This is a genomic window from Streptomyces sp. NPDC048185, from assembly GCF_043202495.1.
Taxonomy (GTDB): domain Bacteria; phylum Actinomycetota; class Actinomycetes; order Streptomycetales; family Streptomycetaceae; genus Streptomyces.
Window position 1 is genome coordinate 392,022 of the sequence record NZ_JBIDAN010000003.1, and the last position, 54,313, is coordinate 446,334.

Genomic DNA, 54,313 nt, shown 5'->3' on the forward strand with positions numbered 1-54,313 from the left:
GGACGGCCGGGAGGCGCTTGCGTGGCGCGGGCTCGTCGGGGGCCGCGCGCCGGGCGGGCCTGCGGGGTGCCGTCTCCCGGGCGGCGCGGTGGCCGGGCCGGTTGCAGGAGACCGTGCGGGTGACGATCCGGCCGGTGGCGGTGCGCTCGCGGCTGCGGATCAGGTAGCCGTGCGATTCGAGTTCGTTCAGGGCGGCGGCGATGCGGGTGGGGCCCTCCGGGAAGCGGGCGGCGAGCGTCTTGATGTCGACGGCGGTGCCCGGCCGCACGGACTGGATGTAGCAGGCCAGTCCGATGGCGAGCAGGGACAGCTCCCGGTGCTGGGCCAGGTCGTTGCCGATCACCGTGAAGTTCTCGGTGTGGCGGACGTGGTCGTGGGTGACGCCGGCGATCTGCTGCCCGTCGGGGTGGTTTTTCCGCGCGGTACGGGACTGGTGGAGCTGCGGCGCGCTAGGGTTTTCGGTGTCCATCGGGAAGCCCATCTTCCTCGGTGGTCAGGCCCTCGCACTGGGATGGCAGTCCCTGCGAGGGCCGTCGCATGTCTGGGGGTGGTCGTGCACTGCTGCGGATGAGCGTAAGGCAGGCAACCGGCCACGCATGCAGCCCACTTGGCATATTCACTCGCGGGAGTGAGCCTGCCCTGCGGGAGGGAGGGGGAGGGGTTTGGCAGGTTCCTTTCTCCCTGGTGAGTAGTACATAGGGAGCGCAGGTCCCACCGGGACACGGCCCGTCGGGTGTCGGTGGCCGACGGCGTGGAGCGGGCGCAACGTCCTCCCCGGCATGGCCGGATGTGCCACCGTGACGGTGACGCTCCGGTGGCGGGCGGTGACTGTCCGGTCCTTGTCCGGTGGTGTCCGGGCTTGCCGGGGCGTCGCCCACGGGTAGGGCGTGGCTGGCACGAGGCGGTACGACGGAGGGGCGCGCGCATGTCGGTGGACGGCGAGGTTCGGCAGCTCAGGACCGAGGCCGACGAGCCGGGGTGGGAGGTGGACCCGGACGACGAGTGGGGCGTGGCGGTGATCGCCACCGTGGGACGGCAGTTGAAGCTGCGGCGCGAGGCGGTGGGCATGCGGGCCGGCGACTTCGGCAGGGCCGTGGGGTACGGCGAGGACCTCGTCTACAAGATCGAGGGCGGGAAGCGGATTCCCCGGCCGGAGTACCTGGAACGGGCGGACGAGGTGCTGGGGGCGGGCGGGCTGCTCGCCGCGATGAAGGAGGACGTGGCGAGGGTCCGGTACCCCAAGAAGGTGCGCGATCTGGCCCAGATGGAGGCCCGGGCCGTGGAGATCGGGGTGTACGTGTGCCACAGCATCAGCGGGCTGCTGCAGACGTCCGGGCATGCCAGGGCGGCTTTCGAGTCACGGCAACCTCCCTACTCGGAGGAGGAGATCGAGCGCATGGTCGCCGCGCGGATGGCTCGGCAGGCGATCTTCGACCAGGCTCCTTCGCCCGCACTGAGCTTCGTCCTGGAAGAGGCGCCGCTCCGACGGCCGCTCGGGGGCACAATGGTGTGGCGGCAGCAGCTCGAACGTCTGTTGGAGGTGGGGCGGTTGCGTCACGTCGCCCTTCAGGTGATGCCGACACACCGCGAGACCCACCCAGGCTTGGACGGCAAGATCGAGTTGCTGAAGTTCGAGGACGGAACGGCCGTGGGACGCTCCGATGGCGCGTTCAGCGGGCGTCCGATCTCTGATCCGAGGCAGCTCCGCATCCTGGAGCTGCGGTATGGCACCATCCGGGCGCAAGCCCTCCCGCCGGGGGAGTCGCTGGCCTTCATCGAGCAACTGCTGGGAGAAACATGATCCGCAAGGCCTCAGCCGGGGACGCACTCGAACTGGCCTGGTTCAAAAGCACCTACAGCGACGGCAACGAGGGCGACTCCTGCGTCGAGGTCGCCACCACCCCCGGCACCGTCCACGTCCGTGACTCCAAGCACCGGGACGCGAGCCCCCGTCTGGCGCTCGGCCGGGAGGCCTGGGCGGACTTCGTGGCGTACGCGTCCGGAAGCTGACCGCAGGGCGCGCCCGGCGGGCATCCGCCGCTACGCGTTCGACCAGGCCCGCTCGCAGAGCACCAGCCGGTAGCCGTCCGGGTCCTCGATCGTGACGCCCCACCGGTTCCAGTACGGATTCGGCGACGGCACCCGCTTGCCGCCGTGCTCCTCCAGCCGGGTGACCAAGTCGGTGGGGACCGGGCCGTCGACGTAGATCACCAGCAGATCCTCCTCGGTGGGCCGGGGCTCGACCGGCCGGGCGGACTCGTGGACCAGCTCCAGATGCCAGTCGGCGTCCGGCCAGCCCACCATCAGCAGGTCGTGCTCACCGGCGTCCGGCCCGCCCTCGGTTCGCCACACCACACCGAGTCCCAGCCCGCGCACCCAGAATCGCTCGGCCGCCGTCAGGTCCCGGGAGGGCCTGGCGATACGGATGTGACTACGACCGCTGACGGGCATCCTGACCTCTTCCTGAGCTGCCGGTTCCTGCCCGGCAGCCTAGGCAACGGGTACGCGCGCGACCATCGGCCGATCGTCCTGCACCAGAGGTCCTGGTCCTCGGACCGTTCCGGTCGCGGCTAGCGGGCCACGAACTGGGTCAGGATCGCCTGGACCTCGTAGATGTCGACGCCCTTGGTGAAGGTCTTCTGGATCGGGGCCGCGCTGCCGGAGAGCCAGATCTTCAGCTCGGCGTCGAGGTCGAAGTGACCGGCCGTCTCCACCGCGAAGTGGGTGATGCTGCGGTACGGGATGGAGTGGTACTCGGTCTTCTTGCCGGTGATGCCCTGCTTGTCGACCAGGAGCAGGCGCCGGTCGGTGAACAGGATGGTGTCGCGGATCAGCAGGTAGGCGGCGTACACCTGCTCCCCCTGGCCGAGCAGGCGCGCGTACTCCTGCTGCGCCTGGGCCGGGTCGATGCTGTGCGCGTTGCCGAACAGTGCCATGGATGGTCCCCCCACGTGAGTGGCGACGGCCGGACGGCCGTCTTCACGGGATCTTCGCAGAGCGAGGGGCCGAGGAGAAGATCACGTCCTCCCTGGCCCCTCGCTTGTGGCAGACGCGTTACGCGGCCGGCTTCTCCTCGAGACGCGGGAAGAGCACCGCGCCCTTGGTGACCGTCGAGCCGGCCGGCAGGCGGCCCCAGTCGGCCGCCTCCTGGACCCGCTGGTCCGCGAGGCCGCCGAGGGATGCCTCCGCGCCGAGCGAGTCCCAGAGCTTCTGGGACGTCTCCGGCATGACCGGGTTCAGCAGGACCGCCACGGCGCGCAGGGACTCCGCCGCCGTGTAGAGGATCGTCGCCAGGCGGGCCTTGCCCTCCGGCGAGTCGTCCTTCGCGACCTTCCAGGGCTCCTGCTCGGTGATGTAGCCGTTGACCTGCTTGACGAAGTCGAAGACGGCCAGGATGCCGCCCTGGAAGTCCAGCTCCTCGCCGATCTTCCGGTCGGCCTCCGCGACCGCCTTGGCCAGGCCGTCGTGGACCGCCTTCTCCGCGTCGCCGTCGGCCGTCGAGGCCGGCAGCTCGCCGCCGAAGTACTTGCCGACCATCGCGGCCACGCGGGACGCCAGGTTGCCGTAGTCGTTGGCCAGCTCGCTGGTGTAGCGGGCGGAGAAGTCCTCCCAGGAGAACGAGCCGTCCTGGCCGAACGCGATCGCGCGCAGGAAGTACCAGCGGTACGCGTCCACGCCGAAGTGCGAGGTCAGGTCCTGCGGCTTGATGCCGGTCAGGTTGGACTTGCTCATCTTCTCGCCGCCGACCATCAGCCAGCCGTTCGCGGCGATCTTCCCAGGCAGGGGCAGGCCCTGCGCCATCAGCATCGCCGGCCAGATGATCGCGTGGAAGCGGAGGATGTCCTTGCCGACCAGGTGGACGTCGGCGGGGAACGTCGACTCGAACTTCTCGGGGTTCTCGTTGTAGCCGACGGCCGTGGCGTAGTTCAGCAGGGCGTCGACCCACACGTAGATGACGTGCTTGTCGTCCCAGGGGACCGGCACGCCCCAGTCGAAGGTCGAGCGGGAGATCGACAGGTCCTGCAGGCCCTGGCGGACGAAGTTCACGACCTCGTTGCGCGCGGACTCGGGCTGGATGAAGCCCGGGTTGGCCTCGTAGTGGGCGAGCAGCTTCTCGCTGTACTCGCTCAGCTTGAAGAAGTAGTTCTCCTCGCTGAGGATCTCCACCGGCTTCTTGTGGATCGGGCACAGCTTCTGGCCCGCGTACTCGCCCTCGCCGTCGAGCAGCTCGCCGGGGAGCTTGTACTCCTCGCAGCCCACGCAGTACGGGCCCTCGTAGCCGCCCTTGTAGATCTCGCCCTTGTCGTACAGGTCCTGCACGAATTCCTGGACGCGGTCGGTGTGCCGCTTCTGCGTGGTGCGGATGAAGTCGTCGTTCGCGATCTCCAGGTGCTCCCAGAGAGGCTTCCACGCCTCGGTGACGAGCTTGTCGGCCCACTGCTGCGGGCTGACGCCGTTCGCCTCCGCGGTGCGCATGATCTTCTGACCGTGCTCGTCCGTGCCGGTGAGGTACCACACCTTCTCGCCGCGCTGGCGGTGCCAGCGGGTGAGCACGTCGCCTGCGACGGTCGTATAGGCGTGGCCCAGGTGAGGAGCGTCGTTGACGTAGTAGATGGGGGTGCTGACGTAGAACGCCTTGCCACCCTGCTTCTCGGTTCCAGTGGCCGCCATGGTCGAAATCCTACTGGTCCCGCGGAGATCGGCTCACACGCGTTTCGGGGGGTGGACGGGTGTCCCCGGTCCACCCCCCGGCGCCTCGGTGCCTGAGGTGCGTGCGGCTACGGGCGCCAGTCCGCGAGGACGCCCTCGTACAGCTCCTTGTCGGTGAGCTCCTTCGGGGTCTCGCCGGCGAGGAAGTGGGAGGTGTTCGGCGTCTTGAGCTTGCGGAGGTAGTCGAACGCCTTGTTCTCCGGGTCGCCGAAGGCGACGAAGGAGAAGTGGACGTGCGGGTGGTCCGCGGCGGCGTCCGTGAGGGCCTGGGTGGCCGGGGTCTTGGCGTCCGGGGCGCCGTCGGTCTGGAAGACCACCAGGGCCGGGGTGCCCGGGGCCTCCTTGTCGTGCCGGGCGAGGACGGCCTCGACGGCGGCGTGGTAGCTCGTGCGGCCCATGCGGCCGAGGGCGCTGTGCAGCTCGTCGATCTTGTTCTCGTGGTCGGTGAGGGTCAGCTCACCGGTGCCGTCCACCTCCGTGGAGAAGAACGTGACGTGGAGGGTGGGGTCGGCGTCGAGGTGGGCGGCGAGCGCGAGGGTCTGCTCGGCGAGGGCCTGGGCGGAGCCGTCCTTGTAGTACGGCCGCATGGAGGCGGAGCGGTCGAGGACGAGGTGGACCTTGGCGCGGGTGCCGGTGAGGTCGTTCTTCTTCAGGGCGGCGCCGGCGGCCTTGTAGGCGGTGGAGAGGGCGGGGGCGCGTGAGCGGATTCGCGCCGCGGGGGTGGCGGGTTTCGGGGGCTCGGCTTCGTCTTCGGTCCGGGTGTTCCCACTCGCACCGTCCGTGCCGGGTTCGTCGGCCGCGGGTTCGGGGGTGGCCTGCGGTTCGGGCTGTGCCTCGGCTTCGCCTTCGGCCTTTGTGTTCCCACCCGCACCACCCGTGCTGCTTTCGTTGTCGGGTGCGGGTGGCCCCTGTGGGGTGTCCTCGCCGTCGGCGGCCGCGGGTTCCGGGGTCGGCTCGGGCTCGGGCTCGGGCTTCGTCTCGGCCTCGGGTGCCGGCTCGGGCTTCGTCTCGGCCTCGGGGTCCGGCTGCGGCTGCGGTTCGGGCTGTGCCTCGGCTTCGCCTTCGGCCTTTGTGTTCCCACCCGCACCACCCGTGCTGCTTTCGTTGTCGGGTGCGGGTGGCCCCTGTGGGGTGTCCTCGCCGTCGGCGGCCGCGGGCTCCGGGGTCGGCTCGGGCTCCGGCTCAACCTTGGCTTCCGGCTTCTTCTCAGGCTCCGGCTCGATCTCGGGCTCCGGGGCCGTCTTGGTCTTGGGCTCGGACTGGGGGGTGGGGTCCGGGGACTCGGTGGGTTTGGGGACCGTGATGTTGGCGAAAGCCGCCTTGACGAGTTCGTGCTCGTCCTTCTCGGTGCGGGGCTCCGGGACCTGGGCGGTTTCCGGGGCCGCCTCGGCCGGTTCCTCGGGTGCGGCGGGCTGGGACGGGAGCTTCGGCTCCGGAGCGGCGGCCGGTGCCGCCGTCTCCTGCGTCGCACCCTCCGTCTGGGCGGCCCGTGCTTTGCGTGACCGGCCGAACGCGTTCCGCAGGAGAGTGAGAATGCCCATGTGCGCAACCCTTCGCGTGAGTTGATGCCCGTCAATCCCTGGCCAGGACGGACACGTAAGGTTAGCGGCCCCGTCTTGTGATCTTGCGCAGGGTTTGGCACGCGGTCACCGGCGCGTCAAGGCCGGTTCCGGCCGCCACGGGTTCACCCGGCGTTCATCCCCACGCCCGTCTCCCGCACGTATCCGCACCTACGGTCGCGCTGACACCAAGGGCATCACAGGGCATCACAGGGCATCCCAGGGAGAACAGAAGTGCGCAAGCTGCTGCCGTTGATCGGAACGCCGTCCGGTTCGCATCCCGGTGGCCGGTCCGCCATGACCTGCCGGTTCCGGTGTGGTGACGCCTGCTTCCACGAGGTGCCCAACACCAGCTCCAACGAGTACGTCGGCGACGTCATCGCGGGTGCGCTCAGCCGCCGTTCCATGATGCGCGCCGCGGCCGTCGTCACCGTCGCCGCGGCGGGCGCCGGCGCCGTGGGCGTGGCGGGGGCGCCCGCCGCGCAGGCCGCCCCGGCGGCCGGAAAGGGCCACGGCACGGGCCACGGGAACCCGTCGAGGCCGCAGGGCGCGCGCGGTCTGCGGTTCGCGCCCGTGGCCCCGAACACCGAGGACGCCGTCGTCGTACCGGACGGGTACCGGCAGGGCGTCGTCATCCGGTGGGGCGAGCCCATCCTGCGCGGGGCGCCCGCCTTCGACCCGGAGAAGCAGACCGCGAAGGCGCAGGCCGGGCAGTTCGGCTACAACAACGACTTCCTCGCGCTGCTGCCGCTGAAGGGCGAGCGCGGCCGGCAGCTCCTCGTCGCCAACCACGAGTACACCGACGAGGTGCTGATGTTCCGGGGCTACGACCCCGAGAACCCGACCCGTGAGCAGGTCGAGATCGCGTGGGCCGCGCACGGGCTGTCCGCCGTCGTCGTGGAGGAGGACCCGAGGAGCGGCAGGCTGACGCCGGTGCCCCGGCACCACCTCAACCGGCGCGTCACCGCCACCACCGAGTTCCGGCTCACCGGCCCGGCCGCCGGGTCCGACCTGGTGAAGACCTCCGCCGACCGGACCGGCCGCAAGGTGCTCGGCACCCTCAACAACTGCTCCGGCGGCACCACCCCGTGGGGCACGACGCTGCACGGCGAGGAGAACTTCAACCAGTACTTCGCCAACAGCAGCAGCGCCACCGACAAGCGCTACGGCATCGGCTCCGGCGCCACCGAGCGCAAGTGGGAGCGGTTCGACAAGCGCTTCGACGTCGCCCGGGAGCCCAACGAGGTGCACCGCTTCGGGTACGTCATCGAGTTCGACCCGTACGACCCCACCTCCACGCCCCGCAAGCACACCCTGCTCGGCCGCTTCAAGCACGAGGCCGCGACCGTGCGGCTGACGAGCGACGGGCGTCCCGTCGTCTACACCGGCGACGACGAGCGGTTCGACTACTTCTACAAGTTCGTCGGCAGCAAGCGGATGCGGCACGGCGGCAGCCGCAGCGCGCGCGAGCACAACCTGACGCTGCTCGACGAGGGCACCCTGTACGTCGCCAAGCTCACCGGCGACTCCCCGGCCGAGGACATCGACGGCACCGGGAAGCTGCCGCGCGACGGCGAGTTCGACGGCAGCGGCCGCTGGATCCCGCTGGTCACCGCCACCGCACACGGCGCCGTCTCGCACGTCGAGGGCATGACGGCGGAGGAGGTCTGCGTCTTCACCCGGCTCGCGGGCGACAAGGCCGGCGCGACCAAGATGGACCGGCCCGAGGACATCGAGCCGTCCCCGCGCACCGGCAAGGTGTACGTCGCCCTCACCAACAACTCCAACCGCGGCGTCGGGTCCAACGCCAAGGCGGACGAGGCCAACCCGCGCACCGCCAACAAGCACGGCCACGTCCTGGAGCTGACCGAGCACCGCAACCGGGCCGACGCCACGGCCTTCGCCTGGTCGCTGTTCCTGGTGGCCGGGAACCCCGAGGACCCGGCGACGTACTTCGCGGGCTTCCCGAAGGAGGCCGTCAGCCCGATCTCCTGTCCGGACAACGTGGCCTTCGACGGCCACGGCAACCTGTGGATCTCCACCGACGGCAACGCGCTCGGCACCCACGACGGTCTCTTCGGCGTCGCGACGCAGGGCGACCGGCGTGGTGAGCTGAAGCAGTTCCTGACCGTGCCGACCGGCGCCGAGACCTGCGGCCCGCTGGTCCAGGACCGGCGCGTGCTGGTCGCCGTGCAGCACCCGGGCGAGGTCGACGGCGCCTCCGTGGAGCGGCCGGCCAGCACCTGGCCCGACGGGCCCGGGAAGATCGTGCGCCCGGCGGTCGTGGCGGTGTGGCGCCCGGACGGCCGCGACATCGGCGTCTGAGCGCACCGGTCGCGCTCGTCGCGAGGGTCGCGCGGGTCGCGCCGGTCCCGCCGGTCAGCGGCCCGCGTGCAGCGTGAGGTCGACGACCAGTGCGCGGTGGTCGGTGTCGGCCAGGGCCAGGAAGCGGGCGCGGTGCGCGGCGAAGTCACGCGACACCAGTACGTGGTCGATCTGCGCGCCGAGCACCGGGGTCGTCCGGGCCGGCCAGCTGGGCGCGCGGTCCTGGCCGGCCAGGCGGGCCGCGTCGTGCAGCCCGGTGTCGAGGATGCGCCGGAAGGCGGCGTGGTCCTGGGAGGCGTTGAAGTCGCCGGCGAGGACGGTGGGGGCCCCGTCGGCCCCGGCGGCGGCGTCGCGCAGCCGGCCCAGTTCCGTGCGCCACAGGCCGAGCTGCTCCGGCAGCGGCGGCATGGGGTGGGCGAGCTGGAGGCGTACGGCGTGACCGCGCACGTCGGCGACGGCGCCGGGCATGCCCATGGTGCCGCGGACACCGGGGGCGGGGGTGAGCGGGAAGCGGCTCAGGATGACCGACCCCTCGGAGCCGCCGCCCTCGACGGCCTGCCGGTGCGGATAGTCGGCGCCGAGCTCCCGGCGCAGGGCCGCGTCACACGTGTACTCGCACTCCTGTACGAACAGCAGGTCGGGTCTCTCGCGGCGCACCGCGCCGATCAGCGCGTCGGTGCCCTGTCCGAACTCGACGTTCGACGTCAGCACCCGCAGTTCCGCCACGGGCGATCCGGCCGGTTCGCCGGTCCTGCCGTACGGCTCGATGAACCAGGCCAGCAGCCCGAGGAGCGCCACGCCCCATACCGCTCCCGTCCACCACCGCGCGAGCAGCGTCAGCAGCAGTCCGGCACCGGTCGGCACCAGCAGCCAGGGCAGGAAGGCGAGCAGCTGCGGCACCGGCGTGATGCCGTCGGTGTCGGCGATCCGGCAGCCGACGACCACGCTGACCCCGGCGAACAGCAGCCCGGCGCCCCAGGCCCCGAAGCGCCGCCCGGCCCGCCGGGCCACCGGTCCGCCGGGCGCGTCGGTCCACTCGGCCCTCGCCGTGTCGGTGTCCAAGGCCCGGCCTTCCGCTCGCGGGTGCGATGTCCGAATCCTCCCTCAAGGACGGCGGCCACGGGCGGAAAGTTGCCTTCCGGCCGTACGTAGGCCGTGCCGGGCGTGGGTGAGGCGGGCGTGGGCGGCGCGGGTCAGAGGCGGGCCCGTGTCGAGCCGGGGCGGGCCGGTTCGACGGCGGGGCCCGTCGGGGGCCGGCAGTGCGGCCGTGCGTCCGCCGCGCCGGTCGTGTCCGTGCCGGGCGAGTCCGTGCCAGGCGTGGGTGAGGCGGGCGTGGGCGAGGCGGGTCAGAGGCGGGCTCGGGTCGAGCGGGGGCGGGCCGGTTCGACGGCGGGGCCCGCCGGGGGCCGGCGGCGCAGCAGATGTCCGTACCGGCCGGTGAGCCAGGAGGCCGCGGCGACCGTCAGACCGAGGCCCACGAGCAGCCAGGACGCGGTGCGCAGGGTCGCGGTGAGGGCGTCGTAGACGGCGCCGGCGGCCGGGCCGTCCACCGCGCCGGGCAGTTCGGCGAGGGTGAGCCGGCGGCCGAGGAGGACGGCGAGGGCGAGCAGTACTCCGCCGACGGCCGTGCCGAGGCCGGTGGCCGTGAGCGCGCGCCGGCGGCAGGCGGCCAGGGCGATGCCGGCGACGGCGAAGACGACGGCCGCGAGCGGCAGCCAGAAGGCGGCGACGTCGAGCACGCGGTAGCCCTTCCTCAGCCGGTCCACCTCGTGGGCCGGGAGCACGGTGACGACGGTGTGCCGGACCGGGATCCGCCGCGCGATCGGCACGTTGTCCTGGACGAGCCTGTTGCGGACCCGTGCGGTGACGGGGGCCAGGTCGACGGTGACGGGGCGTCCGGCGGCCGTGTCGTCGCGCAGGGCGCGCAGCACGGCGGCGTGGACGGCCCGGTTGGCGGCGTCCCAGCCCGCGCGGAAGGCCTCGGTCCGGGTGAAGGAGCGGGCCGCGTCCTCCACGTAGAGGCGCACGGTGGCGCGCAGGGGGCCTGCGCCCACCTCGTTCATGACCCCGTCGCCCACCGTGTCCGCGACCGCGTTCCGCACGTGCGGGTCGGCGGCGAGCGGCGCCATGGCGGCGACGTACCGGCCGGTGTCGCCCAGCCCGTACGCCGCCCAGGCCGCCAGCGTGCCGCACGGTGCGAGCAGGCAGGCGAGGGCGACCAGGACGGCCGACAGGGCGTTCCGAAGACGTCGGGGCACCTTTCCAGGCAAGGCCCGCGGGGCGGCCCGGGCGACCGGGGTGACTGCATATGGCCCCGCCGGACGCTCCGAACGGCCGAACACGGCCGAACACGGCCGGGACGGTGCCGCCCCGGCCGGGCACACGGGCGGGCCCCGGCCGGGTGACCGGGGCCCGCGTGCCGTCGCCGGGGGCTGCCGGCGGCGCGCTTCAGACGCGGTGACCCGTCGCGTCCTCGCGCGAGTAGTAGACGTAGAACAACGCGGCGGTCACCGCGCCCGCCAGCAGCAGCGACGCGAGGATGCAGGTGAACATGGCCACGCCGCTCTGCGCGTACAGGAAGCCCAGCGCGCTGCCCGCGAACGCGCCCCACAGCACCGCGTGCCCCTCGCGCGGCAGCCGCGCCGCCACCGCCCGGACCACGGCGTACAGGATCACGAACGCGAGCGCGGTCATGAAGCCGAACAGCAGGTTCCAGCCGGTGACGGGGCCGCCGTAGCGCCGGTTGGCCGCGGCCCAGTAGCCGTAGACCAGTCCGGCCACGACGGGCACCGCCCACTTCGCCACCAGGTGGGTCCGCGGGCCGAAGACGTCGGGTGTCGTGCCGCGCGGGATCGCGCCGGCGGGCGTCCTGCCCGTGGGTACCGCGTGAGCCATGGGAGCACTCCTCTCTCCTCGCCCCCGTCTTCCAGAGCACACCTGGCGGGGGCGGGGGGCAAGTCAGGATGCGGTCCGTGGGAGCGCGTGTTTCGCTGAGGCCCGTGAGGGGTCGCGCGAGAGGTCGTTCCGGGGGGCCGGTGCGCGGCCGGTGGAGGCTGCTCGAAGGGCTCGTCCGGGCCGCCGGCCGGGGCGACGTCGTGTCCCGGCACGAGTTGCTGAGCGTGCGCGGCCGGAACGTCGCCTGGCTCTTCCCCCTGGTGCTGCTCGCCGGCATCGCCGTGGCCGACGTCAGCACCGGCGCCTTCCAGATCATCTCCTGGACGGTGCTCGTGCCCGGCATCGCGGCGGCCATCTGCGGAATGCTCGGCACGGCGATGCTCGCGGTGCTCGCGGTCGCCGTCTACGTCCTCGCCGACAACGTCTGGCAGCACCACGAGCGGACCGGGACCTCCGGCCTGGTCCTCGTCGTCCTCGGCGGCCTCATCGCCGTGGCCGCCGCCGCGGTCCGGGTCGGCGGTGAGCGGCGCATGCTGCACATGCGGGACATCGCCGACACCACCCGCCGCACCGTGCTGCGTCCCCTCCCGGACGTGTTCGGGGGACTGGAGATCGCGGGCGTCTATCTCGCCGCGGACACCGAGGCCCGCGTCGGCGGCGACTTCTACGACGTCCAGCCCGGCCCGCACGGCACCCGTGTCCTCGTCGGCGACGTGCAGGGCAAGGGGCTGGGCGCGGTGGAGACGGCGGCCGCGCTGCTCAGCACGTTCCGCGAGTCCGGCTATCACGAGACGGACCTGGCGACGGTCGCCGAACGCCTGGAGATCCGCATCCTGCGCCACCGCAGGCACACGGCGGCCGTCGGACAGCCCGGCGGCGACCGTTTCGCCACCGCCGTGCTGATCGAGTTCTCCCCTGACCTGCCCGACGCCGTGAACGCCGTCTTCTTCGGTCACGAGCCTCCACTGGTGGTCGGCCCGGACGGGGTGCGGCGCATGCCGGCCGTCGGCGGGCTGCCGCTGGGCATGGGCGACCTCGTCCCCGGCCCGCCGGTGGCCGTGCACCGCCTGGCCCTCGCCCCGGAGGAGACGCTGCTGGTGGTCACCGACGGGGTGACCGAGGCCCGCGACGCCGCGGGACGCTTCTACCGGCCCGCCGAGGACGTGGCCCGCGCCGTCGCCGCCGACCCGCGCAGCGCGGCGCCGGGGCGGCTGGTGGCCCTCGTCCGGGACGGCACCCTGCGGCACAGCCGGGCCCGGCTGGTCGACGACACCACCGTGTTCGCGGTACGGCGGCTGAACGACTGAGTGCCCGCTTTGCAGCCGCAGCGGTTACCGTGCTGCCGTACGTGATCGACAGGGGGAGGGGACATGCCCGGAACCGTGCTGCTGCTCGCGGCGTCGCCCGTGGGCCGGGGGTGCCTGGTGGACGCGGCCTCCGTGCTTCCCGTGCTCGCCGCCGTGCCGCCCGCCGTGCTGGCCGGGACGGACACCGCCAACGTCGTCGAACTCGCCGACCCGCTGGAGCCGCAGGCCGTCCTCACCCGGCTCCGCGCGGCCGCGGCGGCCCCCGGCCCGCTGACCGTGTACATCGCCGGACAGCTCCAGCTGGACCGGCGTGAGCGCCTGCCGCATCTGGCGCTGGCCCGGACGACGCCCTCCACGGTCCGCTACACCGCCCTGCCCTGGCACTGGCTCCGCGAGGAACTGCGGCTGCGGCCCAGCGGCGCGACGACGCTGCTGCTGGATCTGCACGCCGACCAGGAGACCTGGGAGTGGCTGCGGACCCACCCGCTGGACTCGGGCCGCAACAACGCCGTTTACGGTCGCATCGCGCCGCCGCCCGCACGGCGTGCCGTGGCCGCCCCCGCGTACATGCGCGGTGTCGCGACGATCCTGCGCAGCGGGCACCGGCCGCCGCCGGACCAGCTGCACCAGCAGGCGCTGGCCCGCTGCGCGGCCGACGGCGGCGGGAGCGGCGCGGACCTGGTGCTGGCGGCGCCCGGCCCGGTGGCGGGGGACCCGCACGCCGTCATCGCCGCCGCCGTGCGGTCGGGGCGGCACGGGGACGCCGACGCGCTCGCCGCGCGCCACGAGCGGGCCGCCGCGCTCGGTCTCGGGCCCGCCTCCGAGGAGGCGCTGCACTGGGCGGAGGTCCGGGCCGACCTGGCGATGTTCGCCGGGGACCCGGTGCGCAGCTGCCGGGCCTGGCTGGCGGTGGCCGAGGCCCGCCTGCGGGCCGGGCAGGAGCCGGGGACGCCCGCCGTGGAGGCCGCCGTGGACCGGGCGCACCACCAGTGGGGCCGGATCCGCGACACCGCGGCGGCCCGCGAACTGGGCGCCGGGCTCGCCGCGTTGCGGGGCCGGGTCCCCGGGCGGCGCGAGGGCGCGCTGGACCATGTGCAGCGGAAGCTGAGCCGGCTGCAGACCCAGGGCTGACGCCCCCTCCGCGGGCCCTCGGCCGACGCGTGCGCCCGCGCGCGCATCGTGACGGAGGCGTACGAACCCTCCCCTGTGCACAACAGGGGTGCCATCATGGTGAGTTATGGCTGAGGGGGATGGAGTGGTGACGCGCGGTGTCCGTGTCCGGCTGGACGGCAACGCGAGCGAGAGCGACATCGGCGCCCTGCACAAGTGGCTGGAACGGGAGAAACCGCTCGACGAGCTGGTCCGCGCCGGCCGGCTGCGCATCGACGAACGGCGCCGGGCCGACGAGACCGGTGCCCCGATGGGCGTCGGCATGGAGATCGTCGTGGCGTTCGTCGGGGGCGGCGCGGCCGTGGTGGTCCAGGAGGTGCTGGACCAGGTCAAGGGGGCCGTGGCGGCCTGGCGGGCCAACCGCAGCGAGGTGGAGGACGGCGAGCCGCCCGAGGCGCGCGTCGAGCCGGTGAACCTCGACGACAGGTAGGCGGCCGGTGACCGGTTACGACCCGCGGGGGCAGGCGAACCGGGCGCTGCTGGTCGGGGTGTCCGAGTACGACCTCACGGAGCCGCCGTACGGGGTGCCCGGCGACCTTCCCGCGGTCCGGCACAACCTGAACCGGCTGCGGGACGCGCTGCGGCGCGGCGGGGTGTTCCGCGAGCGCGAGATCACGGTGTGCCGCTCGCCCGACCAGGTCGACTTCGGCCGGGCGCTGCGGACGGCCGCCGACGAGGCCGAGGGCGTCCTGCTGCTGTACTTCGCCGGGCACGGGGCGATACCGAGCGCGGGCGACGAGCTGTTCCTCCAGATGCGCAACGCGAGCGTGGTCGCGGGCGGGCACGCGGTCTTCCCGGGTGCGGAGATGTTCACGACCGTGCTGACGGTGCTCGCGGCCAGTGAGGCGCGGCGGATCGTGGTCGTCCTGGACTGCTGTTTCGCGGGCAACGCCGCCTGGGTCCGGGAGACCTTCCGCGACAAGCGGCGGGTGCTGCTGCTGATGAGCGTGCAGGCCAACCACCGCATCGACGCGGGCGATCCGCGCACGCCGACGCCGTTCACCGACGAACTCGTGGCGCTGCTGGACAACGGCGACGAGGAGGTGTGGTTCCGCGGCCTCGCGGACGCGCTGCGCGCCCGGATGACCGGCGGCGGTCACCGGACGGTGCGCGGCGACCCGTGGGAACCGCAGAGCCGCACCGAGCCGGAGGAGGACGTCCTGCTCGCGGCGGGTGCCTCCGGCGGTGGGGCGCACGGCCGCTTCCCGTGGCACCGGGGCTCCGCGCCCGGCCTGACGCACCCCGCGAAGCGCGGCCCCGGAGGCACGGAGGTGACGCCGCCGTCCGGGCAGCGGGACGGGTCCGGCGACGGGCCCGGGGACGGCGGCGAGGCCGGGAACGGCGGCGAGGCCGGGAACGGGCGGGGACCCGGCGCGGAGCCGCCCGGGGGCAGTGGGAAGCGGGGGACGGGGGCGGGTCCGTCAGGGCGGAACGGGCGGCAGGAGAGCGAGGAGCGCCCACCGCGGCCGGGCCCGGCAGAAGGGAACCTGTCCGGCCGGTCCGGAGGCGCCGTCGGCCGGCCACGGTTTGGAAGGGAGGCGGAGGCCCGGCACGGTGCGGATGTGCACCGGGGTGCGGGGTCCGGCGGCGGTGTGGATGCGGGCCGGGCGGCCGAGTTCGACGGCGGGGCGGGCGCGGCCGGGGTCGCGGGGACCGGCGGTGGTGTGGACGCGGGCCGCGGTGCGGGGTCCGGCGGCGGGACGGGGGCAGGTCGGGGGACGGAGTCGGGGCGCGGGGCGGCAGCGGGCCGGGTTGCAGAGTCCGGTGGCGGGGCGGGTGCGGCCGAGGACGCGGGGGCCGACGGCCGGTCGGGTGCGGGCCGGGGTGCGGAGTCCGGCGGCGGGACGGGGGTAGGCCGGGGTGCGGAGTCGGGGCGTGGGGCTGCTGAGTCCGGCGGTGGCGTGGATGCGGGCCGGGGTGCGGAGTCCGGCGGCGGGACGGGGGTAGGCCGGGGTGCGGAGTCGGGGCGTGGTGCGGCTGAGTCCGGCGGTGGCGTGGGTGCGGGCCGGGGTGTGGGGTCCGGCGGCGGGACGGGGGTAGGCCGGGGCGCGGAGCCGGGGCGTGGGGCTGCTGAGTCCGGCGGCGGCGTGGATGCGGGCCGGGGTGCGGAGTCCGGCGGCGGGACGGGGGCAGGCCGGGGTGCGGAGTCGGGGCGTGGTGCGGCTGAGTCCGGCGGTGGCGTGGGTGCGGGCCGGGGTGTGGGGTCCGGCGGCGGGGCGGAAGCAGGTTGGGGCCCGGAGTCGGGGCGTGGGGCTGCTGAGTCCGGCGGTGGCGTGGATGCGGGCCGGGGTGCGGGGCCCGGCAGTGGCGTGGAAGCGGGCCGGGGCGTGGAAACCGGCGGCGGGGCGGAAGCAGGTCGGGGCACGCAGTCCGGCGGCGGTGTGGACGTGGGCCGGGGTGCGTCCGGCGGTGGCGTGGAGGCGGGCCGGGCGGCTGAGGTCGGTGGCGGGGCGGGCGTGGGCGGGGGCGCGGGGGCCGGCGGTCGGCCGGGGGCGGGCCCGGAGAGCGGGAACGGCTCGGGGCGTGAGGGCGGGCCGGGGCGGACCGGCGGTCGGCCGGGGAGGAGGGGCAGCTCGGCGGAAGGGGGCGGACCGGGGTGGAGGTACGGCCCGCGGGGGCGGAAGGCCGGCTCGGGCGGGAGGTCCGGGGGGCCGGGCACGCGTGGCGGCGGAGGGCCTCGGGCGGGACGGTGGCCGGGGCGGGTGGGGACCGGTGTGCTGCTGCTGACGTTCCTCGCCGTCGTCGGCATCGGCTCGTACCGGCTCGTCGCGACGGCCGGTGACCCGTCGGTCTCGTGCGCCCCGCCCCTGGAGCTGCGCGTGCTGACCGACCCCGACCTGGAGACGACGGTGCGGGCCGCCGCGGACGCGTACCTGACATCGGAGGAGAACACGACCGGCGACGGCTGCCGGCGCGGCGGCATCACCGTCTACAGCGCGGGTGCCGCCGACGTGGTCACCGCTCTGCGCAAGCGGACCGGCGCCTGGCAGGAGCCCCGCGACGACGACACCGACCCGCAGCGCGACGTCGGCCCGCAGCCGGACGTCTGGATACCCGGCTCGCGCGCCGACGTCGCCCGCGTGGCCGAGGGCCAGGACACCGACGCCGTGGCCGTACTGGAGCCGGACGACGAGGCGTTCGCGTACTCCCCGATCGTGCTCGCCGTCCCGCAGGAGTTCGCCGCCGAGTCGCTGGACGAGCGCACCGGCCCCCCGCTCGACCGGATGATCGGCGACCTGCTCGCCCGGCGCGCCGACGCCGAAGTACGGCGGCCGGACCCCGAGTTCACCGACGCCGGCCTGCTGGCCACCGTCGGCCTGCACGCCGGCACCGGCACCGGCACCAAGACCGGCACCGGCACCGGCACCGGCACCGGCGACCCCCGCCGCGCCGAGGAGCGCGTCGCCCAGCCCGGGCCGCCCTCCCCGACCGCCGCCGACCTGCTGTGCACGCTGCCCGACGACGACGCCGTGGACGACCGCACCGCCGCCCTCGTCCCCGAGTTCCTGATGAAGAGCGGCGTCGGCTGCGACAGCGCCCGCCGCACCCCGCGCATGGCCCAGTACCCCGGCGACGTGCCCGGCCTGGAGCCCGTCTTCGTCCGCGTCCGCTGGCAGGGCGCCGACCGCGACGAGGCCGCCCGGGACGACGCGGCCGGCCGCTTCCGCACCTGGCTGACCGGTGAGGGCGGGCGCGAGGCGTTCGCCCGGGACGGGTTCCGGGCGGCCACCGGCAGCCGCGCCCTGCTGGACACCACCGACGAGATCGACGGGGTGCTGTGGGCGCCGTCGCCGCTGACCGAGTCGGCCGGCCGGGACGCGATGGAGGCGGCCCTGGAGGGCTACCGGGGTGCGGGCGGGCCCGGCCGGGTGCTGTTCCTGCTCGACAGCTCCGGCTCGATGGCCGGCCGCTGGGAGGGCCCGAGCGGCGGCCCCGGCCTGCTGAAGCAGTCGCTCGGCGGGCTCGGCGCACGGGACGAGTACGGCGTGTGGGCGGTGTACGGCGAGGACGGGGACCCGTACGACACCCTGCTGCCCTTCGGCCGCCACGCCCGCAAGGACGCCGAGCGCACCGTCGACCGGGTGGCCGAGGTCCGGGACGCCCAGGCGGATCCGTACCGGGCGCTGCGCGCCGCCCTCGACGACATGGAGCGGCGCGGCGCCGACGACGAGCGCCCCGGCCTGATCGTCTACGTCACCGACGACGAGGACGCGGCCCGGCTCACCGGCGACCGGCTCGGTGACGTCCTCGCCCTCGCGCGTGCGGTGCGGGTGCCGGTCGCGATGGTCTCGCTCACCGGCGGCGGCTGCGACCCCGGGAGGCCGGACGCCCGGATCTCGGAGGCGAGCGGCGGCCGCTGCCTGGACGCCGACGACGACCTCGGTGCCGCCCTGCTCGACGAGGTCGCGCGCACCGGAACGGGGGAGGACTGATGCCGCGACGGCTCTCACGGCGGCGGCTCGCGGCCCGGTGGGCCCTGCCGGCCGCGCTGGCCCTGCTCCTGCCGACCGCCTGCACCGGCGGCGACGGGGACGCCGCCGGCGGACCCGCGGCGCCGCCGTCCGCCGACGTGCCCGGCGACATCGTGGTCGCCAGCGGCCGGGACGTCACCGGCAAGAACGGCGTCCGGCAGCGGCTCATCGAGGCCTGGAACGCCCGGCAGGAGAAGGCCGGCTCCGGCTACCGCGCCCGGCTGGTTGAGCTGCCCGGCAACGCCGACGAGCAGCGCAGTCAGCTCCTCGGCGCCCTCCAGTCCGGCAGCGCCGCCTACGACGTGGTCAACCTGGACGTCACCTGGGTCCCGGAGTTCGCCGCGGCGCGCCTGATCGGTCCGCTGCCCGCGTCGTTGCTCGACGAGGACGTCATCGCCCCCGTGGCGAGCACGGCCCGCTGGGACGGCGCGGTGTACGCCGTGCCGTTCAACAGCGACGTCGGCCTGCTCTACTACCGGCGCGACCATCTGCGGCAGGCCGGCGTGCAGCACACCGACCTGGGCGGCGGCGTGGACTGGAAGCGGCTGAGGAAACTGATCGAGACCCTCGACGACCACAAGCCGGCCGGCTACGAGAAGGGCTGGACGACCCAGCTGGCCGCGTACGAGGGCCGCACCGTCAACGCCGTCGAGGCCTTCGCGTCGGCGTCACCCGGCACCACGCTCACCGACGAGGACGGCCACTACGACGCCACCGTCGAGGAGCTGACGCAGGGCATCGCCGAGCTGCGCGCCCGCACCGCGGCGCCGTACGTCCTCCCGGACGCGGTCCACTCCGACGAGGCGGCCTCCCTCGGCGACTTCGCCGCCGGGCGCACCACGTTCCTGCGGCAGTGGCCGTACGCCTACGCGGCCCTCTCCCAGACGTTCCCCGGCGACCGGCTCGGCGTGACCGCGCTGCCGGGCCGGGCCGTGCTCGGCGGCCAGAACCTCGCCGTGACCTCGGCGTCCCAGCGGTCGGGCAAGGCGGCCGAGCTGATCAGGTACCTCACCGGCAAGGAGAGCGAACGCTGCCTGCTGGACGCCGGGTTCGCGGCCACCCGCGCCTCGGCGTACGTGGACGACACCGTGACCTGCGCGGTGCCCGCCGCAGCCCCGTCGGCGGGCCCCACCGGCGAGGGCGCCGACACCATGCCCCGCGACGCGGCGGGCCGGCCGGCCTACGCCCGCCGGACCCTGCTCCCGGCCCTGCAGCACGCGGTCCACCGCCCCCGCACGCCGCTGTACGGCGCCTTCACCCAGACCTTCACCACCCAGCTCGGCGCCCTGTTCTCGGACGACTCACCGGGCGACGCGGAACTGGCGGCGCGTCTGGACGAGGCGTTGCGCGAGGCGCTGCCGGACTGAGGGGCCCGAGGGGCGGCGCGGGCTCCGCGCCTGCCCGCCGCACCGGCCCGGGGCTCAGCGCGGTCCGGGCCGTGGCGCCCACGTGCCCCCGTCGAGCCGGACGGCCGACGTGAGCGAGGCGCCGGCGTCCGCCGCCCGGCCGGTCACGTCTCCCGGGTGCCGCTCCGCCGACTGGGCCGGGCCCGCGTTGCCGGCCAGGACCAGGGCGGCCACGGCCGCGACGGCGGCGACGACGCCCCTGGCGTACCTTTCGGCGATGCGTGTGCGGTCGGGCACGGCGTCCTCTGGGGGAAGGTGTGGGAGGGTGTCAGGCGCGCTGTTAAGCATGCTTAATCCACGATTTAACCTAGGGCCGTCGCAGCCGAACGGCAAGAGGCCACAAGGGGAGTTGGCAGTGGGGGACCGTGAAGATCGGGTGACCATCGGGCGCCGGGTGCAGCGGCTGCGGGCCGAGCGCGGAATGACCCAGCGGCAGCTCGCCGAACCGGCGTACACGCCCGCGTACATCTCCACCCTGGAGGCCGGCCGCGTCCGGCCCTCCGACGAGGCGCTGCGGCACCTCGCCGAGCGGCTCGGCGTGGGCTACGAGGAGCTGGTCACCGGGCGTCCGGCACGGCTCGCCACCGACCTGCGGCTCCGGCTCACCGAGGCGCGGCGCACGCTGGCCACCGGCGGCGCCGAGCAGGCGGCCGGGCAGTACGGCGAGCTGCTCGCCGAGGCCGAGGCGTACGAGCTGCCCGAGGAGCGGGCCGCGGCGCTGCTCGGCCTCGGGGAGTGCGCGGTGGAGACCGGTGAGCTGGCGACCGGCCGGCGGTACTTCGAGCGGGCCGAGGAGTGCCTGGCCGACATCGGCGCGCCGCTGCCGGCCCGGGTCCCGGCCCTGCGCGGACGGGCCCTCACCCACTACCTCGCCGGTGAACTCCGGTACGCGGTCTACCTCCTGGAGACCGCCCTCGACGAGCTGAACCGCGGGGGCCTGCACGACCCCGACGCGCTGCTGCTGCTCTACGCCAGCGTCATCGGCCCCTACATGGACATGGGCGCCCACGCGCGGGCCGCCCAGGCCGCCGAACTGGCCCTCGCCCTCGCGCCCCGGGCCGGCGACCCGGCGCTGGTGGCCCGCATGCACCGCTCCGTCGCCCGCACCCTGCTCGCCGAGGGCCGCCTCGCCGAGGCGGACGCCTCCCTGGCGAAGGCGGCCGAGCTGTACCGCACGCTGCAACTGCGCACCGAGCTGGCCAACTGCCACTGGATGCGCGGCTACGTCTGTGCCCAGAACGGCGAACTCGCCCGCGCCGAGGAGGAGATGCGGCAGGCCCTGGACATGCTGTCCGTCACCCGCGCCGCCCTCTACAGCAGCCAGGTCGCCGTCGAGCTGGCCGACGTGCTGCACCGGCGCGGCAAGTCGGCGGAGGCGGCCGGGCTGCTGCACGGGGTGCTGGACGACCTGTCCTCCGAACGCGGTGCGGTGCACGCGGCGGGCGCGCACCGCCTTCTCGGCATCATCGCCGAGGACGCGGACGACACCGAGACCGCCGAGGAGCACTACGTGCGCGCGCTCAGCCTGCTGGAGCGGGCGGGCGCGGCCGGTGACCTGGCCGACCTGTGCCGGCTGCTGGGCGACCTGCTGCGCCGTACCGGGCGGGTGGAGGCGGCCCTGGACGCCTACCGCACCGGCCTCGGGCACCGCACGGCGCCCGGCACGACCACGCTCGGGCCGGCGCCCGCGCAGCCCCCGCTGTAAGGCCTGGACCTGCCGGTTTCCTCCGGTCGGTCACGGGTAGTCGGGCATCCGGCCGTGAGCGAAGGAGGCGGTGGGCGGTGCGGGCCGGCGACGACTCCCGATGGCCCCCGGACGGTGAACCTCCCGCGGAGGAGGTGCCCGGCGCGGTGGTGGAACGCCTCTGCACGGTCGCGGTCGGGCTGCTGCCGGTGACCGGTGCGAGCGTGTCGCTGCGCGGCGGCGACGGCCTTCCGGTCCGGCTGTGCGCGAGCAGCGACCGGGCCTCGTACCTCGCGGAGATCCAGGCGACCCTGGGCGACGGACCCTGTGTCAGTGCCGCCGAGGCGGGGGCCCCGGTGCTCGCCCGCGATCTGCGGTCCGGTACCGACGCCGCCCGCTGGCCCGTCTTCGCCCAGCAGGCGACCGCCGTCGGTGTGAACGCCGTCTACGCGCTGCCGCTGGGCAGCGACACGGTGTGCGTCGGCACGTTCGACCTCTACCGCGACACACCCGGAGGGCTCACCGAGCGCCAGCTGAACACGGCCCGGCTGCTGGCCGGCGTCATGACCACGGCCCTGATGGCGCTGCCGCGCGGGGAGGAGTACGACCTCGGGGGCGGGGTGGACGCCTGGCTGAGCGGGCTGGGCGGCGGCCACGACGAGGTCTACCAGGCCGTCGGCATGATCATGGCCCAACTGGGCGTCGGCGCCGACGAGGCCCTGGCCCGGCTGCGCGGCGCCGCCTTCGCCCGGGGCCGCACCGCCCACGACGTCGCCCGCGACGTGCTCAGCCACCGGCAGCGCTTCGACCGCGACGGCTAGCGGGCGCCGTACGGATCTTGCCGGGGTCGCGGGGTCCGGCACGCACTCCCCCACTGCCCTGAAGGCGTGGGAGGTGCCCCCAGCGGCCTCGTCGTCGGTCCCCGACGCTCCGCGTCGGCTCCCTCCTCCGCCTTGCAGCCGCACGCGCCAGACCCCGCTCGGGTCGGCAGCACGGCACCGTGGTCCGGAGCCGGCCTGATCCGAACGACACCCCCCAGCGGACCGGCGGCGCCGGGATCACACCTGTGCCCGCCCCTGGCGCCGGGTCTCGGCCAGCCGTCCCGCGCCGACCTCCACGGCCGTCCGGGTGGCGTCCTCGGCCGGCTCGCCCAGGCCGCCGTTGGTCAGGTGGATCACGTCGTCGCCGACGCGTACGGCGACGAGGTCCACGGTGAGGACGGCGGGCCCGGCGTCGGCCGTCGTCCCGGTCACCGTCACCCGCAGTCCCTGCCGGGCGTCCCCCGCGTCGGGCAGCGTCAAGCCGGTGACCCTGACGTCCCGGACGGCCCCGCGGGCGGCCTCGGCGGTGACGTGCCCGCACCTGTCCGGCAGCGTCGCCAGCCAGGCCAGCGTCCGGTCGATGCCGGCCGCGCGGTGGGAGGTGATCCGGTAGTGGAGCTGGGCCCCGCCGGCGCTGTCGTCCAGGGCGGCCGTCGCCCGGGGGGCGGGGGCGGCGCCGAGGAGTTCCTCGGTGTAGAGGACGTCCAGCAGCCGCCGGCAGTCCGCGTCGCCGGTGGTGGCCTTGAGCAGGTCGTCCCGCCAGGTCGCGGCACCGAGCGTCGGTCCCCAGGTCTCCCCCAGGTCGGCCTCCGTGATCAGCGCCGCGCTCGCCTGGGCCCGGGTGAGCGCGGGCGGGGCGGCGGCCGACGCCGGAGGGGCCGACGGAAGCGGAGCCGCCGACCGCGGGGTCGCGGGCCCGGTGCGGGCGGCCCGGCCGGCGCCCGGCCCGGCGACGGAACAGCCGGCCACGGACACGGCCAGGGCGGCCGAGAGCGCGAGCACGCGGCCGGGCCCTCGGCCCCGCCTCCAGGAGCCCTTCACCGGCAGGCGCCCTCCACGATGGGTCACAGGGCCCACGGCACCACCACCCCGCCCCCGCCACCACCCCACAGACCCAACCGGGTGACCCGCACCCGGACGCCGCACGGCCCGCCCGCCCCCGGAAGCGCGCCGGCGCCCGGGCGTCCGCCAGCGGACGGACCCGGACCACCGGCGCGTCCCGCCACTCGCGCGTTCACTTTTGGGGTGATGTGGACAGATCTATTCGTGCCGCCCGCACGCTCGCGAAGGAGACCGCGTGACCGTACGCAGCACCACCAGCACGCACGACCTGTCGTCCAGGGACCCCAACTGGTGGCGGCAGGCCGTCATCTACCAGATCTACCCCCGCAGCTTCGCCGACGCCGACGGCGACGGGCTCGGTGACCTGCGCGGCATCACCCAGCGCCTGACCCACCTCGCCGCCCTGGGCGTCGACGCCCTGTGGCTCAGCCCGTTCTACCCGTCCGAGCTGGCCGACGGCGGCTACGACGTCGACGACTACCGCGACGTCGACCCGCGCCTGGGCACCCTGGACGACTTCGACGCCCTGGCCGCCGAGGCCCACCGGCTGGGCCTGAAGGTGATCGTCGACCTGGTCCCCAACCACACCTCCCACCGCCACGCCTGGTTCCGGGAGGCCCTGGACGCGGGCCCCGGCTCGGCCGCCCGCGACCGCTACGTCTTCCGGGACGGCCGCGGCGGACACGGCGAGCTGCCGCCCACCGACTGGCAGTCCGTCTTCGGCGGCAGCGCCTGGCAGCGGGTGCCCGACGGCCAGTGGTACCTGCACCTGTTCGCACCCCAGCAGCCCGACCTGAACTGGGAGAACGAGCAGGTCCGCGCCGACTTCCGCACCACGCTGAAGTTCTGGTGCGACCGCGGCGTCGACGGCTTCCGCGTCGACGTGGCCCACGCCCTGGTCAAGGACCTCGGCGAGCCGCTGCGCGACCTCGGCTCCCCCGAGCTGAGCAGTGAGGCCGCGCTCGCGGAGTTCGCCCCGGGCACCCACCCCTTCTACGACCGCGACGACGTGCACGAGGTCTACCGCGACTGGCGCAAGATCCTCGACGCCTACAGCCCACCGAGGATGGCGGTCGCCGAGGCCTGGGTCCCGGGCGCCCGGCGCGCGCTGTACGCCCGCCCGGACGAACTGGGCCAGGCGTTCAACTTCGAGTACCTCCAGGGCCGCTGGGACGCGACGGAGCTGCGCGAGATCATCGCCGGTTCGCTGGCCGACGCGCACGCCGCCGGTGCCTCGGCGACCTGGGTGCTGTCCAACCACGACGTGGTCCGCCACGCGTCCCGGCTGGTCCTGCCGCCCGGCACCGACACGGACGCCTGGCTGCTGTCCGGCGGCAACGCGCCGGCGGTCGACGCGGAGGCGGGCCTGCGCCGGGCCCGTGCCGCGACGCTGCTGATGCTGGCGCTGCCCGGCTCGGCGTACGTCTACCAGGGCGAGGAACTCGGCCTGCCCGAGGTGGCCGACCTGCCCACCGAGGTCCTCCAGGACCCCATCTGGGAACAGACCGGGCACGTCCGCAAGGGCCGCGACGGATGCCGGGTCCCGCTGCCCTGGACGACGAGCGGACCGTCGTACGGCTTCGGCGCGGGCGGGGCCTGGCTGCCGCAGCCGCCGGGGTTCGCGGAGTACTCCGTCCAGGCCCAGGACGGGGTGGCGGGCTCGACCCTGGAGCTGTACCGCACGGCCCTGCGGCTGCGTCGCAAGCTGCTCGACGGCGAGTCGCTGACCTGGGCGGACGACGTGCCGTCCGGCGTGCTCCAGTTCGACCGCTCGGACGGCTGGCGCTGCGTCACCAATCTCTCGGACGCTCCGGTCGACCTGCCGGCGGGCGAGGTGGTGCTGACCAGCGTGCCCCTGGAGGACGGCAGGCTGGGGCCGGACACGACGGCGTGGCTGGTGAGGTAGCGGCGGTGCGCCGCGCGGGAGCGGGCCGGAGGCCGCGCGGGCCGTGGCCCGGCCCGCTCCACGCGGCCGGCGCGGTCCCGCGCGGTGCCGGTCCTCCGGCCGCGCCGCCTCAGTAGCGCACCGCGTGGGCCACTTCCGCGCGCACCTGCCCGGACAGGTCGTGGCTGCTGCGGGCGGTGGCGTGGCCCGACCCTCCGGCGGGGACGTCGTCGACGGTGACGACGACCGTGTCCAGCAGGGTGCCGTCCGGGTCGGTGAGGTTCAGCTGCACCGCGAAGGACTTCGTCGCGTCGGCCGTGTTGCGGACGGTGATCCCGACCGTGGTGCGGCCGTCGGCGTCCGTCCTCGGCGTCCCCGCCGCCACGTCGCCCGTGACGTCGGCGCCCGACGTGATGTCGTCGAGCCACCGCCCGGCCTCCGCCGTCGCCGAGGCGAGGGCGTCGGAGCCCTCGGAGGCGAGCGAGGACGCGGCCGACGCGGCCCGGCTGACCGCCGCGCTCGCGGGGTCCGTGGGCGTGCCGCCGCTGTCGCCGTCGCCGTCGGAGCAGCCCGCCAGCACGGCGGCCGCCAGCACCGTCACCGCCGCCGCCCGGCGTGCCCGGTGACCGGCCATGTCGCCTCCAGGGACCTCGTGCGTACCCGCTCCCGCGAGGACACGCGGGGTCCCTTCCAGTGAAGGCGTGCCGCCGCGGCGCCGCACGCCGGTGCTCGTCCGAACGAGGACGGGCGGTGCCGGTGGGTCAGATGCGTCCCACGCTGCCGCTGCCGAAGGATCCGCTGGACCCCGGCAGCCAACGGCGCCGGCTCTGGTCCGCCCCTCGTCGGCTGCCCGCGTGATGGAGCTGGTACGGCATCAGCCGTGGGCTCCCGTCGGTGCTCAGCGGGATCTCGTCGGGCTCCCGGACCTCCCGTTCCTCGCGGACGGGGCCGGTCGCGGGGAGGTGGGTCTGTTCGTCGGCGCGGGGACGGGGCGATTCCTGCTCCATGGCCCTCATACCGAGCCGTACGGCCAGGATCAGCACGCCGGCGACCACCAGTCCGCCGAGGAAGGCCGCGGTCACGTTGAGCGCGTCCGAAGCGGCCAGCAGTTCATACGTTGCCGTACTCATGTTCTGATTATGTACCCCGGATTGGGATAAAGCGCCCGGTATGTCCTCGGGCTTGAGGGCGGCGGCACGACCTCCGTCGGCGGCCGGGGCGGCATCGTCACCGGGTGCGTGATCGACGGGAACCCGCGCGACGGGATCGCGGTCGGCAACACCCCCGGCCCCTACGCCTTCCGCGGCAACCGCATCACCGGCAACGGGCGCCACGGCTACCGCGCCCGCCGGGCGGCCGCCCCGGTGCGTTCAGGGCGCCCGCAGCGCGTCCACCGCGATCCGGGCCGCCGTGCCGATCACCGCGTCGGCCGCCGGGAGGGTGGCCGCGGTGTGGGCGGTGCGGGTGAACACGGCCACCGCGTAGCGGCCCCCGTCGGGGTACTCGACGACGCCGACCTCGTTGCGCAGGGTCGGCAGGGTGCCGGTCTTGCCGGCCACGTGGACGTCGTCGAAGGGGAAACCCGAGGCCAGGCGGTGCGGCCAGACCTGGAGGCCCAGGACGCGGCGCATGGCGGCGCCGTACTCGGGCGGGCAGGCCTCGTCCCGCCAGACGGCGGCGAGCAGACGGGTCATGTCGCGCGGGGTGCTGTGGTTGGCGCGGGCGGGGTCCAGGGACCGCAGCCGGGTGATGACGTGCGGATCGGTCAGCGCCCGGGCGCCGGCCGGCCCCGCGTCCTCCCGCATCGCGGCGAGCATCTCGCCGAAGGACGACACGGCCCGCGTGCGGGTGAGGCCGAGCCGGGCCGTGGTGCGGTTGACGGCGTCCAGACCGACGCGGTCCAGCAGCAGGTCGGCGGCGGTGTTGTCGCTGACGGACATCATCAGGAAGGCGGCGTCGCGCAGCGACAGCGCCACGGGGTCGAGCATGGCGGCCATGCCCGTGGGCCCCGGGGTGCGGCCGGCCGGCGGGCACTCGACCCGCTCGGTCAGGTCCAGCAGCCCGGCCGCGGCCTGCTCGTGCAGCGTGACGAGGACGCACAGCTTGTGGACGCTGGCCGTGCACACCGGCTGGTCGGCCCCGGCGTCCACCTGCGCCCCGGAATCGATGTCGACGGCGTGCAGCCAGCCGGTGACCCCGGCGTCGGCGAAGGCCGCGCGCAGACGGCCGGTGACGGTGTCGGTCACAGCCAGAACTCCGATGCCGGGCGCAGGTGCAGGGGGCGGGAGGGGGCGTCGGGGCGCGCGTCGGCCGTCGTGCGGAGGGCGAGCGTGGCCGCGTCCGCGAAGGCGCCGACGGCGGCGTCACCGCGCCCCTTCGGCCAGGCCACGGAGTGCCGCCAGGCCAGCGGGGCCCCGGCGAGCGGGCGCCAGACCAGGTCCGGGTCCCGGCCGTCGGCGGCGGCGAGCAGATGGGTGTCACGGGGACCCAGGGCCACGGCCCCGGAGGACAGCACCAGGCCGCGCACGAAGCTGACGCCCTGGCCGTGCCGCACGGCGGCGGGCGTGTAGCCGCCCCGGGCGCATGCCGTGAGCAGGTCGTCGTAGACCGCGGGCGCGCTGTCGCGCGGGAAGAGGACCAGGTCGTACCCGCTGAGCGCGGCGAGCGGCACCTCGCCGAGCGCGGCCTGCGCCGCGCCGCGCGGCAGCAGCACGCCCAGGTCGCGGCGGAGCAGCGGTCCCAGTTCGAGGCCGGCGACGTCGCACGGGTGGTGGACGATGCCGACGTCCAGCTCGTGCGCGGCGAACGCGGCGAGCTGCTGCGCGGTCGACAGCTCGCGCAGCTCCAGCTCGAGCCCGGCGTGGCGGCGCCGGAAGTCCGCGAGCAGCGCGGCGACGGTCTCCCCGGAGACGTCCGGCGACAGGGCGGCGCGCAGCAGCCCGGTCTCGCCGTTGCGGATACGGCGCGCGGCGGCCAGCAGGGACTCGGAACGGGCGAGCAGTTCCCGGGCCTCGGCGAGCAGCAGCGTGCCCGCCTCGGTGATCGTCACGTGCCGGCTGCTGCGTTCGAAGAGCCGCACACCCAGCTCGCGCTCCAGCCGCTGGATGCGCTGGGACAGCGGCGGCTGCGCCATGCCCAGCCGGGCCGCGGCACGCCCGAAGTGTGACTCTTCTGCAACAGCCACGAAGCACTCTAGGTGCCGCACCAGGTCCACGAACAGTAATCATATCGGGGATTGATCGATCCGACATTCATATGAATCTTGGACACCGGCCCAAGACCCTTGCTCTTCTCGGGACATGCGCTCCTTCCGAGACCCCGCCCCGTCCCCCCGCCGGTGGCCCGGCGCGCTCGCCCTCGTCCTCGCGCTCCCCCTGGCGGGCTGCGCCACCGACACCGGACGGCCCGCGGCGCCGGCGGCGAAGAGCGCGACCCCGGCCGGCGGCACGGCCACCGCGGCGCCGGCCGCCCGCGGCCACCTGCGCGTGGACGGCCGCACCCGCGCCTACCTCCTCCACCGGCCGGTCGCGGAGGGCGACGGCCCCAGGCCCCTGGTCGTCGCCTTCCACGGCCGGGGCTCGGACGCCGCCGGGCTGCGCGAGCAGACCCGGCTGGAGAAGGCCGCCGGGGCGCGCGGCATGCTCGTCGCCTACCCGGAGGGCCTCGACCGGGGCTGGGGCGCGGGCACGCGGAAGACCCCGCGGCGCCCCGACCCCGACCTCGACGTGCGGTTCACCGAGGCGCTGATCGGGCACCTGGTGCGCACCGAGCACGCCGACCCCGAGCGGGTTTACGTCGCCGGGTTCTCCAACGGCGGCTCGATGGCGCTGCGCGTCGCCGCCCAGCGCCCCGGCCTGGTGGCGGGAGCGGCCTCGGTCGCCGGCCAGCTGCCCTCGGGCGCCGCCGCCGTCGAACCCACCGGCCCCGTACCCGTCCTGGTCGTCCACGGCGCCGACGACCCCGTGCGCCCCCTCGCGGGCCTGCCCTCCCCGCCGCCGGACCCCGAGGAGCCGATCCTGCCGACCAGGTCGTCCCGGGACAGCGCGGAGGCCTTCGCCGCCGCCGGACGCGCCGGCCGTCCGGTCACCGAACGGGGACGCGGCTTCGACCGCACCGTCTGGCGCCTCGGCGGTGATCCGGCGGCCACGGTCGAACTGCTCGTCGTGCACGACGCCGGCCACACCTGGCCGGGCTCCTCCCTCACCCCGCCCCAGGGCTTCGGCCGCACCAGCAGCGCGCTGGACGCCACCGACACGGTCCTCGACTTCTTCGCCGCCGCCTGACCGGTGACGCGGCCCCGTCCCACAGAACAGGAACCCCTGATGCCGGACACTCCTCGTCCCACCTCTCCCGGCCGCCGCCGCTCCCGGGGCGGCGTGCGGGCCGTCAGCGCCGTCGCGGTGGTGCTCGCGATCGCCGCGGGCGGCTCGTACGCCGCCGGGCTCGGCCCCTTCGCCCGCGGCGACGACGGCCCGGACCCCGCCGCGACGGAGCAGGCCCGCGCCTTCCTCGCCGACTGGGCCGCCGGGCGCCTGCCGAGCGCGGCCGGCCGCACCACCAGTCCCGGCAAGGCCCAGGAGGTGCTGCAGAGCTTCACCGCCGGGCTGGACATCGACGAACCCCGCCTGACGGCGGCGCCGGAGGCGGAGGAGACCGGAGACGGCACCGTGACCGTTCCCTTCACCGCCAGGATGCCGATCACCGGCCTGGGCACCTGGACGTACGAGTCGCGGCTGCCGCTGCGCGAGCAGGAGGACGGCGGCTGGAAGGTGGACTGGCGGCTGTCCCTGGTCCACCCCCGGCTGAGCGACACGGAGAAGTTCCGGCTGGAGCGCGGGGAGTCGGCCCCGCCCGAGGTCACCGACCGCGCCGGGACCTCCCTCAAGGGCGCCGACCACCCCTCCCTGGCCCCACTGCTGGGCGGCATCGCCGGCTCGTCCGGCGGCGGCCCGCGCGGCGCGGTCGAGCTGATCGACCGGGCCACCGGACAGCTCGAACGCACCGAGGCCAGGTTCGGTGCGGAACCCGACCCGGCGACCGCCGGCCGGCCCGTCCGCACCACCCTGGACGCCGGCTGGCAGTCGGCCGCCGAGGAGGCCCTCGCCGCGGCCGACGGCAAGAACGCCGCCCTCGTCGCCCTGCGCATCGACAACGGCGAGATCCTGGCCCTCGCCAACTCCCCGGCCGGCGGCTTCAACCGCGCCGCCTCCGGCACCTACGCGCCCGGCTCCACCTGGAAGATCGTCACCAGCAGCGCCCTGCTGCTCAAGGGCGCCGTGAAGCCCGACGACGTCGTGGACTGCCCCAGACACCTGACGGTGGGCAAGGAGTTCCACAACGTGGAGACCTCCGAGCACCCCGGCGCCACCTTCCGCAAGGACTTCACGGAGTCCTGCAACACCGCCTTCATCAGCCTGCGCGGCAAGCTCGGCGACGGGGAGCTGGGCGAGGTCGCCCGCACCTACTTCGGCGTCGGCCAGGAGTGGCACGTCGGCATCCCGACGTACGACGGGTCCGTGCCGGCACCGAAGGACGAGACGGAGAAGGCCGCGTCGATGATCGGGCAGGGCCGGGTCCAGGCCAACCCGCTGATCATGGCGTCGGTGACGGCCACCGCGGTCTCCGGCGAGTTCCACCAGCCGTCGGTCACCGCGGGGAACGAGGACGCGACCCGCACCGAGCCGCTCCCCGGCGAGGTCGTCACCCAGCTGCGCGGGATGCTGCGCGCCACGGTCACCGACGGCACCGCGCACGTCCTGGCCGACCTGCCCGGCGAGGTCGGCGCGAAGACCGGCACCGCCGAGGTGTCGGACGACCAGGACAACAACGGCTGGCTGGTCGCCCACCGCGGCAACGTCGCCGTCGCCGTCGTCGTCGAGGAGGGCGTCACCGGCGGCGGCTCGGCGGGCCCGATCGTGCACAGCCTGCTGTCCGCCGTACCGGACGACCCGTCCTGAGCCGCGTACGGCCGGGCCGTCAGGCCTGGGCACCGCCCCGGGCCGGCCCGGGGCCGGCGTCCCCCGTGTCCTCGCGCCTGACCGTCTCGCCGGGGATCACGCGGGGCGTCCCCGGGGGCTCTTCGTCCCTCGCCGCCCGGGCCTCCGCCTTGAGGATGCGCGCCGACCTGCCCGCCGAGCGGGCCAGGCCCGGGAGCTTCTTGGCGGCGAGGACGGCAATGACGACGACGAGAATGATCGCGAGCTCGCTCAGTCCGAACACGGCGCTCCCCAGGTGGCATGCGGTCCGGGCCCGTGACGCGGGCCCGGTCGGAATCTACGGCAGGAAGGCGCCCGGGTCGACGGGCGCCCGGACGGGCCGCCGGTCAGAGGTCGAACTCGTGCGGCGGCAGGTCGAGGGCGAAGCAGGCCTCGCGGACGACGGCCCGCTCGTCCTGGTCGAAGTCGCCGTCCGCGCCGCCGATGACGATGCCGATCTGGACGACGGCCCGTGCCTCGGCGGGCTTCTTGCGGGCCTTGGCGACCTCCTGGAGGACGCTCACCCTGCCGAAGGCGAAGTCGGCGGTCAGCTTCTCCAGGTTGTCCTCGAAGCGGCGGCGCAGGTCGTCGGCGGGGAAGTTCCGCAGCACGTCGTTGGTCGCTATGAGCTGGGCGACGCGCCGGCGCTCGGAGGGATCGACCGTCCCGTCGGCGGCGGCGACCAGGGCGCACATCGCCATGCTCGCGTCCCGGAAGGCGCCGCTCCTGAGGTCGTTCTTCTTCGCCACGAGCTGCGTCTGCATCTGCGACGCGGACTCCTTGAAGCGGTCCCACAGGGCCATGAGAACTCCGTACTCCGTACCGGTCGTGAGGGAAGGGGCACGACCCCGTCCCTCTACAGCGCTGTAGAAGTTACCAGTCCGCCCCGTCGCCGGAGCCGCCGTCGGGGGAACAAGCTGAGCCGTCCGGCCGTTCTCTACAGGCGAGTAGAAGCGCAGGAGTCCGAGAACTCCCGATCTCTTTGCTCGTCCTTTACCATGTGAGGGAAACCTCGGGCGGTTCGCAAGCGACCCCCACCGACCCCGTTAAGGAGTCCCGTTCCGTAATGGAGCCCCCCAGTACCGGCCGTGCCACGGACGGCCCGCCAGTCCCCCTGTATGCGCGTGAGGGAAGCGGGGTGGCACGGTGACCGAGGTCCTGCTGCTCCTGCTGGCCCTCCTCCTCACCCTGGCCTGCGCGCTCTTCGTCGCGGCCGAGTTCTCGCTCACCACCGTCGAGCGCGGTGACCTGGAGCGCGCCGCCGAGTCCGGTGAGCGCGGTGCCGACGGCGCCCTGAAGGCCGTGCGCGGCCTGACCCTCCAGCTCTCCGGCGCCCAGCTCGGCATCACCGTGACCTCGCTGGTCATCGGCATGCTCGCCGAGCCGTCGCTCGCGGCGCTGCTGCGCGGCCCGCTGACGGCGATCGGCCTGGGCGGCGCCGCCTCCACGGTGGCGACCGTGCTCGGCGTGGCCGTCTCCACCGTCGTCCTGATGGTCGTCGGCGAGCTGGTCCCCAAGAACTGGGCGATCTCCAGCCCGCTGGCGGTCGCCAAGGTCGTCGCCGGCCCGCAGCGCGGCTTCACCGCCGCGTTCGGCCCCTTCATCCGGCACCTGAACGACACGGCGAACCGTTTCGTCCGCCGCTTCGGCCTGGAACCGGCCGAGGAGCTGGCCTCCGCCCGCAGCCCCGAGGAGCTGGTCGCCCTCGCCCAGCACTCGGCCGCCGAGGGCGCCCTGGAGGCGGACTCCGCCGAGCTGTTCGTGCGCACCCTGCACCTGAGCGAGCTGACCGCGGAGAACGTCATGACCCCGCGCGTGGACGTCAAGGCCCTGGAGGCCCACGCCACCGCCGCGGACGCGGCCAACCTCACCCACGCCACCGGCCTGTCCCGCTTCCCGGTGTACCGGGACAGCCTCGACGAGGTCATCGGCACCGTCCACATCCGCGACGTGCTCGCCCTGGAGCCCGGGCGGCGCGCGGCCACCCCCGTCACCGAGCTGGCCACCGCGCCGCTCCTGGTGCCGGACAGCCTGCCCGCCGACCGCCTCCTGGAGCGCATGCGCGCCACCCGCACCATGGCCGTCGTCATCGACGAGTACGGCGGCACGGCCGGTGTGGCGACCGTCGAGGACATCGTGGAGGAGGTCGTCGGCGAGGTGCGCGACGAGCACGACCCCGTCGAGGTGCCCGACCTGCTGCCCGCCCCCGCCGGGACGGACGGCCGCGCGGCCTGGGAGGCCGACGGCTCGCTCCGCCTGGACCGGCTCGCGCGGATCGGTCTGACCGCGCCCGACGGCCCCTACGAGACCCTGGCCGGCCTCGTCGCCACCCATCTGGCGCGCATCCCCGCCGAGGGCGACGTCATCGACCTGGACGGCTGGCGCCTGGACGTCCTGGACATCGACCACCACCGCGCCGACCGCCTGCGCATCACCGCCCCCGCACCGGCGGAGCCGGACGGGCAGCCGGCACAGCCGGTGGCCGCGGTCGGCTCGTCGCACCGGGAGCCGGAGGTGGCCCGATGACCGTGGTGCAGCTCCTCATCGGCGCCCTGACGCTGCTGACCAACGCGTTCTTCGTCGGCGGCGAGTTCGCCCTGATCTCCGTGCGCCGCAGCCAGATCGAGCCGCGCGCCAAGGCGGGGGACAAGCGGGCCCGGATGACCCTGTGGGGCCTGGAACACCTGTCGGCCATGATGGCGACGGCCCAGCTCGGCATCACGGTCTCCTCCCTGGTGCTCGGAGCGGTCGCGGAGCCGGCCATCGCGCACCTGATGGAGCCGGTCTTCGAGGCCGTCCACATGCCGCACGCCCTGGTCCACCCCGTGGCCTTCGCCATCGCCCTGGCGCTCGCGACCTATCTGCACATGCTGATCGGCGAGATGATCCCGAAGAACATCGCGCTGGCCGCCCCCGCGACCACCGCGCTGGTCCTCGGCCCGCCGCTGGTCGCGCTCACCCGGGCCCTGAAGCCGGTCGTCTTCGGCATCAACGCCTTCGCCAACACGCTGCTCAGGCTGCTGCGGGTGGAGCCGAAGGACGAGGTCGAGGCCGTCTTCACCGACGACCAGCTGGCCCGCATGGTCGTGGACGCCAGCGAGGCCGGACTGCTGGCCCCGGCCGACGGCGAGCGGCTGCGCGACGCGCTGGAACTGGGCACCCGCCCGGTCGGCGAGATCCTCGTGCCCACTCCCAAGATGCGCACCGCCCCGCACACCGTCACCCCGGCCGAGCTGGAACGCCTGGCCGCCGAGGCGGGCTACTCCCGTTTCCCGGTCACCGGCCCCGGCGGCACCGTGCTCGGCTACCTGCACATCAAGGACACCCTGGGCATCACCGAGCGCGACCGTCCCTTCCCCCGGAGCGCCCTGCACCGGGTCACCCGGGTCCGCATCGACACCCCTCTCGACGACACCCTCACCGCCCTGCGGACCGAGGACAGCCACCTGGCCGCCGTCACCGGCGAGTCGGGCACGGTCCTGGGCTTCGTGACGATGGAGGACGTCCTGACCGAACTCGTGGGTCCGGCGCCGGTGGCGTCCTGACCTTCGCCGCGTCGGTCGGATATGTGTTCGCCGCAGCAGGTATCCGACCGGCGCGACTAGAGTTCAGGTGTGGGGGAACGGGATTCCCTACGGCGGGCCGTGCCCTTTGCGGTCCGCGGGAAGGTAGGCATGCCCTCGGAGAGCAGGCCGGGCGCCGGAGGCCGGACGCAGGCCGCCGACCGGCTCGACGACGACCATTACCCGGCGTACACCATGGGCAGGGCGGCCGCGCTGACCGGCGCCACGCCCGGATTCCTCCGCGCCCTCGGGGAGGCGGAGCTGATCAGCCCGATGCGGTCGGAAGGCGGCCACCGCCGGTACTCCCGGCAGCAGCTGCGCCGTGCCGCCCGGGCCCGTGAGCTGGTCGACCAGGGCACGCCGATCGAGGCCGCCTGCCGCATCGTCCGGCTCGAGGACGACCTGGAGGAGGCGCTGCGGATCAACGAGGAACTGCGCCGCGCGGCCCAGCGGCCCGAAGGCGGCGGCGGGTGAAAACCTGGCACCGGCGAAACAGATATTCGCGGTGACCCGTGAAGATATCCGCATTCCCATTCCACCGGTGATTTTCACCGGGATTTGCTGCCCCGGCCGCCACGCTATTCCGTGCTAGGGTCGACGTCAGTTGCAGTTGTGGTTGCCCTTTGCGTTACCGGTTTTCCGGGCAGGTGATCATCGCAGCGATGAGAAGATCCGCAGGGTGCGGGTCTCCAGCACTGCCTAGGAGAGAAACATGGCTTCCGGTACCGTGAAGTGGTTCAACGCCGAAAAGGGCTTCGGTTTCATCGCGCAGGACGGCGGCGGCGCCGACGTCTTCGCCCACTACTCGAACATCAACGCCCAGGGCTTCCGTGAGCTCCAGGAGGGCCAGCGGGTGAACTTCGACGTCACGCAGGGCCAGAAGGGCCCGCAGGCGGAGAACATCGTTCCCGCGTAACACGCGCGAACAGCACGGAAGGGCCCGCACCGGAAGGTGCGGGCCCTTCCGCGTCGTGCCGGCGGACGGGCGCCCGCTCACCAGCCGGTCGCGAGCAGGTGGTTCAGGAGCAGCGCCAGGACGGCCTGCGCCGCCAGCCACACACGCGGACGGCCGAGGAAGGCGCAGGCCGGCAGCAGCCACAGGGCGAAGGGGAGCCAGATGCGTTCCGTCTCCGCCTTGCTCATGCCGGACAGGTCGGCGACCAGCAGGGCGAGCAGCCCCGCGGTCACCAGGACCGCCGCCCGGCCGTCCTCGGTGGCCGGCATCCCGCCGCGCCGCCCGGCCAGGAGCACACCCCCGGCCCGCCGCAGTCCCGCCACCGTCGCCAGGCCCGTGATCAGCACCGTGCAGGCTAGATTGGCCCACACCCAGTAGCCGTACGGGCGGACGCCGGCCGCGCCCTGGTAGTACCGCTCGACCAGCAGGCGGTACGCCTCCCACCAGTCGAACCCGGCCACCGTGAACGCCACCGGCACCACCGCCGCCCCCGCCAGCAGCGGCACGAACAGCACCGGACGCTCCCGCACCCCGCGCCGGCCCAGCCACAGCACCGCCGCACCGATCACCACGAACAGCGTCAGCCCGTACGACAGGTAACAGGTCAGGCCGAACAGCAGTCCCGAGCCCGCCGCCCACCACAGCGAGCGGCCGGTGACCGCGAGGGCCAGCATCGCCACGGACCACGCCGCGACCGCCGCGAAGTACCCGTCGGCCGACGTGCCCGTCCACACCGCCGCCGGCGCCAGCACCAGGAAGGGCGCCGCCCGCCGGGCGAGCCGCTCGCCGGCCAGCGCCCGCACCGCCACCAGCACCGCCACGCACGCCGTGGCGCCCACGGTGATGCACCAGGCCCCGGCCCAGCCCCCGCCCCGCAGCCCGATCCGGTCGAGCAGCACGAAGGTGAGCGTGGCCGCCGGAGGGTGACCGGCGATGTGGGCGGGCCAGTTGTCGGGGGAGTCGATCAGGATGTGGTGGGTGAAGTCGCGCAGGGTGGCCGGGATGTCGTCCCAGCGGTCGACGCCCCTGAGGTACTCGAAGCGGGTGGTGAGCCGGACCGCGACACCCCGGTGCCAGCCGTCGACCAGGGCGAGGGACCAGATCCAGGCCGTGGCCGTGGCCCAGGACGCGGCGAGCAGGGCGCGCCACGGCAGGCGGGCGGCGACGGACGGGCCGTACGCCACGGCCGCCACCGACAGCAGGACGGCCGCGGGCGTGCCGGGGCCCGCGTGCGGGTCCCAGCGGCCGGTCAGCGGCGGCCAGCCGACCAGCAGGGAGTGGTCGGTGGCCTGGAGGTGGCGGCCGACGAGCACGGCCGCCACCACGAGGAGCACGGCGGGCACGACGGCGTACAGGTCACCGAGGTCGCGGCGGCCGGGACGGGGGCGGGTCACACGGGCACCGTAGGCCGGATGACCGACCGCGGGACGGTGCACACGGCGGACGTCGGCGTTTCGTCACGGGTCGCGGGCCGTCCCCGGGGCCGGTACCGGCCTACGGTCGGGACATGCGCGACCTCGCCCCACGGCTTCCCTCCTCCCCGGGCTTCTGGCGCAGCCCGTTGCGGGGCCGCCGGTTCACGGCAGTGCTCGGCCTCGTCCTGCTCGTCGGCATCACCGTGCTGTTCGTGACGGGCCTGCTCTCGTACGCCGCCTACAACCCCGGCCTGGACCCGGTCAACGACAAGACCCCGGACAAGGGGATCCTCGGCTTCTACCTCTTCGCGTGGCCGGCCGGCCCGGCCTGGCTGTACCGCCTCAACCAGGGCGTGCACGTCACCCTGGGCCTCACCCTGATCCCGGTGCTGCTGGCCAAGCTGTGGTCGGTCGTGCCGCGGCTGTTCACGCTGCCGCCGGTCCGCTCGCTCGCCCACGGGCTGGAGCGGGTCTCGCTGCTGCTGCTGGTCGGGGGCGGGCTGTTCCAGTTCGTGACCGGGGTGCTCGACGTCCAGCTGGACTACGTCTTCCCCGGCTCCTTCTACCCGCTGCACTTCTACGGGGCCTGGGTGTTCTTCGCCGCGTTCGCCGTGCACGTCGCGCTCAAGATGCCGCTCGCGCTGCGCGCCCTGCGGGCGATGCGCGACGGGACCGAGGACGATCTGGCCGCCCCCCGGCCCGACCCGCCCACCGTGTCGCGGCGCGGCGCGCTGTGGACGGTCGGCGGCGGCTCGCTGCTGATGTTCGTCACCAACGCCGGACGCAGCTTCGACGGGCCGCTGCGGGAGACGGCCGTGCTCTCGCCGCACGGCGGGCCGGAGCCGGGGAGCGGGCCCAACGGGTTCCAGATCAACAAGACGGCCGCGTACGTCGGCATCGACCCGGCCGAGACGCGTGCGGACGCCTGGCGGCTCGTCGTCACCGGGCGCACCGGAACCGTCCGGCTCAGCCGGGCCGAGCTGCTGGACATGGAGCAGCACAGCGCGGCGCTGCCCATCGCCTGCGTCGAGGGCTGGGCGACGTCCGACCAGTGGTGGCGCGGCGTGCGGCTGCGGGACCTCGCCGCGCGCGTGGGCTTCGAGAACGGCTCGCCGGACGTGTTCGTCGAGTCACTGCAACGGCGCGGCGCCTTCCGCAGCGGGGCGCTGCGCGCCAATCAGGTGGCCGACGCGCGCTCCCTGCTCGCGCTGTCCGTCAACGGGGAGACGCTGAGCCTGGACCACGGGTATCCGGCGCGGATCATCGTGCCCGCCGCGCCGGGCGTGCTGAACACCAAGTGGGTGACGCGGATGACGTTCGGAGACCTGGGATGAGCTTCGTGGCGAAGCGGTGGCGGGGCCGCGCGGCCGGGCTGCGGCCCGTGCTCGGCAGCCCCTTCCAGATCCTCCTGCTGCTCTGCTCCTTCGCGCTCGCCGGTTACGCGGGTGTGCGGCTGCTCGCCGGTGACTGGTTCGGCGTGGCGCTGTGGTTCGTGGGGGCGGCACTGCTGCACGACCTCGTGCTGCTGCCGTTGTACACGGTGGCCGACCGGGCGGTCGTACGCGGCCTGGGGGCGGCCGGGCGCCGTTCGCGGGTGATGTACGTGCGGGTTCCGGCCGCGTTCTCCGGGCTGCTGCTGCTCGTGTGGCTGCCGCTGATCAGCGGCCGGGTGGACCGGCGCTACCGGTCGGTCGCCGGGCTGTCCGCGGAGGGCTTCCTGGCCCGCTGGCTGCTGATCACGGCCGTGCTGTTCGGCGTATCGGCCCTGCTCCTGGCGCTGCGGTCGCGGCGCAGCACCACGAACCGGCGCGCACCCGACGTCCACTGAGCGGCTCCGCGCCGGCCGGTGCCGTCCGCGTGCGGCCGGCGGTGACGTCGACGACCTGTACGGCTCGCCGGCCCGTCCACCGAGCCGCTCACGGAGCCGCTCACCGGACCGCCCGCCGGTCCGTGACCGCCGGGCACGCGGCCAGCCGGGCGGCGAAGCGGGTGTGCGGGGCCGATGCCGCGACGGCCCGTGCGTCGGCGGCGGTGTCGACGTCGCGCAGGCGCGGCAGGTCGCGCACCCGCAGCCGGGCGGCGAGGAGCCGGGCGCGCTGCACCGCCCCCGTCACCGGCGTCGACATGGGCACGCCCCGCAGCAGGGCCGGGTCGGGGCGGGCCAGGCCCAGCGCCCAGAAGCCGCCGTCCTCGGCGGGGCCGAAGCAGGCGTCGCAGTCGGAGAAGTCCACGGTGAGCAGCTCCGGCGTCACCTGCGGGGTGTCCATCCCGACGAGCAGGGCCGGTCCGGCGCACCCGGCGAAGGCGGCCGCGAGCCGTTCGTCGAGTCCGCCCGCGCACTGCGGAACGACGTCGATGCCGGGCGGCAGCCAGGGGCCGGGGCTGCCGTCGAGCACCAGCACCCGGCGTCGAGCGGGCGTGGCGGCCACGGCGTGCAGAGTGTCGGCGAGGGCCGCTTCGGCGAGCCCCGCCGCCTCCGCGGGGGTGAACGGCGGTGTGAGGCGGGTCTTGACCCGGCCGGGACGCGGCTCCTTGGCGATGACGAGGAGTGTGGTCGCCATGCTCACCATGAGTTCCCGCCGCGGGCCGTGTCACGCGGGACCGGGCGCGCCGGATCCTCGGACAGGACCCGGCGCATGTCCCGCACCGCGTGCCAGGTGCCGCGCCAGGTCCCCGTCACCTTCGACGCACCGGTGCGGGGCAGGTAGGGCACGTCGTGCTCGGTGATCCGCCAGCCCGCGTCCGCGGCGCGCACGACCATCTGGAGGGGATAGCCGCTGCGCCGGTCGGTGAGGCCGAGGGCGAGCAGCCGCTCGCGGCGGGCGGCGCGCAGCGGGCCGAGGTCGTGCAGGCGCACGCCCGTGCGGCGGCGCAGCATCCGGGTGAGGGCGAGGTTGCCCGCGCGGGCGTGCGCGGGCCACGCGCCCCGGCCCCGCGGACGCCTGCGGCCGAGCACCAGGTCGGCCGTGCCGGCGCGGATCTCCTGCACGAAGGGCGTCAGCAGGGCCGGGTCGAGGGAGGCGTCGCAGTCGCAGAAGCAGACGATGCCGGCGGTGGCGGCCGTCAGCCCGGCGTGGCAGGCGGCGCCGAAGCCGCGGCGCGGCTCGGTCACGACCGTCGCGCCGAGGGCGCGGGCGAGGTCCGCCGAACCGTCGGTGGAGCCGTTGTCGACGACGAGCGCGCGCCAGCCGTCGGGGATCCGGGCCAGGACCCAGGGGAGGGCCCCGGCCTCGTCCAGGCAGGGCAGTACGACGTCGACGTCCGCGGCGGGCGAGGTGGTCACGGTTCTCACCCTACGAACCCGGATCGGGCGAAACGGACCTACGCTCCTCACGAAACGCGGACGTCGGGGGGCCGGGCCGTGGGCACGCTCGGGACGGGCCTTCTGCCGGGGGCCGGTGCCGGCCGGCGTGCCGACCACGCGGGCCACGGTCCGTGACATCCCCGGTGGCTGCGCTCAGGGGCGATCCCGCCCATGACGGGCGCCCGAGGCTCCGGAGCCGCCAGGAGTCACTCCCCGCTCGGCTCCGCCCGCGCGAACTCCCGCATCCCCTCCGCGAACCCCACCCGCGGCCGCCACCCCAGTTCGGCCCGCAGCCGGGAGGAGTCGGCGGTGATGTGGCGTACGTCGCCGAGGCGGTACTCGCCGGTGACGACGGGCTCGGGTCCGCCGTACGCGGTGGACAGGGCGGTCGCCATCTCCCCCACCGTGCGGGGGTCGCCGCTGCCGGTGTTGTACACCGTGAGTGCCCCGGCCGGCGGCCCGGCCTCCAGCGCCGCGACGTTCGCCGCGGCCACGTCCCGTACGTGCACGAAGTCCCGGCGCTGGCCGCCGTCCTCGAAGACGCGCGGGGCCTCGCCGCGGGCGAGCGCGGAGCGGAAGAAGGACGCGACACCCGCGTACGGGGTGTCGCGGGGCATCCGGGGCCCGTACACGTTGTGGTACCGCAGCGACACCGCCGCGGCGCCGGTCGTCCGGGCCCAGGAGGCGGCCAGGTGCTCCTGCGCCAGTTTGGTCGTGGCGTACACGTTGCGCGGATCGGCCGGGGCGTCCTCGCCGACCAGGCCGGGGGAGAGGTCCGCGCCGCAGGCCGGGCACGCGGGTTCGAACCGGCCCGCGTCCAGGTCGGCGACGGCGCGCGGCCCGGGCCGCACCACCCCGTGCCGGCGGCACGCGTACCGGCCCTCCCCGTACACGACCATCGACCCGGCGAGCACCAGCCGCCGTACGCGCGCCTCGGCCATGGCCGTGAGCAGGACGGCCGTGCCGAGGTCGTTGCGCGAGACGTACTCCGCCGCGTCGGCGAACCCGTTGCCGAGCCCGACCATCGCCGCCTGGTGGCACACGGCGTCCACCCCGGCCAGCGCTCGCGCGACGGCCGCCGGGTCGCGCACGTCGGCGCGGGGGTCCTCGCGGACGTCGAAGCCGACGGGCACGTGCCCGTGGGCCCGGAGCGCCTCCACGACGTGGGACCCGATGAACCCGGCACCGCCGGTGACCAGTACACGCATACGGCCACGCTAGGTCCGCGAGGGTGCCGGGGCCGGGTGCCGGGCCCGGCACGTCACGGGTCCGTGAGAAGCGGGCCCGGCACGCACGCCCGGTGACTTTGCCATCTCTTTACAACCCGCTCCGCCGCCGCCTCGTCTCTCCGCTCGGTCCGCGATCCACGCGACCATGCGTCCCCGCCCGTCGACCACGGGCGGGCGGGCGGACCGACCGACCGACGAGAGAGAGCGACCCATGCGCCGGACCATCCTCAGTGCCCTGGCACTCGCGTGCACCGCCGTCCTGGCCGGCACCGTCCCCGCGTTCGCCGACGACCCGACCGCGGCCCCCAGCAGCCCGCCGTCCGTCTCCACGCCGAGCCCCGCCCCCACCGCCGAGCCGAGCATGGTTCCCACGCCGGTGCCGTCCGTCAGCTCCCCGGCCCCGACGGCCGAGCCGAGCAGCCCGCCGTCCGCCGAGCCGAGCAGCCCCCCGGCCGGCGGACAGGTCTCCGCCGTGCCCGCGGGCGCGCCCGACACCGGGACGACGACGCCGGAGTCCTCCGGTGGCGGCGGCGGGCTCGTCGGCGCGGGCGCCGGCGCGCTGGCCCTCGCGGGCGGCGCGGTCGCCCTCGTCGTGCGCCGCCGCCGGGCGACCGGGGCATGACCCCGTTCTCCGGGCGCGCCCTGGCCGGCCTCGCCCTGGCGGCCTCGCTGCTGGTGGGCTGCGGCGGCGGACACGGGTCCGAGGAGGCCGCGAGCGCACCGAACGCACCGAGCGCACCGAGCGCGCGGACGGCGCCGTCCGCGCAGGCCCACGACGGGCCGGCGCGGCCCCTCGGACGGTCGGTCCCGGTCGGTCTGCGCATCCCGGCCATCGGGGTCGACACCCCGGTGATGCGGCTGGGGCTGCAGCCCGACGGCACGGTGCAGGTGCCGCCGGTCACGGACCACGACCGTGCGGGCTGGTACCGGCACTCACCCACGCCGGGCCAGGTGGGACCGTCGGTCGTCCTCGGCCACGTCACCGTCGGCAGCCACGGGGACGGTGTCTTCCGCCACCTCGCGCGGCTGCGCCGCGGCGACCGGATCGAGGCGCGCCTGGAGAACGGCACGGTCGCGGTGTTCACCGTGACGTCCCTGCGCACGGTGGCGAAGGCTGACTTCCCGACCCAGGACGTCTACGGGGACGTGGACCGCCCGGAGCTGCGGCTCATCACGTGCGGCGGCCCGCACGACGGCCGCGGCTACCGGGACAACGTCATCGCCTTCGCCGAGCTGACCGCCACGACCACGGCGGGTGCCGGTGCCGGTGCCGGTGCGCCCACGGCTCCCGCCCCGTCGTGACCACGGGAACGCGGACCCCCGCGCCGGCGTCTTCCCCCTGCCCCCACCCCGACCATGGAGAGCGTTGAAACGGTCCCGTGACAGGGCGGCGTCCGAACTGTTCGCCGCCCTCTACCCCCGCCTGGCCGGCTGGTGCCGCCGTCTCGTCGACGACGACGAGACGGCCCACGAGATCGCCTCGGAGGCGTTCACCCGGCTCTGGGCCCGCTGGACGTCCGTGGACGAGCCCCGCGGCTTCCTCTACGTCACCGCCGCCAACCTCGTCCGGGACCACTGGCGCAAGCTGGAGCGCGAGCGCCGGGCCGTGCGCCGGGTCACCGCGGAGGCAGCCGTCCGCCCGCACTCCGAGCAGGCCGACCCGTCGGTGCGCCTGCTCGTGCAGTCCCTGCCGGAACGACTGCGCGTGCCGATCCTCCTCCACTACTACGCTGACATGCCGATCCGGGAGGTGTCCGTGCTCACCGGGCGCAAGGAAGGAACCGTCAAGGCCGACCTGCACGCGGCCCGCGAACTGCTCCGCGTCCATCTGAGGAGAAGCCTTGACCACACGCTTTGACGACGATCCGGACGGCCCGTGGTCCGCGCACGACGACCCGCACGACCCGCTGCTCGTCGTCCTGCGCCCCGGATCGGACTTCCTGGGTCCGCCGCCGGGCCGCTACGAGGCGATCCGCCGGGCGGCGTCCCGGCGCCGTCTGCGGCGCGCCGCCGCCGGGGCCGCCGCGACCTGTGCCGCCGCTGCCGCGCTGCTCGTGCTGCCGGTCCGGTGGGCGGACCCCGGCCCGCCGGCCCGTCCGACCGTCCCGCTGGCCCCGCCCCCGGCCGTCCCCTCGCCGTCCCTGCCCGGTCCGTCCGCCGCCCCGTCCCGGGGCCCGGGCCAGGCGCCGGAGACGACGGCCCCCGGCCCGTCCGCCCCCACCACGCCGTCCGCCGTCCCGAGCGCGTCGTCGTCCGCCGTCCCGAGCACGTCGTCGTCCGTCGGTCCGCCGGCACCGGCGACGTCGGCGCCGCCCGGAGACGCGCCGACGGCACGCCCGACCACCGCGGCCACGCCCTCGGGGTGAGGGGGTGCGGGCGGGCCGCTGGGACAATCGGACGATGATCTACCACGTCGTACCCCGCGCCGACTGGGAAGCCGATCCCGGCCGGCCGTACGCGCCCGCGTCCCTCGCCGAGGACGGTTTCGTCCACTGCTCCCCGGACGAGGAGACGACCCTCGCCGTCGTGAACGCCTTCTACCGCACCGCTCCGCGGCCCCTGCTCGCCCTGGTCGTCGACGAGAGCCGGCTCACCGCGCCGTGCGTGTGGGAGCCGGCCGCCCCGGCCCCGCCGCCCGGGGTGGCCGAAGGCGTCCTGTTCCCGCACGTGTTCGGCCCGGTCGACCGGGACGCCGTCGAGCGGGTCCTGGAGGTCCGGTGGGACGAGCAGGGCCGGGCGACCGGTCTGGCCGCCGTCGGCTGACGCCGGGGCCCGCGTCCGTCCCGCGTGCCGACGAGGCCTCAGCCCTCCAGCGGCGAGGCGCCGCCGAGCAGCGCCGACGCGGTCTGCACCGGGGAGGCGGCGGGCGCGGGCGCGGCCTCGGGGTCGGGGTGGCAGGTGAAGCCGAGCCGGGCCATGGCCCGGGTGACCTCGCCGGCGGTGAAGTCGCGGCGGTCCTGGCGGGTGACGACCGCGCCCACCTGCTTGACGGGGTAGCGGCGGCGGCCGATGGTGACGGACTCACCCGCGATGGGCTCGGGAGTGATGCCCTTCATCGAGCTGAGCACTCCGTCCTTGGTCAGGTCGAACGGGTACCGGGCGATGACGCAGCGCATGATGCCTCACAGGGGGAAGGGTCCGGGCTTTCGAGGAGCTTGCCGTTCGTGAGGGCCGTCCGGCCGGGTGAGAGCCCCGGCGGGAGGCCCGGGGACGGGGCCCGTGGCGGGCCCCGTCGTGGTCCGGCCTAGGCCGCCGATTCGCCGGTGGACTGCCGCCGCGGCCTGCGCCGGGGTGCCTCCCCGGCGGGCCGCCCCTGGGCGGAGCCGCCCTGCGCGGACCGGCTCTGCGCGGAGCGGCCGCCCTGCGCGGAGCGGCCCTGCGCGGGACGCCCCTGCCCCGCCTGGCCGGTGCCGTCGCCCTGCGCGGTGCGGCCCGCCTGGCCGCCGCGGCCACGGCGGCCACGGGACGAGGAGCCACCGGACGCGGCGCGCCGGGGACGCTCCACGACCGGCGCGGCGATGACGACGGGCACGCCGGACGGTGCCTGGGCGCCGGTGATGCGGGTCAGCTCCGCCTCACCCGACCGGACCGGGGTGATCTGCGGGGTGATGCCGGCCGTTGCCATCAGCCGGCCGACCTCACGCCGCTGGTCGGGGGTGACCAGCGTGACGACGCTGCCGGACTCGCCCGCACGGGCCGTACGGCCGCCACGGTGCAGGTAGTCCTTGTGGTCGGTGGGCGGGTCCACGTTGACGACCAGGTCGAGGTTGTCGACGTGGATGCCGCGGGCCGCGACGTTGGTCGCCACCAGCGCCGTGACGTGTCCGTCCTTGAACTGGGCGAGGGTCCGCGTGCGCTGGGGCTGGGACTTGCCGCCGTGCAGGCCGGCCGCGCGGACGCCGCTCTTCAGCAGGTGCTTCACCAGCCGGTCCACGGCGTGCTTGGTGTCCAGGAACATGATGACCCGGCCGTCCCGCGCCGCGATCTCGGTGGTGGTGCGGTGCTTGTCCGTCTCGTGCACGTGCAGCACGTGGTGCTCCATCGTGGTGACGGCGCCCGCCGACGGGTCGACGGAGTGCACCACGGGGTCCGTGAGGTAGCGCTTCACCAGCCGGTCGACGTTGCGGTCGAGGGTGGCCGAGAACAGCAGCCGCTGCCCGTCGGGGCGCACCTGGTCGAGCAGGGCGGTGACCTGGGGCATGAAGCCCATGTCGGTCATCTGGTCCGCCTCGTCCAGGACGGTGATCTCGACGTCGTCCAGCCGGCAGTCGCCCCGGTCGATGAGGTCCTTCAGGCGTCCGGGCGTCGCGACGAGGACCTCGGCCCCCGCGCGCAGGGCCCCGGCCTGCCTGCCGATCGACATGCCGCCGACCACGGTGGCCGACCGCAGCCCCACGGCACGGGCGTACGGGGTGAGCGCGTCGGTGACCTGCTGGGCGAGTTCGCGGGTGGGGACGAGGACGAGGGCGAGCGGCTGCCGCGGCTCGGCCCGGCGTCCCGCCGTACGGGCCAGCAGGGCGAGGCCGAAGGCGAGGGTCTTGCCCGAGCCGGTGCGGCCGCGGCCGAGCACGTCACGGCCGGCCAGGGAGTTGGGCAGGGTCGCCGCCTGGATCGGGAACGGCTCGGTCACGCCCTCGCGGCCGAGCGCGGCCAGCAGGGCCGGCGGCATGGCCAGGTCGGCGAACGCCGCCACGGCGGGCAGCGCCGGAGTGATCGTCTTCGGCAGCGCGAACTCGCCCTGGGGAGCGGCCGGCCGGCGCCCCGAGCCCTGGGAGCGGCGCGGACCGCCGGAGCGCCCGGAGCCCGGGGCTCCGCCGCGGGCGCGGGTGGGACGGCTGTTCGTTCGTGTGCGGTTCATGCGGAACCTTCCTTGATACGGCACGTATCGAGGGAGACCCGCAGCGGAAAGACCAGCGCAGGGAATCGCAAGAACGAGCCGGCCCCGGCCGGCTTCGGCGTGGTGAGCCGTGCGGACCGAGAGAATCGGGTGGATCGAGGTAATTCAGGAATTCAGGAATGCGCCGAGGCGCGGGAATTCCGTGTCGCGTCCTGAAACGCCGCGAGCTGGGGCCCGCACCCTCGAGGTGCGGGCCCCAGCTGCGAAGTGTGTGTGAGCGTCAGGCGGGAGTGATGTTCTCCGCCGTCGGGCCCTTCTGGCCCTGCGCCACGTCGAACGACACCTTCTGGCCTTCCAGCAGCTCACGGAAGCCCTGGGCGTTGATGTTCGAGTAGTGGGCGAAGACGTCGGGGCCGCCGCCGTCCTGCTCGATGAAGCCGAAGCCCTTTTCGGCGTTGAACCACTTCACGGTGCCGGTAGCCATGTGAATCTCCTTCGGAAACGGTGCTCGGAGCCCGCCCTGTGCGCGCTCCGGTCGCCGCGATGATCACCCCGTCGGAAAAACCTTCAGGCAACCACTACTGCAACTTCCGTCGACAGTAGCACGCCGTGATCGCACGGGCGCGTGGAAATAATGCCGCCCCGGGCGGCAGGGCGGGGAATATTCCCGGCGCGTGACCCCGATTTCTCCCCTCATGGGCACAGATATTGCTCCGCCCCGGTGGCAGGGTCCACCGGCGTACTCGCTCTTCGCGGCGCCGTGACCTCCGACGACGGCTTCGCGGTGCGCCTGCGGGCGGCTCGGCACGGGGGACGCGGCGGCCGTGGCCGCGTTCCCCGTGCCGAGACAAGGAGCACACCGGCCAGGCGGGGCCCCGTACCCGTCAGCGGCGGGCCTTGGCCCGGTCGAGGGCGGCCACCCCGAGCGCCGCGAGGACGATCTGGATGAGCCACTCGACCCAGTCGACGCCCTCGGTGTCGGCGACGCCGAACGCGGCGGCGAGTGCCGAGCCGATGAGGGCGGCCACGATGCCGACCGCGATGGTCCACAGGATGCCGATGCGCTGACGTCCGGGGACGACGAGCCGGCCCAGGACACCGATGACGATGCCGATCACGACGGCGCTGATGATGCCTGAAATCTCCATGCCTGCCCCTCGAGTGGTTTTATCTCGCCCTTACGGATGCCCGTTCGAAGCGCGTGCAGTCCGGCCGGGCAGAGGGGCGGGCGGCGCCCGACGGCGCCCCCGGGCACCCGGGGGCGTCTATACGAGTCCGCCCGGGAACGGGCGGCGGCGGAAGGGAGGGCGGGCGTGACGGATCACTGGCGTCGTCCCCGGCGGCGGGGGCAGGGCGAGCTGGAGGCGCTGGTGCTCTCGGTGCTGCGTGAGGCGGAGGGCCCGGTGACGGCCGGCTGGGTGCAGGAGCGCCTGGGCGGGGACCTGGCCTGTACGACGGTGGTCACGATCCTCACCCGGCTGCTGGACAAGGGCGCGGTGAGCAGGGAGCGTGCGGGCCGCTCCTTCGCCTGGACGCCGGCCGCGGACCAGGCCGGTCCGGCCGCCCGCAGGATGCGCAAGGTGCTGGACGCGGAGAGCGACCGCGAGGCGGTGCCGGCGAGCTTCGTGACCTGCCTCGACCCGGCCGACGAACGCCTGCTGCGCGACCTGCTGGGCGACGCGCGCGGCGCGGAGGAGGACTGACGCGGCAGGCCTTCCCGCCCGTCACACGGTCACCGGGGGGACGGCCGCGGGGGACCGGGCGGCCGGGCGGAGGCGGAACCGCCATCGGCACGGAGCCCTCCGCAAGCCCCGCACCCCGACCCCCCGCACCCCGCCCCGGGCGACGGCTGCCGCGCCGCCGCTCCCGTACTACTTGCTGACGGCGAAACGCATCAGGGCGTGCTCGTCGCCCTGCTTGATCTTCCCCGTCTCGTTGATCACTTCCAGCTTCCAGGTGCTGCCGACCCGCACGGCCTTGGCCACGGCGCAGCCGTTGTCCTGGCTGAGCAGGCTGGGCCAGATGTCGGCGACCTGCTGCGAGCTGCCGCCGGTCGCGTCGTAGACCTTGAAGCTGACGTTGCGGGCCTTCTGGAAGGAGCTGCCCTTCTTGTAGGCGGCGGCGACGAACACGATCGACGTGATCACGGGCGGCAGCCGCGCGAACTCGACGGTCACCGTCTCGTCGTCCCCCTCCCCGTGCCCCGTCTGGTTGTCGCCGCTGTGGAGCAGCGACCCGTTGCCCATCGGGTCGAGCGAGTCGATCCCGGCGAGCCGCACGGGGTCCCCGCCCTGCATGGCGACGGCGATCAGGTCCAGGTCGGTACCGGTCTTGCGGCGCAGCTTGCCCATCACTCCGCCGCTGCTTCCGGCGGTCGGGTCCCAGGAGACGCCGATGGACAGATGGGTCACTCCGTCCAGGTCCGCCGGCCCGTCTTCCTTGGTGAGCGTGATCATGCGCGAGTCCTCCTCCTCAACGGAACTACACCCCAGAGTCTGCCTGCCATGCGCGGATTCCGGGACGACGGGTGGGTTGTTTCGTGTGCGGCACCCGGGGCCGCCACGCCTCCCCGGCCGCGGGGCCGGGCGCTCAGCGCACCGGGAAGCCGAAGGCGTAGCCCTGCTCCTTCAGCCAGGGCAGGACGCGGCGCAGGGCCTCGACCGTCTGGGAGCGGTCGCCGCCCGCGTCGTGGAAGAGGAGCGTCGGCCCGTTGGAGATCTCCCGCTCCACGGTGGCGACGATGGCGTCCGTGCCCGGCCGCTCGAAGTCCTTGGTGTCCACGTTCCAGCCCAGCGGACGCATGCCGTGGGAGGCGGCCAGCTTGCGGCTGTAGGGAGTGAACGCGCCGCCCGGGGCCCGGTAGTACAGGGGCCGTACACCCCCGGACGCCTCGGTGATCATGCGCTCGGCGTCGAGGATCTCCTGCGCCTGGTAGGCCTCGGACTTCTTGTCCATGGCGGTGTCGTGCGACACCGAGTGGTTGCACAGCCGGTGCCCGGCCGCGACCAGCTCCTTCACGAGGTCCGGGTGGGCCTGCGCCTGCGTCCCCGTCACGCAGAACGTCGCCTTCACCCCGTACTCCCGCAGGAGGTCCAGCACTTGGGGCGTCCAGGCGGGGTCCGGGCCGTCGTCGACGGTGATGTTGACGCCGCGCGCCCCCGCGTCCGAGGCGTGCGCGATGGTCACGTCGACCTGCTCCGCGCCACTGCCCGGCGTGGCCGACGCGGACGCCTGGGGCGACGGCGAACCGCCCACGGAGTCGGCCTGCGCGGTCCACACCGACGCGCCGACGGCGAGCATCGTCACACCCAGCGCCGCCCCGACGACCTTGCCGTACCAGCCCCGCCCGCCACTGTGCCGTGCCATGTCCGCCCCGCTCTCCCGCAGTTGTCCGCCTCGGTCACCTCGAGTCCACCTGGCAGGACGACGAACGGCGGCCGCGGGATGCGTCCGTTACCGATCACGGACAATTCCGGGGGAGTTCGGCGACAACCCGGCCTCACAGGTCGAGCTGGTACTGCAGGGCCCGGTGCGTGGGGACGTACCCCAGGGCGTCGTTGATGCCCCGCATGGGGGTGTTGCTGTCCGCGGTGTCGGTGACCAGGCCGCCGAGCCGCGGGTGTTCGGCGCGGGCCAGACGAATGGCCTCGGCCTTCATCCAGCGGCCGAGCCCGTGACCGCGGTGCCCGGGCAGCACGCCGGTGCCGTAGTGCTGCCCGTCGCCCGTGCCGTCGCCCGGCACGACGAGTTCGCAGAAGCCGACGACCGAGCCGTCCGACTCGTCGACGGCGGCCACCGTGGTGAGCAGCTCCCCGCGGTCGGCGACGGCCTTCGCGGCGGCCCGGACCCGCTCGACGTCCCAGACCACGACTCCGTGGTCGGCGTCGTCCATGGGCATGTCGTCCAGGGCGCGGCGCGAGTCGGCGAAGGTGTCGGCCAGCTCGTCGGGGACGGTGCCGCGCCACGACACGAGACGGTAGCCGGGGTGCGGCCGTCCGACGATCGCGTCGATCCGGTCGGCCTTGCCGCTGTCCCACGCGTCCAGCGCGAGCCGGGCGTACGTCAGCGCCAGCACCCCGCGGAAACCGTGCGCGGCGAGGAAGCGGTCGCCGGGCGTCCCCGCGTCGGCCTGCGCCACCACGGATCTCCGGCCGGCCTCCCGCACGGCGGCCACCGCCGCCGCGAGCAGCCGGGACCCGACCCCCCGGCGCCGCTCCGCGGGGTGCACGTCCACCCGCAGCTCGGTCAGGTGCTCCTGTCCCTCCCGGGTGAACACCCGCAGGAACGCGGACCCCAGGGGCTCCCCGCCCGCTCCGGCGGCCAGCCACGCGAGGCGGTAGCCGGACGAGGTGCGCTCGGGATCGGTGAGGGCGGTGACGCGGAAGGACAAGGAGGGCTCCGATGAGGCCGGCGGCAGGGGTGTTCCGCTCCAGTCGACCACGCAACCGGCCCCGGGGACAGGGGATTTCGGCTCGGTGACCGGGCCGTCCGCGGCACGGACCGACCGTCTCACACGCCGAGGCCGCCGAGCAGCAGGGCGAGTCCCCCCAGGAACTCCTCGTCGGCGCCGACGTTCCGGGCGTCCCGGGCGGTCCTGGTCAGGTGCGGGAACTCGGCGGGCGGCAGCCCGGTGATGGCCGTCGTCCCCGGGCCGGACAGGGCCCCGAGGTGTTCCAGCTGGATCGCTCCGATGACGTAACTGAGCAGGCCGCGCAGGGCGACGACCCGCCGCCCGCCCTCGACGCCCGCCGCGGTCAGGATCGCGAGCACGGTCTCCGACCAGCGCATCACCTCGAGGGAGTGGTGCCGGTGGGCGATGGTGAGGGGGACGACCTCCGGGTGCGCGCCCACAGCGTCGCGCAGGCGCCGCACCATGATCTCGACCTGCTCGCACCAGGGCGGGCCGGGATCCGGCGGCTCGGTGTCCACGGTGCTCAGGACGAGTGCGACGACAAGCCTTTCGAGTTCCTCGCGGTCCTGGACGTACCGGTAGAGCCCCATGGTGCTCACGCCGAGCTCCTGGGCGACGGCGCGCATCGACAGCCCGGCGAGCCCGCCGCGGTCGATGACGGCGAGAGCGGCCGAGGCGAGCCGGTCGGGGGTGAGGGAACGCGGGCGCGGCATGACGATTGACAGCGTACGGCATACGCTTACGCTGATATGCGTACGGCGTACGCCTACGAAGGGAACGCCCATGCGCATGTCCCGCAGCACGGTGGAGCCCGGCTCCACCGTGGACGGACACAGCCTCACCACCGTCTCCGGCGACCGGGTCGCCGTCCCCGACCCCGAACGGCTGATCCACCTCCAGTTCCGGCGGTTCGCCGGATGCCCGGTCTGCAACCTGCACCTGCGGTCGGTGGTGAGGCGGCACCGGGAGATAGAGGCCGCCGGTGTCCGTGAGGTGGTGGTCTTCCACTCACCCGCCGAGGAACTGGCGCCCCACATCGCCGGTCTCCCGTTCGCTGTCGTCGCCGACCCGGCCAGGCGGCTGTACGCGGAGTACGGCGTGGAACGGTCGCCCCGCGCCCTGCTCAGCCCGCGAGCCTGGGGACCCATCGTCCGGGCGGTCCTCAGCGGCGCCTGGAACGTCGTTAGGGGGCGGGAGCGCCTGCCCGCCGGCAGCCCGCACGGCGGCCGGCTGGGCCTTCCCGCCGACTTCCTCATCGCGCCCGACGGCCGCGTCCTCGCCGCCAAGTACGGCGAACACGTCTACGACCAGTGGTCGGTCGACGAACTGCTGGAACTGGCGGCCCGCAGGGATGCGCGGACGACCGGACGGGCAGCCGATGCCGAACGCTAGGAGGCGGTCGCAGTCGGTCCTGGCCCGCTTCCATCACCCGCTTCGGGGCCGTACCACTGGAGTGCCTGGCCGGTGACGGCGGCGATGCGCTCGAAGTCCCGGTCGCGGTGGAGCGGTGCTCGGCGCCCGCGACGCCGTCGGCGCCGCGGGCCGGGACCTTCGGGCGTGGCTGCGCACCTACGGGAGGACGGTGTCGCGGCCGGGGCCGCCTTCGAGGGCGTCCTTCCCCGTGCCACCGCAGACCAGGTCGTCGCCGTCCTCGCCGTCCAGTGTGTCGTCGCCGGGGCCGCCGAGGAGGATGTCGCGGCCGTCCCCGCCCATGGCGTGGTCGTCGCCGGGGCCGGCGTACACGGTGTCGTCACCGCCGTAGCCCTCGATCATGTCGTCGCCCCGGCCGCCCCACATCCGCTGGTTGCCGCCGTCGCCCATCAGGTGGTCCAGGCCGTCGCCGCCGTACAGGGCGGCGGGTCCCATGACCATGTCGTTCCCCGCGTCGCCCAGGACCGTGCGTGCGGTGTGGGCATGCAGTGTGTCGTCGCCGGAGCCGCCGCGGACGGTGCCGACCCCGGGGTCGAAGGCGGCGACCGTGTCGTCGCCGTCGCCGAGGAGGACGTCGATCCTGTCGGGCCGGGAGCTGTCGGCGGGCAGCTCGCAGACTACGGAGGTGGTGTCCTCGGCGCTGGAGTACGCACAGTGGTCGCCCGGTTGGAGCGGGACCACGTCGGTGAAGCCGATCCGCCGGATCCCGTCGCTGGTGTACATGGAGAAGATGTCGAGGTTGTTGGCCTGCCCTGCGGCGGCGGTGAAGACGATCGACTGAGTGGCCCAGTCGGCGCCGACGCGTGCCTTCGCTTCGGTGGCGGTGGCGGTGGCGGTGGCTGCGGCTGCCGGGCCGACGGCGAGGCCGACGGTGAACAGGGCCACGGCGACCGCGCTGACGACGGCTCGGTTTCGGGTCATGAGACCTCATCTCGATGGAGGGAAGGCGGGCCGACTGCAAGACCGCGAGATGACGCGGCGCCATGGTAGAGAGGCCGGCTCGCAGGCTCAACACCTGCGCACCACACGCGAGTTGACCGAAACAGTCGACGGGCGGGATCGCCGGAGGGCCTCGCCGGAGGGCCCCTTCCCCATGAGCAGCCGCCTCACGTGGGCTCTTTGCCCACCCTTGTGATCGACTTTGTTCACTCCATTGACATATCCCTCGGAGGTCCTACCGTTGGGAGCGCTCCCACTAGCCTTGCCACTGGAAGGAGTTCCCCCCACATGCGCACGCAGATTCCGTTAACCGGGCCTTCGAGGTCGTCCCTCCGCCGGCCTCTCCAGGCGCTCGTCATGCTGTTCGCGGTGGTTGCCGGCGCACTGACCTGGTCGGCCCCCGCCCAGGCCCACGGCACCATCGTCGGCCCCGCCTCCCGCGCGTACCAGTGCTGGAAGACCTGGGGCAGCAACCACACGAACCCGGCCATGCAGACCCAGGACCCCATGTGCTGGCAGGCCTTCCAGGCCAACGCCGACACCATGTGGAACTGGATGAGCGCGCTTCGCGACGGCCTCGGCGGCCAGTTCCAGGCGAAGACGCCCGACGGGACGCTCTGCAGCAACAACCTCTCGAGGAACGCCAGCCTGAACAAGCCCGGGCCGTGGAAGACCACCACCGTCGGCAACAACTTCTCGGTCCACCTGTACGACCAGGCGTCCCACGGTGCCGACTACTTCAAGGTCTACGTGAGCAAGCAGGGCTTCGACCCCAAGACCCAGACCCTGGGCTGGGGCAACCTCGACTTCATCACGCAGACCGGCCGCTTCGCCCCGGCGAACGACATCACGTTCCCCGTCCAGACCTCCGGCTACAGCGGACACCACGTCCTGTTCGTGATCTGGCAGGCCTCACACCTCGACCAGGCCTACATGTGGTGCAGCGACGTGAACTTCG

56 protein-coding genes (2 of these 56 only partly in view) are annotated in these 54,313 nt (G+C 74.6%); 27 read left to right on the top strand and 29 right to left on the bottom strand.

The window, feature by feature from the left end:
• Nucleotides 1–469: the 5' portion of a helix-turn-helix domain-containing protein gene (locus ACGF3H_RS12320; protein WP_362486414.1), read on the bottom strand. It extends 434 nt beyond the left edge of the window; 469 of the gene's 903 nt are visible here — the first part of the coding sequence; its start codon is at nt 467–469; its stop codon lies off the left edge, out of view.
• 456 nt (nt 470–925) lie between these two features.
• Here ACGF3H_RS12320 and ACGF3H_RS12325 point away from each other — a divergent pair, with 456 nt between their 5' ends.
• Nucleotides 926–1,801, top strand: coding sequence for a helix-turn-helix transcriptional regulator (locus ACGF3H_RS12325; protein ID WP_362486417.1), 876 nt, complete (start codon nt 926–928; stop codon nt 1,799–1,801).
• Nucleotides 1,798–2,010 (top strand): DUF397 domain-containing protein, encoded by a 213-nt coding sequence (locus ACGF3H_RS12330; RefSeq protein WP_362486419.1) that lies wholly within the window; start codon nt 1,798–1,800, stop codon nt 2,008–2,010. The genes ACGF3H_RS12325 and ACGF3H_RS12330 overlap by 4 nt, the downstream gene beginning before the upstream one ends.
• A gap of 30 nt (nt 2,011–2,040) precedes the next feature.
• Here the strand turns inward: ACGF3H_RS12330 and ACGF3H_RS12335 are convergent, their stop codons facing one another.
• The 4 genes from ACGF3H_RS12335 to ACGF3H_RS12350 all read right to left on the bottom strand — a co-directional run bounded on the left by ACGF3H_RS12335 (nt 2,041) and on the right by ACGF3H_RS12350 (nt 6,251).
• Nucleotides 2,041–2,451, bottom strand: coding sequence for a VOC family protein (locus ACGF3H_RS12335; protein ID WP_362486422.1), 411 nt, complete (start codon nt 2,449–2,451; stop codon nt 2,041–2,043).
• A 119-nt stretch (nt 2,452–2,570) separates the two neighbouring features.
• On the bottom strand, nt 2,571–2,936 hold the full coding sequence (locus ACGF3H_RS12340) for a PH domain-containing protein (RefSeq protein WP_361572616.1): 366 nt from the start codon (nt 2,934–2,936) through the stop codon (nt 2,571–2,573).
• Nucleotides 2,937–3,054: 118 nt separating this feature from the next.
• Nucleotides 3,055–4,671, bottom strand: a complete 1,617-nt coding sequence (gene metG, locus ACGF3H_RS12345; RefSeq protein ID WP_362486426.1) for a methionine--tRNA ligase — start codon at nt 4,669–4,671, stop codon at nt 3,055–3,057.
• 107 nt (nt 4,672–4,778) lie between these two features.
• A complete protein-coding gene (locus ACGF3H_RS12350) occupies nt 4,779–6,251 on the bottom strand; it encodes a VWA domain-containing protein (RefSeq protein WP_362486429.1) in 1,473 nt (490 codons plus the stop codon).
• A 252-nt stretch (nt 6,252–6,503) separates the two neighbouring features.
• On the opposite strand from ACGF3H_RS12350, the gene ACGF3H_RS12355 reads away from it, so the two are divergent.
• Complete coding sequence (locus ACGF3H_RS12355) at nt 6,504–8,594, top strand: PhoX family protein (RefSeq protein WP_362486432.1); 2,091 nt, start codon at nt 6,504–6,506, stop codon at nt 8,592–8,594.
• Nucleotides 8,595–8,648: 54 nt separating this feature from the next.
• Here ACGF3H_RS12355 and ACGF3H_RS12360 read toward each other — a convergent pair whose 3' ends face one another.
• The 3 genes from ACGF3H_RS12360 to ACGF3H_RS12370 form a co-directional block, all read right to left on the bottom strand.
• On the bottom strand, nt 8,649–9,656 hold the full coding sequence (locus ACGF3H_RS12360; RefSeq protein ID WP_362486434.1) for an endonuclease/exonuclease/phosphatase family protein: 1,008 nt from the start codon (nt 9,654–9,656) through the stop codon (nt 8,649–8,651).
• 284 nt (nt 9,657–9,940) lie between these two features.
• Complete coding sequence (locus ACGF3H_RS12365) at nt 9,941–10,852, bottom strand: hypothetical protein (RefSeq protein ID WP_362486437.1); 912 nt, start codon at nt 10,850–10,852, stop codon at nt 9,941–9,943.
• Nucleotides 10,853–11,042: 190 nt separating this feature from the next.
• Nucleotides 11,043–11,489 (bottom strand): hypothetical protein, encoded by a 447-nt coding sequence (locus ACGF3H_RS12370; RefSeq protein ID WP_362486439.1) that lies wholly within the window; start codon nt 11,487–11,489, stop codon nt 11,043–11,045.
• Nucleotides 11,490–11,557: 68 nt separating this feature from the next.
• Between ACGF3H_RS12370 and ACGF3H_RS12375 the strand changes: the two genes are divergently transcribed.
• The 5 genes from ACGF3H_RS12375 (at nt 11,558) to ACGF3H_RS12395 (ending at nt 19,805) form a co-directional block, all read left to right on the top strand.
• Nucleotides 11,558–12,796 carry a PP2C family protein-serine/threonine phosphatase gene (locus ACGF3H_RS12375; protein WP_393816479.1) on the top strand — a complete coding sequence of 413 codons (1,239 nt, stop codon included), beginning with the start codon at nt 11,558–11,560 and terminating at the stop codon, nt 12,794–12,796.
• Nucleotides 12,797–12,859: 63 nt separating this feature from the next.
• Entirely contained in the window at nt 12,860–13,927 is a 1,068-nt protein-coding gene (locus ACGF3H_RS12380) for a hypothetical protein (RefSeq protein WP_362486445.1), read from the top strand.
• Nucleotides 13,928–14,033: 106 nt separating this feature from the next.
• On the top strand, nt 14,034–14,396 hold the full coding sequence (locus ACGF3H_RS12385; RefSeq protein ID WP_362486449.1) for a hypothetical protein: 363 nt from the start codon (nt 14,034–14,036) through the stop codon (nt 14,394–14,396).
• A gap of 7 nt (nt 14,397–14,403) precedes the next feature.
• A complete protein-coding gene (locus ACGF3H_RS12390; protein WP_362486452.1) occupies nt 14,404–18,399 on the top strand; it encodes a caspase family protein in 3,996 nt (1,331 codons plus the stop codon).
• Nucleotides 18,399–19,805 carry an extracellular solute-binding protein gene (locus ACGF3H_RS12395; RefSeq protein ID WP_362486455.1) on the top strand — a complete coding sequence of 469 codons (1,407 nt, stop codon included), beginning with the start codon at nt 18,399–18,401 and terminating at the stop codon, nt 19,803–19,805. Before ACGF3H_RS12390 ends, ACGF3H_RS12395 begins: the two co-directional genes overlap by 1 nt.
• Before the next feature lie 54 nt (nt 19,806–19,859).
• Here ACGF3H_RS12395 and ACGF3H_RS12400 read toward each other — a convergent pair whose 3' ends face one another.
• A complete protein-coding gene (locus ACGF3H_RS12400; RefSeq protein ID WP_362486458.1) occupies nt 19,860–20,081 on the bottom strand; it encodes a hypothetical protein in 222 nt (73 codons plus the stop codon).
• A 118-nt stretch (nt 20,082–20,199) separates the two neighbouring features.
• On the opposite strand from ACGF3H_RS12400, the gene ACGF3H_RS12405 reads away from it, so the two are divergent.
• Nucleotides 20,200–21,549 (top strand): helix-turn-helix transcriptional regulator, encoded by a 1,350-nt coding sequence (locus tag ACGF3H_RS12405; protein WP_362486461.1) that lies wholly within the window; start codon nt 20,200–20,202, stop codon nt 21,547–21,549.
• Between the two features lie 77 nt (nt 21,550–21,626).
• On the top strand, nt 21,627–22,349 hold the full coding sequence (locus ACGF3H_RS12410; protein ID WP_393584517.1) for a GAF and ANTAR domain-containing protein: 723 nt from the start codon (nt 21,627–21,629) through the stop codon (nt 22,347–22,349).
• Between the two features lie 237 nt (nt 22,350–22,586).
• Here ACGF3H_RS12410 and ACGF3H_RS12415 read toward each other — a convergent pair whose 3' ends face one another.
• Nucleotides 22,587–23,351, bottom strand: coding sequence for a hypothetical protein (locus ACGF3H_RS12415; RefSeq protein ID WP_362486464.1), 765 nt, complete (start codon nt 23,349–23,351; stop codon nt 22,587–22,589).
• A gap of 295 nt (nt 23,352–23,646) precedes the next feature.
• Here ACGF3H_RS12415 and ACGF3H_RS12420 point away from each other — a divergent pair, with 295 nt between their 5' ends.
• Entirely contained in the window at nt 23,647–25,317 is a 1,671-nt protein-coding gene (locus tag ACGF3H_RS12420; protein WP_362486467.1) for a glycoside hydrolase family 13 protein, read from the top strand.
• Between the two features lie 109 nt (nt 25,318–25,426).
• On the opposite strand, the gene ACGF3H_RS12425 is transcribed toward ACGF3H_RS12420, so the two are convergent.
• The 4 genes from ACGF3H_RS12425 to ACGF3H_RS12440 all read right to left on the bottom strand — a co-directional run bounded on the left by ACGF3H_RS12425 (nt 25,427) and on the right by ACGF3H_RS12440 (nt 28,480).
• Nucleotides 25,427–25,930, bottom strand: coding sequence for an FxLYD domain-containing protein (locus tag ACGF3H_RS12425; RefSeq protein WP_362486470.1), 504 nt, complete (start codon nt 25,928–25,930; stop codon nt 25,427–25,429).
• A 127-nt stretch (nt 25,931–26,057) separates the two neighbouring features.
• On the bottom strand, nt 26,058–26,426 hold the full coding sequence (locus ACGF3H_RS12430) for a DUF6479 family protein (protein WP_362486473.1): 369 nt from the start codon (nt 26,424–26,426) through the stop codon (nt 26,058–26,060).
• A 240-nt stretch (nt 26,427–26,666) separates the two neighbouring features.
• Nucleotides 26,667–27,542, bottom strand: a complete 876-nt coding sequence (locus ACGF3H_RS12435; RefSeq protein ID WP_362486476.1) for a serine hydrolase — start codon at nt 27,540–27,542, stop codon at nt 26,667–26,669.
• Nucleotides 27,539–28,480, bottom strand: a complete 942-nt coding sequence (locus tag ACGF3H_RS12440) for a LysR family transcriptional regulator (RefSeq protein WP_393816480.1) — start codon at nt 28,478–28,480, stop codon at nt 27,539–27,541. The genes ACGF3H_RS12435 and ACGF3H_RS12440 overlap by 4 nt, the downstream gene beginning before the upstream one ends.
• A 115-nt stretch (nt 28,481–28,595) precedes the next feature.
• Between ACGF3H_RS12440 and ACGF3H_RS12445 the strand changes: the two genes are divergently transcribed.
• Nucleotides 28,596–29,579: a dienelactone hydrolase family protein gene (locus ACGF3H_RS12445; protein WP_362486477.1), complete on the top strand. Its 984-nt coding sequence runs from the start codon at nt 28,596–28,598 to the stop codon at nt 29,577–29,579.
• 39 nt (nt 29,580–29,618) lie between these two features.
• Nucleotides 29,619–31,253 (top strand): penicillin-binding transpeptidase domain-containing protein, encoded by a 1,635-nt coding sequence (locus ACGF3H_RS12450; RefSeq protein WP_362486479.1) that lies wholly within the window; start codon nt 29,619–29,621, stop codon nt 31,251–31,253.
• Nucleotides 31,254–31,272: 19 nt separating this feature from the next.
• On the opposite strand, the gene ACGF3H_RS12455 is transcribed toward ACGF3H_RS12450, so the two are convergent.
• Entirely contained in the window at nt 31,273–31,515 is a 243-nt protein-coding gene (locus tag ACGF3H_RS12455) for a twin-arginine translocase TatA/TatE family subunit (protein WP_362486482.1), read from the bottom strand.
• A 103-nt stretch (nt 31,516–31,618) separates the two neighbouring features.
• Entirely contained in the window at nt 31,619–32,074 is a 456-nt protein-coding gene (locus ACGF3H_RS12460; protein WP_362486483.1) for a TerB family tellurite resistance protein, read from the bottom strand.
• Nucleotides 32,075–32,417: 343 nt separating this feature from the next.
• On the opposite strand from ACGF3H_RS12460, the gene ACGF3H_RS12465 reads away from it, so the two are divergent.
• From ACGF3H_RS12465 to ACGF3H_RS12480, 4 genes are all read left to right on the top strand, one after another.
• A complete protein-coding gene (locus ACGF3H_RS12465) occupies nt 32,418–33,797 on the top strand; it encodes a hemolysin family protein (protein WP_362486485.1) in 1,380 nt (459 codons plus the stop codon).
• Complete coding sequence (locus ACGF3H_RS12470) at nt 33,794–34,816, top strand: hemolysin family protein (protein ID WP_362486487.1); 1,023 nt, start codon at nt 33,794–33,796, stop codon at nt 34,814–34,816. Before ACGF3H_RS12465 ends, ACGF3H_RS12470 begins: the two co-directional genes overlap by 4 nt.
• Before the next feature lie 129 nt (nt 34,817–34,945).
• The gene (locus tag ACGF3H_RS12475) at nt 34,946–35,308 is read left to right on the top strand and encodes a MerR family transcriptional regulator (protein WP_362486489.1); all 363 of its coding nucleotides are present in this window, start codon (nt 34,946–34,948) and stop codon (nt 35,306–35,308) included.
• Nucleotides 35,309–35,546: 238 nt separating this feature from the next.
• Nucleotides 35,547–35,750 carry a cold-shock protein gene (locus ACGF3H_RS12480; protein WP_059299396.1) on the top strand — a complete coding sequence of 68 codons (204 nt, stop codon included), beginning with the start codon at nt 35,547–35,549 and terminating at the stop codon, nt 35,748–35,750.
• Between the two features lie 77 nt (nt 35,751–35,827).
• Here the strand turns inward: ACGF3H_RS12480 and ACGF3H_RS12485 are convergent, their stop codons facing one another.
• Nucleotides 35,828–37,183 (bottom strand): hypothetical protein, encoded by a 1,356-nt coding sequence (locus ACGF3H_RS12485; RefSeq protein WP_362486491.1) that lies wholly within the window; start codon nt 37,181–37,183, stop codon nt 35,828–35,830.
• Between the two features lie 113 nt (nt 37,184–37,296).
• On the opposite strand from ACGF3H_RS12485, the gene ACGF3H_RS12490 reads away from it, so the two are divergent.
• Together ACGF3H_RS12490 and ACGF3H_RS12495 are read left to right on the top strand one after the other, a co-directional pair.
• The gene (locus ACGF3H_RS12490) at nt 37,297–38,538 is read left to right on the top strand and encodes a molybdopterin-dependent oxidoreductase (RefSeq protein WP_362486493.1); all 1,242 of its coding nucleotides are present in this window, start codon (nt 37,297–37,299) and stop codon (nt 38,536–38,538) included.
• A complete protein-coding gene (locus tag ACGF3H_RS12495; RefSeq protein WP_362486495.1) occupies nt 38,535–39,032 on the top strand; it encodes a hypothetical protein in 498 nt (165 codons plus the stop codon). The genes ACGF3H_RS12490 and ACGF3H_RS12495 overlap by 4 nt, the downstream gene beginning before the upstream one ends.
• A 100-nt stretch (nt 39,033–39,132) precedes the next feature.
• Here ACGF3H_RS12495 and ACGF3H_RS12500 read toward each other — a convergent pair whose 3' ends face one another.
• The 3 genes from ACGF3H_RS12500 to ACGF3H_RS12510 form a co-directional block, all read right to left on the bottom strand.
• Complete coding sequence (locus tag ACGF3H_RS12500; protein WP_362486497.1) at nt 39,133–39,765, bottom strand: DUF2064 domain-containing protein; 633 nt, start codon at nt 39,763–39,765, stop codon at nt 39,133–39,135.
• Between the two features lie 2 nt (nt 39,766–39,767).
• Nucleotides 39,768–40,496: a glycosyltransferase family 2 protein gene (locus ACGF3H_RS12505; protein WP_362486499.1), complete on the bottom strand. Its 729-nt coding sequence runs from the start codon at nt 40,494–40,496 to the stop codon at nt 39,768–39,770.
• A 218-nt stretch (nt 40,497–40,714) separates the two neighbouring features.
• Nucleotides 40,715–41,716 (bottom strand): NAD-dependent epimerase/dehydratase family protein, encoded by a 1,002-nt coding sequence (locus ACGF3H_RS12510; protein ID WP_362486500.1) that lies wholly within the window; start codon nt 41,714–41,716, stop codon nt 40,715–40,717.
• A 232-nt stretch (nt 41,717–41,948) separates the two neighbouring features.
• Between ACGF3H_RS12510 and ACGF3H_RS12515 the strand changes: the two genes are divergently transcribed.
• From ACGF3H_RS12515 to ACGF3H_RS12535, 5 genes are all read left to right on the top strand, one after another.
• The gene (locus tag ACGF3H_RS12515) at nt 41,949–42,359 is read left to right on the top strand and encodes a sortase-dependent protein (RefSeq protein WP_362486502.1); all 411 of its coding nucleotides are present in this window, start codon (nt 41,949–41,951) and stop codon (nt 42,357–42,359) included.
• On the top strand, nt 42,356–43,039 hold the full coding sequence (locus tag ACGF3H_RS12520) for a class F sortase (RefSeq protein ID WP_362486503.1): 684 nt from the start codon (nt 42,356–42,358) through the stop codon (nt 43,037–43,039). The genes ACGF3H_RS12515 and ACGF3H_RS12520 overlap by 4 nt, the downstream gene beginning before the upstream one ends.
• Nucleotides 43,040–43,103: 64 nt before the next feature.
• Nucleotides 43,104–43,595, top strand: a complete 492-nt coding sequence (locus ACGF3H_RS12525; protein WP_362486505.1) for an RNA polymerase sigma factor — start codon at nt 43,104–43,106, stop codon at nt 43,593–43,595.
• Nucleotides 43,579–44,103, top strand: a complete 525-nt coding sequence (locus ACGF3H_RS12530) for a hypothetical protein (RefSeq protein WP_362486507.1) — start codon at nt 43,579–43,581, stop codon at nt 44,101–44,103. The genes ACGF3H_RS12525 and ACGF3H_RS12530 overlap by 17 nt, the downstream gene beginning before the upstream one ends.
• 34 nt (nt 44,104–44,137) lie before the next feature.
• Complete coding sequence (locus ACGF3H_RS12535) at nt 44,138–44,500, top strand: DUF952 domain-containing protein (protein WP_362486508.1); 363 nt, start codon at nt 44,138–44,140, stop codon at nt 44,498–44,500.
• A gap of 38 nt (nt 44,501–44,538) precedes the next feature.
• Here the strand turns inward: ACGF3H_RS12535 and ACGF3H_RS12540 are convergent, their stop codons facing one another.
• From ACGF3H_RS12540 to ACGF3H_RS12555, 4 genes are all read right to left on the bottom strand, one after another.
• Nucleotides 44,539–44,853: an SCO5918 family protein gene (locus ACGF3H_RS12540; RefSeq protein ID WP_362486509.1), complete on the bottom strand. Its 315-nt coding sequence runs from the start codon at nt 44,851–44,853 to the stop codon at nt 44,539–44,541.
• A 128-nt stretch (nt 44,854–44,981) separates the two neighbouring features.
• Nucleotides 44,982–46,595, bottom strand: a complete 1,614-nt coding sequence (locus ACGF3H_RS12545) for a DEAD/DEAH box helicase (RefSeq protein ID WP_362486511.1) — start codon at nt 46,593–46,595, stop codon at nt 44,982–44,984.
• Nucleotides 46,596–46,854: 259 nt separating this feature from the next.
• Nucleotides 46,855–47,058: a cold-shock protein gene (locus ACGF3H_RS12550; protein ID WP_361572686.1), complete on the bottom strand. Its 204-nt coding sequence runs from the start codon at nt 47,056–47,058 to the stop codon at nt 46,855–46,857.
• A gap of 400 nt (nt 47,059–47,458) precedes the next feature.
• Nucleotides 47,459–47,722 (bottom strand): GlsB/YeaQ/YmgE family stress response membrane protein, encoded by a 264-nt coding sequence (locus ACGF3H_RS12555; RefSeq protein WP_362486513.1) that lies wholly within the window; start codon nt 47,720–47,722, stop codon nt 47,459–47,461.
• A gap of 165 nt (nt 47,723–47,887) precedes the next feature.
• On the opposite strand from ACGF3H_RS12555, the gene ACGF3H_RS12560 reads away from it, so the two are divergent.
• Nucleotides 47,888–48,277: a BlaI/MecI/CopY family transcriptional regulator gene (locus ACGF3H_RS12560; protein WP_362486515.1), complete on the top strand. Its 390-nt coding sequence runs from the start codon at nt 47,888–47,890 to the stop codon at nt 48,275–48,277.
• A 168-nt stretch (nt 48,278–48,445) separates the two neighbouring features.
• Here ACGF3H_RS12560 and ACGF3H_RS12565 read toward each other — a convergent pair whose 3' ends face one another.
• The 4 genes from ACGF3H_RS12565 to ACGF3H_RS12580 form a co-directional block, all read right to left on the bottom strand.
• Nucleotides 48,446–49,030, bottom strand: a complete 585-nt coding sequence (locus ACGF3H_RS12565) for a TerD family protein (RefSeq protein WP_359398120.1) — start codon at nt 49,028–49,030, stop codon at nt 48,446–48,448.
• 133 nt (nt 49,031–49,163) lie between these two features.
• Nucleotides 49,164–49,940: a polysaccharide deacetylase family protein gene (locus tag ACGF3H_RS12570; RefSeq protein WP_362486518.1), complete on the bottom strand. Its 777-nt coding sequence runs from the start codon at nt 49,938–49,940 to the stop codon at nt 49,164–49,166.
• Between the two features lie 133 nt (nt 49,941–50,073).
• A complete protein-coding gene (locus tag ACGF3H_RS12575; RefSeq protein WP_362486520.1) occupies nt 50,074–50,964 on the bottom strand; it encodes a GNAT family N-acetyltransferase in 891 nt (296 codons plus the stop codon).
• Between the two features lie 119 nt (nt 50,965–51,083).
• A complete protein-coding gene (locus tag ACGF3H_RS12580) occupies nt 51,084–51,698 on the bottom strand; it encodes a TetR/AcrR family transcriptional regulator (protein ID WP_362486522.1) in 615 nt (204 codons plus the stop codon).
• A 70-nt stretch (nt 51,699–51,768) separates the two neighbouring features.
• Here ACGF3H_RS12580 and ACGF3H_RS12585 point away from each other — a divergent pair, with 70 nt between their 5' ends.
• Nucleotides 51,769–52,377: a peroxiredoxin-like family protein gene (locus ACGF3H_RS12585; RefSeq protein ID WP_362486524.1), complete on the top strand. Its 609-nt coding sequence runs from the start codon at nt 51,769–51,771 to the stop codon at nt 52,375–52,377.
• Between the two features lie 177 nt (nt 52,378–52,554).
• Here ACGF3H_RS12585 and ACGF3H_RS12590 read toward each other — a convergent pair whose 3' ends face one another.
• Nucleotides 52,555–53,337: a calcium-binding protein gene (locus ACGF3H_RS12590; RefSeq protein WP_362486527.1), complete on the bottom strand. Its 783-nt coding sequence runs from the start codon at nt 53,335–53,337 to the stop codon at nt 52,555–52,557.
• A 375-nt stretch (nt 53,338–53,712) separates the two neighbouring features.
• On the opposite strand from ACGF3H_RS12590, the gene ACGF3H_RS12595 reads away from it, so the two are divergent.
• Nucleotides 53,713–54,313, top strand: partial view of a lytic polysaccharide monooxygenase gene (locus ACGF3H_RS12595; RefSeq protein WP_362486529.1) — the 5' portion only. Its footprint extends 5 nt past the window's final position; 601 of the gene's 606 nt are visible here — the first part of the coding sequence; it begins with the start codon at nt 53,713–53,715; the stop codon falls past the right edge of the window.

What these genes read in the sequence shown, in the direction of transcription:
- ACGF3H_RS12590 (WP_362486527.1), bottom strand. Translation starts at nt 53,337, where the DNA reads ATGACCCGAAACCGAGCCGTCGTCAGCGCGGTCGCCGTGGCCCTGTTC.
- ACGF3H_RS12325 (WP_362486417.1), top strand. Translation starts at nt 926, where the DNA reads ATGTCGGTGGACGGCGAGGTTCGGCAGCTCAGGACCGAGGCCGACGAG.
- ACGF3H_RS12490 (WP_362486493.1), top strand. Translation starts at nt 37,297, where the DNA reads ATGCGCGACCTCGCCCCACGGCTTCCCTCCTCCCCGGGCTTCTGGCGC.
- ACGF3H_RS12375 (WP_393816479.1), top strand. Translation starts at nt 11,558, where the DNA reads ATGCGGTCCGTGGGAGCGCGTGTTTCGCTGAGGCCCGTGAGGGGTCGC.
- ACGF3H_RS12510 (WP_362486500.1), bottom strand. Translation starts at nt 41,716, where the DNA reads ATGCGTGTACTGGTCACCGGCGGTGCCGGGTTCATCGGGTCCCACGTC.
- ACGF3H_RS12450 (WP_362486479.1), top strand. Translation starts at nt 29,619, where the DNA reads ATGCCGGACACTCCTCGTCCCACCTCTCCCGGCCGCCGCCGCTCCCGG.
- ACGF3H_RS12370 (WP_362486439.1), bottom strand. Translation starts at nt 11,489, where the DNA reads ATGGCTCACGCGGTACCCACGGGCAGGACGCCCGCCGGCGCGATCCCG.
- ACGF3H_RS12550 (WP_361572686.1), bottom strand. Translation starts at nt 47,058, where the DNA reads ATGGCTACCGGCACCGTGAAGTGGTTCAACGCCGAAAAGGGCTTCGGC.
- ACGF3H_RS12385 (WP_362486449.1), top strand. Translation starts at nt 14,034, where the DNA reads ATGGCTGAGGGGGATGGAGTGGTGACGCGCGGTGTCCGTGTCCGGCTG.
- ACGF3H_RS12340 (WP_361572616.1), bottom strand. Translation starts at nt 2,936, where the DNA reads ATGGCACTGTTCGGCAACGCGCACAGCATCGACCCGGCCCAGGCGCAG.
- ACGF3H_RS12460 (WP_362486483.1), bottom strand. Translation starts at nt 32,074, where the DNA reads ATGGCCCTGTGGGACCGCTTCAAGGAGTCCGCGTCGCAGATGCAGACG.
- ACGF3H_RS12350 (WP_362486429.1), bottom strand. Translation starts at nt 6,251, where the DNA reads ATGGGCATTCTCACTCTCCTGCGGAACGCGTTCGGCCGGTCACGCAAA.
- ACGF3H_RS12425 (WP_362486470.1), bottom strand. Translation starts at nt 25,930, where the DNA reads ATGGCCGGTCACCGGGCACGCCGGGCGGCGGCGGTGACGGTGCTGGCG.
- ACGF3H_RS12330 (WP_362486419.1), top strand. Translation starts at nt 1,798, where the DNA reads ATGATCCGCAAGGCCTCAGCCGGGGACGCACTCGAACTGGCCTGGTTC.
- ACGF3H_RS12520 (WP_362486503.1), top strand. Translation starts at nt 42,356, where the DNA reads ATGACCCCGTTCTCCGGGCGCGCCCTGGCCGGCCTCGCCCTGGCGGCC.
- ACGF3H_RS12515 (WP_362486502.1), top strand. Translation starts at nt 41,949, where the DNA reads ATGCGCCGGACCATCCTCAGTGCCCTGGCACTCGCGTGCACCGCCGTC.
- ACGF3H_RS12480 (WP_059299396.1), top strand. Translation starts at nt 35,547, where the DNA reads ATGGCTTCCGGTACCGTGAAGTGGTTCAACGCCGAAAAGGGCTTCGGT.
- ACGF3H_RS12335 (WP_362486422.1), bottom strand. Translation starts at nt 2,451, where the DNA reads ATGCCCGTCAGCGGTCGTAGTCACATCCGTATCGCCAGGCCCTCCCGG.
- ACGF3H_RS12535 (WP_362486508.1), top strand. Translation starts at nt 44,138, where the DNA reads ATGATCTACCACGTCGTACCCCGCGCCGACTGGGAAGCCGATCCCGGC.
- ACGF3H_RS12500 (WP_362486497.1), bottom strand. Translation starts at nt 39,765, where the DNA reads ATGGCGACCACACTCCTCGTCATCGCCAAGGAGCCGCGTCCCGGCCGG.
- ACGF3H_RS12540 (WP_362486509.1), bottom strand. Translation starts at nt 44,853, where the DNA reads ATGCGCTGCGTCATCGCCCGGTACCCGTTCGACCTGACCAAGGACGGA.
- ACGF3H_RS12580 (WP_362486522.1), bottom strand. Translation starts at nt 51,698, where the DNA reads ATGCCGCGCCCGCGTTCCCTCACCCCCGACCGGCTCGCCTCGGCCGCT.
- ACGF3H_RS12545 (WP_362486511.1), bottom strand. Translation starts at nt 46,595, where the DNA reads ATGAACCGCACACGAACGAACAGCCGTCCCACCCGCGCCCGCGGCGGA.
- ACGF3H_RS12570 (WP_362486518.1), bottom strand. Translation starts at nt 49,940, where the DNA reads ATGGCACGGCACAGTGGCGGGCGGGGCTGGTACGGCAAGGTCGTCGGG.
- ACGF3H_RS12395 (WP_362486455.1), top strand. Translation starts at nt 18,399, where the DNA reads ATGCCGCGACGGCTCTCACGGCGGCGGCTCGCGGCCCGGTGGGCCCTG.
- ACGF3H_RS12470 (WP_362486487.1), top strand. Translation starts at nt 33,794, where the DNA reads ATGACCGTGGTGCAGCTCCTCATCGGCGCCCTGACGCTGCTGACCAAC.
- ACGF3H_RS12495 (WP_362486495.1), top strand. Translation starts at nt 38,535, where the DNA reads ATGAGCTTCGTGGCGAAGCGGTGGCGGGGCCGCGCGGCCGGGCTGCGG.
- ACGF3H_RS12430 (WP_362486473.1), bottom strand. Translation starts at nt 26,426, where the DNA reads ATGAGTACGGCAACGTATGAACTGCTGGCCGCTTCGGACGCGCTCAAC.
- metG (WP_362486426.1), bottom strand. Translation starts at nt 4,671, where the DNA reads ATGGCGGCCACTGGAACCGAGAAGCAGGGTGGCAAGGCGTTCTACGTC.
- ACGF3H_RS12585 (WP_362486524.1), top strand. Translation starts at nt 51,769, where the DNA reads ATGCGCATGTCCCGCAGCACGGTGGAGCCCGGCTCCACCGTGGACGGA.
- ACGF3H_RS12380 (WP_362486445.1), top strand. Translation starts at nt 12,860, where the DNA reads ATGCCCGGAACCGTGCTGCTGCTCGCGGCGTCGCCCGTGGGCCGGGGG.
- ACGF3H_RS12555 (WP_362486513.1), bottom strand. Translation starts at nt 47,722, where the DNA reads ATGGAGATTTCAGGCATCATCAGCGCCGTCGTGATCGGCATCGTCATC.
- ACGF3H_RS12565 (WP_359398120.1), bottom strand. Translation starts at nt 49,030, where the DNA reads ATGATCACGCTCACCAAGGAAGACGGGCCGGCGGACCTGGACGGAGTG.
- ACGF3H_RS12445 (WP_362486477.1), top strand. Translation starts at nt 28,596, where the DNA reads ATGCGCTCCTTCCGAGACCCCGCCCCGTCCCCCCGCCGGTGGCCCGGC.
- ACGF3H_RS12475 (WP_362486489.1), top strand. Translation starts at nt 34,946, where the DNA reads ATGCCCTCGGAGAGCAGGCCGGGCGCCGGAGGCCGGACGCAGGCCGCC.